Origin of the sequence: Pseudoalteromonas sp. T1lg21, from assembly GCF_002964625.1 — a bacterium.
Classification (GTDB): Bacteria; Pseudomonadota; Gammaproteobacteria; order Enterobacterales; family Alteromonadaceae; genus Pseudoalteromonas; species Pseudoalteromonas gelatinilytica.
In genome coordinates this window covers 173,015-216,218 of sequence record NZ_PQBX01000041.1, presented here as the reverse complement: position 1 = coordinate 216,218, position 43,204 = coordinate 173,015, and the positions used below count along the sequence as shown (strand labels likewise).

General features: G+C 42.4%; 46 protein-coding genes and 4 tRNA genes (1 of these 50 only partly in view). 18 read left to right on the top strand and 32 right to left on the bottom strand.

What is annotated here, in order from left to right; translation table 11 throughout:
- The 8 genes from C2M25_RS10225 to murB all read right to left on the bottom strand — a co-directional run.
- On the bottom strand, positions 1–90 hold a 90-nt coding region (locus C2M25_RS10225; RefSeq protein ID WP_233997923.1), incomplete at its 3' end, for a GTP-binding protein.
- Positions 91–226: 136 nt separating this feature from the next.
- Positions 227–302, bottom strand: a tRNA-Thr gene (locus C2M25_RS10220).
- 13 nt (positions 303–315) lie between these two features.
- Positions 316–390 (bottom strand) — tRNA-Gly (locus tag C2M25_RS10215).
- A gap of 44 nt (positions 391–434) precedes the next feature.
- Positions 435–519: transfer RNA gene (locus C2M25_RS10210), tRNA-Tyr, on the bottom strand.
- Positions 520–559: 40 nt separating this feature from the next.
- A tRNA-Thr gene (locus C2M25_RS10205) sits at positions 560–635 on the bottom strand.
- 117 nt (positions 636–752) lie between these two features.
- Positions 753–1,451: a type III pantothenate kinase gene (locus tag C2M25_RS10200; RefSeq protein ID WP_063701113.1), complete on the bottom strand. Its 699-nt coding sequence runs from the start codon at positions 1,449–1,451 to the stop codon at positions 753–755.
- Positions 1,448–2,440: a bifunctional biotin--[acetyl-CoA-carboxylase] ligase/biotin operon repressor BirA gene (gene birA / locus C2M25_RS10195; RefSeq protein WP_063701111.1), complete on the bottom strand. Its 993-nt coding sequence runs from the start codon at positions 2,438–2,440 to the stop codon at positions 1,448–1,450. The genes C2M25_RS10200 and birA overlap by 4 nt, the downstream gene beginning before the upstream one ends.
- Positions 2,437–3,447, bottom strand: a complete 1,011-nt coding sequence (gene murB / locus C2M25_RS10190; RefSeq protein ID WP_063701108.1) for a UDP-N-acetylmuramate dehydrogenase — start codon at positions 3,445–3,447, stop codon at positions 2,437–2,439. Before murB ends, birA begins: the two co-directional genes overlap by 4 nt.
- A 145-nt stretch (positions 3,448–3,592) precedes the next feature.
- Between murB and C2M25_RS10185 the strand changes: the two genes are divergently transcribed.
- A complete protein-coding gene (locus tag C2M25_RS10185) occupies positions 3,593–5,437 on the top strand; it encodes a M1 family metallopeptidase (protein ID WP_105173921.1) in 1,845 nt (614 codons plus the stop codon).
- Positions 5,438–5,490: 53 nt separating this feature from the next.
- Here the strand turns inward: C2M25_RS10185 and C2M25_RS10180 are convergent, their stop codons facing one another.
- Complete coding sequence (locus C2M25_RS10180; protein WP_063701104.1) at positions 5,491–6,111, bottom strand: DUF2057 domain-containing protein; 621 nt, start codon at positions 6,109–6,111, stop codon at positions 5,491–5,493.
- 105 nt (positions 6,112–6,216) lie between these two features.
- On the opposite strand from C2M25_RS10180, the gene C2M25_RS10175 reads away from it, so the two are divergent.
- The 3 genes from C2M25_RS10175 (at position 6,217) to C2M25_RS10165 (ending at position 9,749) form a co-directional block, all read left to right on the top strand.
- Complete coding sequence (locus C2M25_RS10175; protein ID WP_063701102.1) at positions 6,217–6,588, top strand: histidine triad nucleotide-binding protein; 372 nt, start codon at positions 6,217–6,219, stop codon at positions 6,586–6,588.
- A 230-nt stretch (positions 6,589–6,818) separates the two neighbouring features.
- On the top strand, positions 6,819–7,475 hold the full coding sequence (locus tag C2M25_RS10170) for a helix-turn-helix transcriptional regulator (RefSeq protein WP_105181039.1): 657 nt from the start codon (positions 6,819–6,821) through the stop codon (positions 7,473–7,475).
- A gap of 117 nt (positions 7,476–7,592) precedes the next feature.
- Positions 7,593–9,749 carry an ATP-binding protein gene (locus tag C2M25_RS10165; protein WP_105181038.1) on the top strand — a complete coding sequence of 719 codons (2,157 nt, stop codon included), beginning with the start codon at positions 7,593–7,595 and terminating at the stop codon, positions 9,747–9,749.
- Between the two features lie 214 nt (positions 9,750–9,963).
- Here C2M25_RS10165 and typA read toward each other — a convergent pair whose 3' ends face one another.
- On the bottom strand, positions 9,964–11,787 hold the full coding sequence (gene typA, locus C2M25_RS10160; RefSeq protein ID WP_063701096.1) for a translational GTPase TypA: 1,824 nt from the start codon (positions 11,785–11,787) through the stop codon (positions 9,964–9,966).
- Positions 11,788–12,294: 507 nt separating this feature from the next.
- Between typA and glnA the strand changes: the two genes are divergently transcribed.
- From glnA to C2M25_RS10130, 5 genes are all read left to right on the top strand, one after another.
- Complete coding sequence (gene glnA, locus C2M25_RS10150; protein ID WP_063701091.1) at positions 12,295–13,701, top strand: glutamate--ammonia ligase; 1,407 nt, start codon at positions 12,295–12,297, stop codon at positions 13,699–13,701.
- 130 nt (positions 13,702–13,831) lie between these two features.
- Positions 13,832–14,353, top strand: coding sequence for a DUF4124 domain-containing protein (locus C2M25_RS10145; protein ID WP_233999112.1), 522 nt, complete (start codon positions 13,832–13,834; stop codon positions 14,351–14,353).
- 80 nt (positions 14,354–14,433) lie between these two features.
- On the top strand, positions 14,434–15,504 hold the full coding sequence (gene glnL, locus C2M25_RS10140; protein ID WP_063701086.1) for a nitrogen regulation protein NR(II): 1,071 nt from the start codon (positions 14,434–14,436) through the stop codon (positions 15,502–15,504).
- 18 nt (positions 15,505–15,522) lie between these two features.
- Positions 15,523–16,908 (top strand): nitrogen regulation protein NR(I), encoded by a 1,386-nt coding sequence (gene ntrC / locus C2M25_RS10135; RefSeq protein WP_063701083.1) that lies wholly within the window; start codon positions 15,523–15,525, stop codon positions 16,906–16,908.
- Between the two features lie 25 nt (positions 16,909–16,933).
- Entirely contained in the window at positions 16,934–17,392 is a 459-nt protein-coding gene (locus tag C2M25_RS10130; RefSeq protein WP_063701080.1) for a cyclic nucleotide-binding domain-containing protein, read from the top strand.
- Here the strand turns inward: C2M25_RS10130 and C2M25_RS10125 are convergent.
- Both C2M25_RS10125 and C2M25_RS10120 read right to left on the bottom strand, forming a co-directional pair.
- The gene (locus C2M25_RS10125) at positions 17,389–18,051 is read right to left on the bottom strand and encodes a hypothetical protein (protein WP_063701078.1); all 663 of its coding nucleotides are present in this window, start codon (positions 18,049–18,051) and stop codon (positions 17,389–17,391) included. The two genes, C2M25_RS10130 and C2M25_RS10125, sit on opposite strands and share 4 nt — an antisense overlap.
- 57 nt (positions 18,052–18,108) lie before the next feature.
- Positions 18,109–18,396 (bottom strand): hypothetical protein, encoded by a 288-nt coding sequence (locus C2M25_RS10120; protein WP_062566674.1) that lies wholly within the window; start codon positions 18,394–18,396, stop codon positions 18,109–18,111.
- Between the two features lie 236 nt (positions 18,397–18,632).
- Between C2M25_RS10120 and C2M25_RS10115 the strand changes: the two genes are divergently transcribed.
- The 5 genes from C2M25_RS10115 (at position 18,633) to C2M25_RS10095 (ending at position 24,032) form a co-directional block, all read left to right on the top strand.
- Positions 18,633–19,007 (top strand): RNA-binding S4 domain-containing protein, encoded by a 375-nt coding sequence (locus tag C2M25_RS10115; RefSeq protein WP_054563502.1) that lies wholly within the window; start codon positions 18,633–18,635, stop codon positions 19,005–19,007.
- Positions 19,008–19,077: 70 nt separating this feature from the next.
- Positions 19,078–19,497, top strand: coding sequence for a hypothetical protein (locus C2M25_RS10110; RefSeq protein WP_063701076.1), 420 nt, complete (start codon positions 19,078–19,080; stop codon positions 19,495–19,497).
- 218 nt (positions 19,498–19,715) lie between these two features.
- Positions 19,716–22,466, top strand: coding sequence for an aconitate hydratase AcnA (acnA, locus tag C2M25_RS10105; protein WP_105181037.1), 2,751 nt, complete (start codon positions 19,716–19,718; stop codon positions 22,464–22,466).
- A 351-nt stretch (positions 22,467–22,817) separates the two neighbouring features.
- Entirely contained in the window at positions 22,818–23,705 is an 888-nt protein-coding gene (locus C2M25_RS10100; RefSeq protein WP_105181036.1) for a DUF4097 family beta strand repeat protein, read from the top strand.
- 81 nt (positions 23,706–23,786) lie between these two features.
- Positions 23,787–24,032, top strand: coding sequence for a hypothetical protein (locus C2M25_RS10095; protein WP_063701070.1), 246 nt, complete (start codon positions 23,787–23,789; stop codon positions 24,030–24,032).
- Here C2M25_RS10095 and C2M25_RS10090 read toward each other — a convergent pair.
- The 5 genes from C2M25_RS10090 to C2M25_RS10070 form a co-directional block, all read right to left on the bottom strand.
- Complete coding sequence (locus C2M25_RS10090) at positions 24,029–24,571, bottom strand: DUF4124 domain-containing protein (protein ID WP_105181035.1); 543 nt, start codon at positions 24,569–24,571, stop codon at positions 24,029–24,031. The two genes, C2M25_RS10095 and C2M25_RS10090, sit on opposite strands and share 4 nt — an antisense overlap.
- Positions 24,572–24,583: 12 nt before the next feature.
- The gene (locus C2M25_RS10085) at positions 24,584–25,312 is read right to left on the bottom strand and encodes a substrate-binding periplasmic protein (protein ID WP_063701068.1); all 729 of its coding nucleotides are present in this window, start codon (positions 25,310–25,312) and stop codon (positions 24,584–24,586) included.
- Positions 25,313–25,412: 100 nt separating this feature from the next.
- A complete protein-coding gene (locus C2M25_RS10080; protein WP_063701066.1) occupies positions 25,413–26,153 on the bottom strand; it encodes a phosphoadenylyl-sulfate reductase in 741 nt (246 codons plus the stop codon).
- Positions 26,154–26,191: 38 nt separating this feature from the next.
- Positions 26,192–27,889 carry an assimilatory sulfite reductase (NADPH) hemoprotein subunit gene (gene cysI, locus C2M25_RS10075; RefSeq protein WP_063701064.1) on the bottom strand — a complete coding sequence of 566 codons (1,698 nt, stop codon included), beginning with the start codon at positions 27,887–27,889 and terminating at the stop codon, positions 26,192–26,194.
- A gap of 48 nt (positions 27,890–27,937) precedes the next feature.
- Positions 27,938–29,755: an assimilatory sulfite reductase (NADPH) flavoprotein subunit gene (locus C2M25_RS10070; protein WP_063701061.1), complete on the bottom strand. Its 1,818-nt coding sequence runs from the start codon at positions 29,753–29,755 to the stop codon at positions 27,938–27,940.
- A gap of 347 nt (positions 29,756–30,102) precedes the next feature.
- Between C2M25_RS10070 and C2M25_RS10065 the strand changes: the two genes are divergently transcribed.
- On the top strand, positions 30,103–31,743 hold the full coding sequence (locus C2M25_RS10065; RefSeq protein ID WP_105181034.1) for an endonuclease: 1,641 nt from the start codon (positions 30,103–30,105) through the stop codon (positions 31,741–31,743).
- 43 nt (positions 31,744–31,786) lie between these two features.
- Here the strand turns inward: C2M25_RS10065 and C2M25_RS10060 are convergent, their stop codons facing one another.
- The 14 genes from C2M25_RS10060 to rpsJ form a co-directional block, all read right to left on the bottom strand.
- Complete coding sequence (locus C2M25_RS10060; RefSeq protein ID WP_105181033.1) at positions 31,787–32,377, bottom strand: hypothetical protein; 591 nt, start codon at positions 32,375–32,377, stop codon at positions 31,787–31,789.
- Positions 32,378–32,447: 70 nt separating this feature from the next.
- On the bottom strand, positions 32,448–32,738 hold the full coding sequence (locus C2M25_RS10055) for a hypothetical protein (protein ID WP_105173909.1): 291 nt from the start codon (positions 32,736–32,738) through the stop codon (positions 32,448–32,450).
- Positions 32,739–32,804: 66 nt separating this feature from the next.
- Entirely contained in the window at positions 32,805–33,530 is a 726-nt protein-coding gene (locus C2M25_RS10050) for a hypothetical protein (RefSeq protein ID WP_138625212.1), read from the bottom strand.
- Positions 33,531–33,819: 289 nt separating this feature from the next.
- Positions 33,820–34,077, bottom strand: coding sequence for a 30S ribosomal protein S17 (gene rpsQ / locus C2M25_RS10045; protein WP_063701050.1), 258 nt, complete (start codon positions 34,075–34,077; stop codon positions 33,820–33,822).
- Entirely contained in the window at positions 34,077–34,268 is a 192-nt protein-coding gene (rpmC, locus tag C2M25_RS10040; protein WP_054552371.1) for a 50S ribosomal protein L29, read from the bottom strand. Before rpmC ends, rpsQ begins: the two co-directional genes overlap by 1 nt.
- Positions 34,268–34,681: a 50S ribosomal protein L16 gene (gene rplP / locus C2M25_RS10035; RefSeq protein WP_036974208.1), complete on the bottom strand. Its 414-nt coding sequence runs from the start codon at positions 34,679–34,681 to the stop codon at positions 34,268–34,270. Before rplP ends, rpmC begins: the two co-directional genes overlap by 1 nt.
- A 12-nt stretch (positions 34,682–34,693) precedes the next feature.
- Complete coding sequence (gene rpsC, locus C2M25_RS10030; protein ID WP_063701047.1) at positions 34,694–35,395, bottom strand: 30S ribosomal protein S3; 702 nt, start codon at positions 35,393–35,395, stop codon at positions 34,694–34,696.
- A gap of 11 nt (positions 35,396–35,406) precedes the next feature.
- On the bottom strand, positions 35,407–35,739 hold the full coding sequence (gene rplV, locus C2M25_RS10025) for a 50S ribosomal protein L22 (protein ID WP_004588690.1): 333 nt from the start codon (positions 35,737–35,739) through the stop codon (positions 35,407–35,409).
- Between the two features lie 14 nt (positions 35,740–35,753).
- Positions 35,754–36,032: a 30S ribosomal protein S19 gene (gene rpsS, locus C2M25_RS10020; RefSeq protein ID WP_010376377.1), complete on the bottom strand. Its 279-nt coding sequence runs from the start codon at positions 36,030–36,032 to the stop codon at positions 35,754–35,756.
- A 16-nt stretch (positions 36,033–36,048) separates the two neighbouring features.
- On the bottom strand, positions 36,049–36,873 hold the full coding sequence (rplB, locus tag C2M25_RS10015) for a 50S ribosomal protein L2 (protein ID WP_063701045.1): 825 nt from the start codon (positions 36,871–36,873) through the stop codon (positions 36,049–36,051).
- Between the two features lie 17 nt (positions 36,874–36,890).
- Positions 36,891–37,193 carry a 50S ribosomal protein L23 gene (gene rplW, locus C2M25_RS10010; protein WP_063701042.1) on the bottom strand — a complete coding sequence of 101 codons (303 nt, stop codon included), beginning with the start codon at positions 37,191–37,193 and terminating at the stop codon, positions 36,891–36,893.
- Positions 37,190–37,795, bottom strand: a complete 606-nt coding sequence (rplD, locus tag C2M25_RS10005; RefSeq protein ID WP_063701040.1) for a 50S ribosomal protein L4 — start codon at positions 37,793–37,795, stop codon at positions 37,190–37,192. The genes rplW and rplD overlap by 4 nt, the downstream gene beginning before the upstream one ends.
- Positions 37,796–37,812: 17 nt before the next feature.
- Positions 37,813–38,448, bottom strand: coding sequence for a 50S ribosomal protein L3 (gene rplC, locus C2M25_RS10000; RefSeq protein ID WP_036974218.1), 636 nt, complete (start codon positions 38,446–38,448; stop codon positions 37,813–37,815).
- A gap of 27 nt (positions 38,449–38,475) precedes the next feature.
- The gene (gene rpsJ, locus C2M25_RS09995) at positions 38,476–38,787 is read right to left on the bottom strand and encodes a 30S ribosomal protein S10 (protein ID WP_002957900.1); all 312 of its coding nucleotides are present in this window, start codon (positions 38,785–38,787) and stop codon (positions 38,476–38,478) included.
- Between the two features lie 483 nt (positions 38,788–39,270).
- On the opposite strand from rpsJ, the gene plsB reads away from it, so the two are divergent.
- A complete protein-coding gene (gene plsB / locus C2M25_RS09990; RefSeq protein WP_063701038.1) occupies positions 39,271–41,721 on the top strand; it encodes a glycerol-3-phosphate 1-O-acyltransferase PlsB in 2,451 nt (816 codons plus the stop codon).
- Here plsB and tesB read toward each other — a convergent pair.
- The gene (tesB, locus tag C2M25_RS09985; RefSeq protein WP_063701036.1) at positions 41,718–42,575 is read right to left on the bottom strand and encodes an acyl-CoA thioesterase II; all 858 of its coding nucleotides are present in this window, start codon (positions 42,573–42,575) and stop codon (positions 41,718–41,720) included. The two genes, plsB and tesB, sit on opposite strands and share 4 nt — an antisense overlap.
- 79 nt (positions 42,576–42,654) lie before the next feature.
- Here tesB and C2M25_RS09980 point away from each other — a divergent pair, with 79 nt between their 5' ends.
- Together C2M25_RS09980 and C2M25_RS09975 are read left to right on the top strand one after the other, a co-directional pair.
- Positions 42,655–43,116 carry an EVE domain-containing protein gene (locus C2M25_RS09980; RefSeq protein WP_105181032.1) on the top strand — a complete coding sequence of 154 codons (462 nt, stop codon included), beginning with the start codon at positions 42,655–42,657 and terminating at the stop codon, positions 43,114–43,116.
- A gap of 83 nt (positions 43,117–43,199) precedes the next feature.
- Positions 43,200–43,204: the beginning of a cytosolic protein gene (locus C2M25_RS09975; protein ID WP_105181031.1), read on the top strand. 1,027 nt of this gene lie beyond the right edge of the window; the window shows 5 of its 1,032 coding nt (coding positions 1–5); the start codon lies at positions 43,200–43,202; its stop codon lies beyond the right edge, outside the window.

Sequence of the window (43,204 nt, the reverse complement as noted above, 5' to 3'; positions counted from 1 at the left end):
TGCTGTTAGAGTTGTTTTACCGTGGTCAACGTGGCCGATTGTACCAACGTTTACGTGCGGTTTTACGCGTTCAAACTTTTCTTTTGCCATGACGGAACCTATCAGTTTTGTGTATCTAGATTACATATGAAAATAATCCACCGAGGGTAGATTAATTTAATTTTTTCAAATTTCAAATAGTTTTTTCTGACAGATAAAGGAAGAAATTAAGATGAGTTCTCAAGACTGGTGCTGATAGGCAGATTTGAACTGCCGACCTCACCCTTACCAAGGGTGCGCTCTACCAACTGAGCTATATCAGCAACACCAGAAATCTGGAGCGGGCAGCGGGAATCGAACCCGCATCATCAGCTTGGAAGGCTGAGGTAATAGCCATTATACGATGCCCGCATAGGAACCTGTTCTTAAACTACCTCTAACCGTCAAGAATAAAGTGGTGGAGGGAGCTGGATTCGAACCAGCGAAGGCTGAGCCGTCAGATTTACAGTCTGATCCCTTTGGCCGCTCGGGAACCCCTCCACGAAAATTCTTTACTAAGTCACTTCCGGTAAAAGGAAAGTGGTGCCGACTATCCGAGTTGAACGGATGACCTACTGATTACAAGTCAGTTGCTCTACCAACTGAGCTAAGTCGGCACTGCTTTAGTACGGGGCGAGATTCTAAGGTAAGGTTTATTGTGATGCAACCATAAAATTAAAAAAAATGTGAATTTATGTGTTAAACGCTCACTATTCAGGCAAATTCGCGTTTTTTTACTGCTTTATAGTTAATTCGTGCCAATAATTCAGTCCTTTAAACACGAGCAAGCTGTCAAACTGGGCGTCCAAAAATGCTTCAGCAAGTAATTTGCCGTAACCACCAGCAAATAATAAATGACAATCTTGTTGATTAAGATGCTGTTTTGCCTGCTCGATTGCGCCAATAGTGGCAACCATCGCGCCATTCTTGAGGCCATTTGGCGTATTACGGCCTAAATCAGTCGCAAATGGGGTTTGTCCATCATCAAACACGCGTTGGGTATTCTGGGTAAGTGAAGATGTCATCAAATCAAGGCCTGGTAAAATCCAACCACCTAGATGTGCACCTTCACTATTGAGTACATCAATTGTTGTTGCAGTGCCGGCATCGATAATAATGCAATTTTGCTCGGGGAATTCGACATACGCGGCAATGACAGCCAGCCAACGATCAATTCCTAGATTTTGATACTGCTGATAGGCACAGCTTAACGTGTTTAGCTTTGCACTCACCTGTGCTTCGAAGTAAGGAACGGCGTGTTGCTGCGCCTGTGCTAATAATGGTGCAAGCAGCTCGGTGCTACCCACACAGGCATAAACTAGCTCTTTTATTTGTAGCCAAGGCAAGCTGCTGAGTTCACATGTTTGATAAGCCTTGCCATCAAACAAAACCGCTTTAATGGCGGTATTACCCACATCAACTAACAATTTCATAGCTCTGCCTTACGTAATGAGATTTCACCGCCATAGTAACTTTTTACTTCGCCATCTTGACGAATACGCACGCCACCTTGGTTATCAATACCTTCACAAATACCGCGCCAGCTACGATGTCCAGTATTAAGTTCAACACACTCACCAGCAAATGCGTTTAACTGATTCCACTGTAGATACATATCGTTTAAGCCCGATTGTTGATACTGCGCTAAGCGTTTTTCCAAATAAAAGCATAAATAGGCCACCAGCTTATTTTTGTCTAACCCTTGCACGTGCTGACTTAAGTCGGTCCAAGCTTGGTCTATGTGCTGGCTGGCACTTTCTGGCATATGTAAATTAATACCTATGCCAATAACAAGCTGACAAGGCCCCTGTGGCTGACCATCAAGCTCAACTAATACACCGGCTAATTTTTCGCGGTTTAAATAGATATCGTTGGGCCACTTAAGCTCTATATCCAACTGATATAACGCTTTCAGCGTGTCGTAAACGGCAAGGCCAACAGCAATTGAGACCCCCATGGCAGCTTGTAGACCATCATCCAAGCGCCAAAAATAACTGAAGTATAAGTTTGCACCAAAGGGTGATTGCCACACTCGACCGCGACGCCCCCTTCCTGCCTGCTGCATTTCTGCAACTAACACGCTACCAGAATAAAGAGGAGCATCAGTTTGTAAGCGACGCATTAACTCACTATTGGTTGAGTCAATAATAGGCTGCACTTCAACATTCGCGGTGCAACCACCTAACTCACTATAATGTTGACCGATTTTATCTTTGTTCAGTAAGCCCGCACTATTATTAAGGCAATACCCTTTACCCGTGACTTTGAAAATATCGAGCCCCATTTCCTGCAATGAATGAATATGCTTACCCACTGCTGCACGGCTAATACCTAATTGCTCACCCAATTGCTGACCAGAAATAAAACCACCGGTATTGAGTGCTTGTAAAATAGCGAGTTTATTTCCGTCTGGCGCTTTCATGATGAAGCTCCCAATTCAATGTGACACTCATGATCGGCATTGATCAGTCGCACTTCGTGCTGTAAAGCAATCTGGTATTTTTGCCAAACTTGCTGTTGAACATGGTTTACCATGGCAATTAAATCATCACCTGTACTGTTACCATGGTTTACAAGCACTAACGCTTGCTGCTGATGAACCTCAATACCGGCGACCTTAAAGCCTTTTAACCCAGCTTGCTCAATCAACCACCCCGCCGCAACTTTATGATGTTCAGCATCCACATAGTAGTGAGGTAGCTCAGGGTACTGCTTTAAAAGTAACGCTAGTTGCTCATTACTAATCACTGGGTTTTTGAAAAAACTGCCCGCATTCGCAAGTTCACTGGGGTTTGGTAGTTTACTGTTTCTGGTTGTAATGATTTGCTCAAACACTTGCAGTGGAGAGGGATCTGAAAGCTGTTGCAATGGTCCGTAACTCAGTACTGGCTGCCATTTTTTAGGTAACAGCAGCCCAACTTGGGTGATCACCGCTTTATTTTTCAATGCATGTTTAAAGATAGAGTCTCGATAGCCAAATTGGCATTCGTCTTTAGTTAGGCGCTTTATCGCTTTGGTGGCAATATCAAAGTAGTCGACATAGCTCACAAACTTTTCAAGCTCTACACCGTAAGCTCCTATATTTTGCACTGGTGCAGCACCAACAGTTCCAGGTATTAAAGCAAGGTTTTCAAGCCCAGGCATGTCATTGGCAATAGTCATGGCGACTAATTGATGCCAGTTTTCTCCGGCTGCAATGTGCAATAAAAAGCCATCACTTTGTTGCTCTATATCTATGCCCTTCGTGTTCATATGGATGACAGACCCTTGATAGTCAGATAAAAACACCGTATTGCTGCCTTCGCCTAAAATACAAAAGGGAGACGAAAAGTCTGTGCTTAAAAGCTGATTCACTTCATCAATTTGATAAAAATGCTGGCATTGGCTTGGCAAAGAAAAGGTATGAAAAGATTGCAGGGACTGAGCCACAAAACGCCTCAAAGGTTACCGGTAACTAATCGCATTAGTGTAACCTATCGTCGCAAAATACGCATTAGATTGTAAAAATCACTCAACCCACTGCACTAATCATGTTATAAAACGGGCTCTTTTTCATTTCCGTTCCAGGGTTATTATGAAGTTTAAACCATTACTTTTAAGTCTTGCGATGGCCGGTGCTTGCTCTCAAGCAACTGCAGATGCAATCAGCCAACACACTTACGCAAACTTAGATGACGTAACAACCACTCACCTACTACTAGATTTAGATGTTGATTTTGATGACAAACAACTAGAGGGTTTTGTTGAGCACACGCTAGATTGGCACAATGCGACCAGCAAAACACTTGTTCTTGATACGCGCGATTTAGATATCGACAAAGTAATGTATCAAGATAAAAAAGGCAGCTGGCACAAAGCTGACTTCACCCTTGCTGCACGTGATGACGTGAAGGGCTCAAAATTAACAATTAAATTTAAAAGCCAAGCGGTTAAAGCACGTATTTACTACAACAGCCGCCCAGAAGCTTCAGGTTTGCAGTGGTTAACACCAGAGCAAACAGCCAGTAAGTCACATCCATTTATGTACAGCCAATCACAAGCAATTCATGCTCGTAGTTGGATCCCAGTACAAGATACGCCAGCAATGCGCGTAACTTACTCAGCACGTATTCACACGCCTAAAGACATTCGTGCAGTAATGAGTGCTGACAATAAAGATGCTCTTTATAAAGATGGCGACTACTTATTCGATATGCCACAACCAATTTCGCCATACTTAATCGCAATTGGTGCTGGTAACTTAGAATATAAAGCCATGTCTAAGCAAACAGGTATCTTTGCAGAGCCAACCATTTTAGATGCATCAGTTGCTGAGTTTAACGACACGCAAGCGATGATCGATAAAACGAACGCTATGTACGGCGAATACGCATGGGGTCGTTATGACTTATTAATGCTACCGCCAAGCTTCCCATTTGGTGGCATGGAAAACCCACGTTTATCATTCATCACACCAACGGTTGTTGCTGGCGATAAAAGCTTAGTAAACCTAATTGCTCACGAGCTTGCTCACTCTTGGTCTGGTAACTTAGTGACTAATGCGACGTGGGAAGATTTATGGCTAAATGAAGGTTTCACGTCTTACGTTGAAAACCGCATTATGGAAGAAGTGTTTGGCCGTGACCGTGCAGTGATGGAACAAGCGCTTGATGCAGCAGGTTTACGTGCATTACTTAAAACTCTGCCAGCAGCAGATACGCGTCTTAACTTAAAACTTAATGGCCGCGATCCTGATGATGCATTTAGTTCAGTGCCTTACACCAAAGGTCAACTTTTCTTAATTTATTTAGAAAACAAATTTGGCCGTGACAAGTTCGACCCATTCGTAAAAGGTTACTTTGATCAGTTCTCGTTCAAGTCTCTAACAACAGCTCAATTTGTTACTTACTTAAAAGCAAATCTGATCGACAAATATCCAGGCGTAGTCAGCATGGATAAAGTTAATGAGTGGATCTTTGAGCCTGGTTTACCAAGCGATGCACCAAATCCAACGTCTGATGCTTTCGATAAAGTTGATGCAGTCACCAAAACATGGTTAAACGGTGAGATTAGCGCAGCTCAATTACCAACATCTGATTGGTCAGTTCATGAGTGGCTACATTTCTTAAATAATCTACCTCGCGATTTAAGCATTGAAAAAATGACTGAGCTTGATAACCAATTCAACCTAACACAGTCAACTAATGCTGAGCGTGCTTTCGCATGGTTCATGCTAGCGGTAGGAAATGGTTATCAACCAATTTACCCTGCGCTTGATAAACACCTATCAAGCATCGGTCGCCGTAAATTAATTGTGCCACTATATAAAGCACTTATTAAAAACGGTAAAAAAGACTGGGCACATGATGTGTACTTAAAAGCACGTCCGGGTTACCACCCACTTGCACAAGGTACCGTTGACGACTTATTCGCAAAATAAGTTATCAAACACTAAAAAGGCGCTGCAATCAGCGCCTTTTTTAATAGTTAAAATTAGTTACTTACTTTTTGTAAGAAAGCCCGACGCTCTTCTGGGCTTGCCTGCTGCCACCAAAACTCAAGCATTGCAGCTGCACTTGGCGTATTTTTCAAACCCGCTTGTCCGCCGGGTACTTTTGCAGGCAATGTGACAGGAGTTGCAGTCGCGGGTTTACTACTTGCAACAACAGGAGCAGTTGCTACAGCTTGTACAGGCGCGCTAGCTGCACGATAGCCAATAATAGATAACGGTACAGCAAGCTCACTGCCCTTAGCCTTTAAGCTTACTTGCGGTGATTCGGCAAACACTTCTGCTGCCACTGCATTACTGGCTCGATTAAACACTAGGTCATAGTCTTTGCCACTTTCCACCGTGACCTCAACCCAAAAAGGCTCAGACTCTACGACTTGATGATCATCATAGCCTTGCTCGAAAAGATCGGTGTATTTCATTTTTACTTGGTATGTACCCGGGGCAAGCTCAACGTCATCAACACGACTGAAAAAAGACTGCTCAATAAGGCGATCCCCGACTTGTAAAGGCACAAACTCTTCTGGAAAGTGAATAGTCTCAGCTACACTGCTAAAACTATTAAATAGCATTAACGCACTACTCAGTAATACTAACTTACGCATGTTCACTCCTTGGTTGTTCAACTTGCGGCAGTTTCAGTTTGACACTGCAAATAAAGTTTGTCATTAGTGGGCGGTCATTTAACCACATTTATAAGAGAGCTAAGTATGAGCCAAGAGACTATTTTTACAAAGATTATTAACCGAGAGATCCCTGCAGACATTGTTTATGAAGACGACTTATCTCTTGCTTTTAAAGATATTAACCCACAAGCCCCTTTTCATGTGCTGATCATCCCAAAAACTCAAATAGCAACGATAAATGATGTAACAGAAGAAAATGCCGCTTTAGTCGGTCACTTATATGTAGTGGCAGCAAAACTCGCTAAGCAATTTGGCTTCAGTGAAGACGGTTTTCGCGTCGTAATGAACTGTAATGACCACGGCGGGCAAACCGTGTACCATATACACCTACATATGCTGGCAGGTAAAGAAATGGGCTGGCCTCCTTATCAAGACAAGAAAAAACACGCAATCTAATACTTTGATATGTAAACAACTGTAAAAAGTAGCACAAACATATTATTTTTGGCTATAATGAATATATATCAGTTAGTTAACATATTGCGATTAGTTAACTAACTGTAATTTTTGACACAAAACAGACACAAACTGTACTTTTCCTGCACAACTCTCAGAAATTTCTAATACGAAAGGGGTGGATTGCGTGATAGGATTTAACTGTCAACTTTATTCAAGAGTGTATATATATGAGTAGTTCAGCCTTTTTATTATTAGATCCAGAGCCAATTAATACTATTGGCATTAACGTATTAGAGCCATTGTTAAAAACACAAGGACTAGCAGTGACATCTGGTACTGATATTTCTGAAGTACCAGAAGGAACACGCTTGTTATTTATTGAAACGTCAAGCACAGATCCGTGGAGCAAGTTAAAAGAACAACTAGTTAATCTACGAATGAAATGCGATATCGTATTGTTTAACTTAGATGAAAACCCTGAACTTGCAAACCGTGCTCTTTTAAGTGGTATTCGTGGTGTGTTCTACACAACAGACAATGCTGATGTGTTAATGAAAGGCATTCGTTTATTACTTGAAGATCAACTATGGTATCGCCGCGACATCATGTGTAATGCATTAAATCGTATGTTGCAGTTCAATAAAGACGCACTCCACAAATTGACAGATGGTGACATCGAACCGGTTAAACTTACTAAACGTGAAAAAGCAATTATCTCATTAATGAGTAAAGGTTCGAAAAATAAAGAAATTGCTGAAGATTTAAGCATCAGCCCGCATACAGTTAAAACTCACTTATACAGTGCATTTAGAAAAACTAAATGTCGTAACCGTATCGAGCTATTGTCTTGGGCACAGCAAAATATTCCTGACGAAATTCGCTAAACCAAGCAAAACATCCTACTAGTTAAAACAGACGCAACCGCGTCTGTTTTTGTTTCTGGTTGCTAAACGCAGTAATTGACTTTATTCTCAAACTGATTGCAAAACACCGGAAATACAATGCTCGACTCAGCCACTTTATATTATGCCACTGCTGCCATGATGGCAGTGATGACCCTTCTTAATTACCTTACATGGCGAACCAATAATAATACTCCGGGCACCTTACTCTATATTTTCTACCCTTTAGTGATGTTTGCATCGGTAATGAGTTTTGCACTGCATGGCCATATCAATAATATTGCTAGTGTTGCTATCGCAAACACCCTACTCTTTAGTGCATCCATTATTCATGTACTCGCGATATGCCAATTTTTAAATGCCAAATGCGTCGGTTTTAAAACCTTTGTTGCGATCACGGTGGTGCTCGCGATGACCATGGTTTACCTTGCCACTGATAGCGCCGAGTTACGTAGTCGAATTTTGGTTTCAGATCTCCAGCATATAATTGAAGCGTTGTTTTTAATGGCATTATTCATTCGAAATGGCCGTAAAAGTTACCCCAATGGCAGTATTGTCTACATCTTAATTCTCAGCATTATTCTGGCGATATTTACAGGCAGAACCTTAATGATGGGAGATGTCACAACAGCTAATCTACTCTCTGCAAATTGGTTTAGTATCACTTTATTTATAAATGGTGTTATTGCGCCGATGTTTTATGCAACCGGTATGGCACTATTATGTAATGAACGCCGCGAGCAAAACCTTAATCAGTTAGCTGAAAAAGCACACAAAGACTTAGAAATTCGTGGCTTATTCTTATCAACTATCAGCCATGAAATACGCACACCGTTAAATGGCATTTTAGGTAGTGCACAGCTAATCATGAACCAATCGAGTGATCCACGAGATAAGCCTTATTGCGAAGCAATAATTAATTCAGCTGAGTCACTCAACTTGCTGGTCGATAAAGTACTCGACTACGCCAGCCTAGATCAGCGTGATGAAGCGCTCTACGAAGAAGACGTCGAGTTTAAAACCTGGCTCAATAACCTCTGCCTTTTGCTTAGTCCTTTAGCAGAGCAAAAACACTTAAAGTTTGAACTTATATACAACTTGCCCGATCAAGCATGTTATTACTGCGACCAACAAAAGCTCAGACAAGTTATTATTAACTTAGTGGGTAATGCGATTAAATTTACTGACCATGGCGCAGTAAAAATTCATGTGAAACTGCTCAACGAAGGGCAATTAGATCACCTTGTTCGTGTTAGTGTAATCGACTCAGGCCCAGGTATTGAAGATGAAGAAATTGCCTACCTTACAGAACCTTATGTACAAAGTAGTGCAGGTAAAGAAAAAGGCGGAACAGGCCTTGGCTTAGCGATTACTAGCCGTTTATTAGATAAATTAGGCAGCAAACTCAATATTGAAAGTGAGCTAAACAAAGGCAGTACTTTCAGTTTTGATATCTCTCTTGCGATTGGTGAGCTCAGCCTCGTTGAGCAGCGCCACCAATCAAAAGATTATGTTACTGGCCTGGACGTGTTATTAGTTGAAGATCTCGATTTAAATCAGAAAATTGCCATTGAATTTATGGCCGATGACGAGCACAAAATCAAGCTTGCAAAAGACGGAACTAGCGCCATTGAACTGATGCAGAAGCATCACTTTGATGTGGTGCTATTGGATATGAACTTACCAGACCTTACTGGTCAAGAAGTGTTGAAAAAGCTCAAAACCATCGACCATTTAAACCAACGAACCCCGGTGTTAGCGTTTACCGCGAGTCTTAGTCCTGATGAAATAAAAGAGTACTTAGCACTTGGTATTAAAGACATTGTTGGCAAACCAATAAAGCAACAAAAACTGCGCCAAGCACTCAGTGACTCACAAAGCAATCAGGCTGCGAGTATTGCCGTTGAGCTGCGCGATACACTCTATGATGAAACAGCCGCTGCCACACTTGTCAGCTCATTCAGTGAAGATGAAGTCTCATCGATTTACAATGAATTTGTACTCTCTGCAAGGAACAAACTCATTCGCTGTCAACAACTCGTTGAAGACGATAAAGATCAGTGTATTAAACTTTTGCACCGCCAAGCTAGCACCGCTTTACAACTAGGCTTTAACCGTTATGGTCTAGAGCTCAAGAAAATTGAGCGTAAGCTACTCGACAACAAGCCTTTGAAAGAATCATTAACCGAAGCCTTAGTGCTATGGCAAGAAAGCCTACAGGCCTACTTGAAGCATGTTAGAAGTGAGTTAGCATAAGAGCTAGCTCTTAGCTTCTCGCTTCTAGCGCAAACTAAACCCCGTTTAAACTTGAGCATGATGGTTTCGTTCTGCTACTGCGAAAATAATGCCTCTCTCGATCAACTAACGACTGATGTCTAATATCTGACCTCTCGTTCTTTTGAAAGCTAAAACAAAAAACCGCCGTATTTTTCAATACGGCGGTTCTCATTTTTCGAAGCGAAAGACGTTATTAGTCTTTAGCTGCACGGCTCGCACGTTTACGCTCACTTTCAGTTAAGTGACGTTTACGAATACGAATGCTCTCAGGTGTTACTTCTACTAACTCGTCATCATCGATGAACTCAATCGCTTGCTCAAGCGTGTAGTTTAGTGGTGGCGTTAACGTTTGCGCTTCGTCTGTACCAGACGCACGTACGTTTGTTAACTGCTTACCTTTAAGCGCGTTTACTGTTAGGTCGTTATCACGGCTGTGGATACCGATAACCATACCTTCGTAAACTTCAACACCGTGACCGATGAATAACTTACCACGATCTTGAAGGTTGAATAATGCGTTAGTCAGTGCTTTACCTGTTGCGTTAGCAATCATTACGCCGTTCTTACGAGCACCGATAGTACCGCCTTTGTACGGACCGTAGTGATCGAACGTATGGTAAAGAAGACCAGAACCTGACGTTAATGTCATGAATTCAGTTTGGAAACCAATTAAGCCACGGCTTGGGATCATAAAGTCCATACGAATACGGCCTTTACCATCTGGAGACATGTCAGTTAGCTCACCCTTACGAAGACCAATTTGTTCCATGATAGAACCTTGGTGCTCTTCTTGACAGTCGATTGTAAGTGTTTCGTATGGCTCTTCTTTTTGACCATCAACTTCACGAAGGATTACTTGTGGACGAGATACAGCAAGCTCGTAACCTTCACGACGCATGTTCTCGATTAAGATACCTAAGTGTAACTCACCACGACCTGAAACACGGAAGCTATCTGGGTTGTCAGTTTCTTCAACACGTAATGCAACGTTGTGAACAAGCTCAGCTTGTAAACGCTCAAGGATGTTACGTGAAGTTACGAATTTACCTTCTTTACCAGCAAATGGTGATGTGTTTACAGAGAACGTCATTGTTACTGTAGGCTCATCAACGCTTAGCGGTGGTAATGCTTCAACGGTATTTACATCACAGATAGTGTCTGAGATTTTCAGCTCACCAAGACCTGTGATTGCAATGATGTCACCCGCGCCAGCAGATTCTGCTTCATGACGCTCAAGACCTAAGTAACTCATTACTTGGCCAACTTTACCGTTACGCTTAGTACCGTCTGCGCTTACAACAGTAACCTGTTGGTTAGGACGAACAGTACCACGCTTGATACGACCTACACCGATAACACCGATGTATGAGTTGTAGTCAAGCTGAGAAATTTGCATTTGGAAAGCACCTTCAGGATCTGCATCCGGTGGAGATACTTCGTCAACGATCATCTGGAACATTGGTTCCATGTTATCTGATGGCTCGTCTAAATCCATTGTTGCCCAGCCGTTGATAGCTGATGCATAGATTACTTTAAAGTCTAACTGTTCGTCAGTTGCACCTAGGTTATCGAATAAGTCGAAAACTTGGTCCATAACCCAGTCAGGACGTGCACCTGGTTTGTCGATTTTGTTGATTACAACAATCGGCGTTAAACCTTGTGCGAATGCTTTTTGCGTTACGAAACGCGTTTGCGGCATTGGACCTTCTTGAGCATCAACAAGTAGTAATACTGAGTCAGCCATCGAAAGTACGCGTTCTACTTCACCACCGAAGTCGGCGTGTCCTGGGGTGTCTACGATATTGATATGGTAGTCGTTCCAAGAGATAGCAGTGTTCTTAGCTAAAATGGTAATACCACGCTCTTTCTCAATGTCGTTTGAGTCCATTACGCGCTCTTCGTTACCGCCGCGCGTTTCTAATGTGCCTGATTGCTCAAGCAGTTTATCAACCAGAGTTGTTTTACCGTGGTCAACGTGGGCGATAATCGCTATATTTCTTAACTTTTCGATGCTCATATTTTTTCTCAGAGAAATTGAATCTCATTGATCCTGCAAGATCTACGCACTCACCTGCATTTTCACCAGATGTCCCAGCATAGGATTTAAAAGGGCGCATATTATCCCTTAATAATGGCATGGATGAAAGTTTATCCAATATAAATTTATAAACTTTCTTCAGGCTTTTTATAAGTATCTGTTTTATAAATGACAAATTTATGAAAATTAAAGTGAATCTGAACTCAAAACTGGCGAAATTTTAGTTTTTGAACCATATTTTGGCACTAAATCGTGTTTACAACAGACAAATTGGCATGCGCAATTATTGTGCAAATCGCAGTCGCACTTTTTACGCACCAGAATGATCTTTTTACGCACCAAATTAGTGCAAAAAAAGTTAACAAAACCAGAAGGCGTTTACTTTTTACAAGGCTAAACAATGCGTTAAAAACATGGCACGAAACCAGCTTATATAAGTCAAAAGCAATAATGCAGCAAAAATAAAACCCAACAATTGGAGGACACATGTCACAATCGGTTTTAGATTTTATCAAAGAAAATGACGTTAAGTTCATTGATTTACGCTTTACTGATACTAAAGGTAAAGAACAGCATGTTTCTATTCCTCATCATCAAGTTAATGAAGACTTTTTTGAAGACGGAAAAATGTTCGACGGCTCTTCAATTGCTGGTTGGAAAGGTATCAACGAATCAGACATGGTATTAATGCCTGTTCCTGAGTCTGCGAAAATGGACCCATTTTCTGAAGAAGCAACACTAATCATCCGTTGTGACGTAGTTGAACCTTCAACACTTCAAGGTTACGAGCGTGACCCACGTTCTGTTGCAAAACGCGCTGAAGAGTACATGCGTTCTACTGGTATTGCTGACACTGTTTTATTTGGTCCAGAGCCAGAGTTCTTCCTATTTGACGACGTTAAATACAAATCAGACATGTCTGGTTCAATGTACAAAATCGATGACATCGAAGCTTCATGGAACTCTGATAAAGACTACGAAGGTGGCAACAAAGGTCACCGTCCAGGTGTTAAAGGCGGTTACTTCCCGTGTTCACCTGTTGATTCATCACAAGATTGGCGTTCAGCGACTTGTTTAGTTCTTGAAGAACTTGGTCAAGTTGTAGAAGCTCACCACCACGAAGTAGCAACTGCGGGTCAAAATGAGATCGCAACTCGCTTCAATACAATGGTATTAAAAGCTGACGAAATCCAAGAGATGAAATATGTTATCCATAACATGGCTCACTTATATGGTAAAACAGCGACTTTCATGCCTAAGCCAATCGTTGGTGATAACGGTTCTGGTATGCACTGTCACCAATCACTAGGTAAAGATGGCGTGAACATCTTCGCTGGTGACAAGTACGCTGGTCTTTCTGAAGAAGCACTTTACTACATTGGTGGTATCATCAAGCACGCTAAAGCAATCAACGCATTCGCTAACGCGTCAACTAACTCATACAAACGCCTAGTACCTGGCTTCGAAGCACCAGTAATGCTTGCATACTCTGCACGTAACCGTTCTGCTTCAATCCGTATTCCAGTGGTACCGTCTGCTAAAGCACGTCGTATCGAAGTACGTTTCCCTGATCCAACAGCTAACCCATACTTAGCGTTCTCTGCAATGCTTATGGCTGGCCTTGACGGTATCAAAAACAAGATCCACCCTGGCGATGCAATGGACAAAGACTTATACGATCTACCTGCTGAAGAAGCAGCTGAGATCCCACAAGTTGCATCTTCTTTATCTGAAGCACTAGCATCACTTGACGCTGACCGTGAGTTCTTAAAAGCTGGCGGCGTGTTCACTGATGACCTAATCGATGCTTACATCGCGCTAAAAGGCAAAGAAGTTGAAAAACTTAACATGACAACTCACCCAGTTGAGTTCGAAATGTACTACAGCGTGTAATACGCTGTAGCAGAATTATCTAAAGATAATAAATGTGTGTTCTCAAGCCCGCTCCGCGGGCTTTTTTAATGGTAATTGAGCGGGTTCTACTCTACAGTTTTAGTTAGATTAAAAAATGCAGGGTTGCAGGGTGAAAAGCACAACTTTATTGGTACTATCGCTGATTTTTCTAAGCTTTTTTAGCTATGGCGCAGCGCAAAAAGTCTATTCTTGGAAAGATAAGAACGGCGTTTTAGTATTTTCTGATACACCACGACCTGGTGCGACAGAAGTAAAGATGAACACCCAAAACCTGACCATGCCAGCTACCGACACCAGCATACTTGATAGCGCCCCAAGCGCAATGCCAGTCAAATTTAACGTCAGTATTTCATCACCAGCAAATGAAGCAACCGTAAGAGAAAATACCGGCTCTGTGTACGTTACTGCACGCATTAGCCCTCGCTTCGAAAATGGCTTTAAAGTACAACTTTTATTTGATGGCTCAGCCCATGGTGCACCAAGTAATAGCACGACCTTTGCACTAAGAGAGGTCGAGCGAGGTGAACACACATTACAAGCCAAACTTTATGATGCGAATAATAAACTCGTTTCGGTTAGCCCAGTCAGCACCTTTTTTATGCATAGAACATCGATTTATGGCGGAAACTAAAATTTTCGATATAACGTCTCTTAATGTAAAAAGAGTATGCTAAGCTGCACTTAATCGCAACGCACTAAAATGGTGCAATCATGCTCAGTGAAACACACTTTAATTCTGAATTACTCGACAGTATTTGGAAAAATTTAAGTACTGCCGTCATTTTACTCGACCGAGATTTTAAGCTGGTTTATGCAAACGATAGCGCCAGTGAGCTTTTAGGTTTAGGTCCAAAACGCATTATCAACCAACCGTTCGATAACCTATTTAATTACCACTCAATAGACTTAAAACGCATTGCCCAATATTCGTTATTCGATGGTGTCGATTGCCACCAGCACAGGGCTGACGTGGTGTTCGTTGATTCTCGCCACGCGAAATTAACCATTAGTACGCGCAGAATTAGTAACAACGATGACAATTATATTCTGTTCGAATGTCGTCAAATGGACGATGAAATTCGCCACGATCAAGCCTCTAATCAAATGCACCAATATCAAGCTGCACGTAATTTAATTCGTGGTTTAGCACATGAAATTAAAAATCCTTTAGGTGGAATTCGCGGAGCGGCGCAATTATTGCAGTATGAGGTTGATCAGCAAGAACGAGATCAATGTGCCGAATTAATCATTGAACAAGCAGACCGTTTACGTGAGCTTGTTGACCGCTTGCTTGGTCCGAATCAATTGCCACATAAATCTTATGGCAACATTCACCAAGCCTTAGAGTCAGTGATTAAACTGAGCATGTTAGATAACAATGCCAATATCACTTTAGTGAAAGACTACGATCCAAGTATACCGAGCGTGTACATAGACCAAGGTAAAATCCAGCAAGTGGTACTGAACATTATTCGTAATGCACAACAGGCACTCGTTGATGGTGGCGAGATAAGAATAAAAACCCGCATCAACCATCAACACAGGCGACCAGGTAAGGCACCGAAGAAAACCTTGCTGATCCAAATTTCGGATAACGGCCCGGGAATAGACAAAAGTTTACGTGAAACCTTGTTCTACCCAATGATCACCAATAAAGAAAATGGATCAGGGCTTGGTTTATCCATAGCGCAAACCTTGGTTGACCAACATGATGGCCACATTGATTGTGACAGTTGGCCAGGCCATACAGAATTTAATATCTATTTGCCTTTTACGGATTAATGGTTTTTTGGAGTAGTCATGAAAACAGTCTGGTTAGTTGATGATGATGCCTCTATCCGCTTTGTATTAGAAAAAGCGTTGGCACGTGCAGGATTTGAAACTGAAAGCTATGCAAATGCACAAGACGTGCTGAATGCATTAAAGTTTAGCCAGCCAACGGTACTGGTATCCGATGTGCGCATGCCTGGCATGGATGGCATGGCGTTACTTGAAACCATTGCCGAGCAAAATCCTGGCTTACCAGTGATAATCATGACCGCTCACTCAGACTTAGATTCTGCGGTAAATGCCTTCCAAAAAGGGGCATTTGAGTACCTCGCTAAGCCGTTCGATTTAGACGAAGCTGTTGCGCTGGTAGAAAGCGCCTGTCGTGCTAACTCAACGAAGAAAACTAAACGCAAACAAGCACCACAAACCAATGCGCACATCATAGGTGAAGCACCTGCAATGCAAGAGGTATTTCGCGCGATTGGTAAATTATCAGCATCGAGCATGAGCGTGCTGATTAACGGTGAGTCGGGAACAGGTAAAGAGCTTGTTGCTAGTGCCCTGCATAACCACAGCCCTCGTAAAGAAAACCAGTTTATTGCTCTGAATATGGCTGCCATTCCTAAAGAATTGGTCGAGTCAGAATTATTCGGTCACGAAAAAGGGGCATTCACCGGAGCCGACAGCATTCGTAAAGGCCGCTTTGAACAAGCGAATGGTGGCACTTTATTTTTAGATGAAATTGGGGATATGCCACTCGACGTTCAAACGCGTTTGTTACGCGTGTTAGCCGATGGTGAGTTTTACCGCGTGGGCGGCCATCAAAGTATTAAAGTTGATGTACGTATTATTGCGGCAACGCACCAAAACCTCGAAGACTTGGTTAAACAAGGCAAGTTTCGTGACGACTTATTTCATCGCCTAAACGTGGTGCGTTTACGCTTACCAGCACTACGTGAGCGTACTGAAGATATTGAACGTCTGGCACAGCACTTTTTACATAAAAGCGCCAAAGAGCTGCAAGTTGAAAGCAAGATTTTAAGCCCTAAAGCCACTGAGCAACTGCGCTTATTTAACTGGCCTGGTAACGTGCGCCAACTAGAGAACACCTGTCGCTGGTTAACAGTTATGGCGCCGGGTGAGCTTATAAGTGAACAAGATTTACCGCCAGAAATCGTCGCTGTCACACCCATTGAGCAAGAAGGTGATTGGCTGGATGCATTTCAACAATGGCTTAATCTGGAACTTAAACAAGGCAAAGAAAATATTTGGCCAGCCATTCAAGCACAACTTGAAACTCGCTTGATTAAAACGGCATTAGCCAATTGTGCTGGGCACAAGCAAGAAGCTGCGGTGAAAATTGGTTGGGGCCGCAATACATTGACCCGCAAGCTAAAAGAGCGCAATATTAGCTAATTTCGCGCTATACCCATGTGAGTCTATGAAGTTAATCGAGCACATTCCACTAATTAAACAAATGGAAATCATTAACAGGTTGTCGTTCTTTAGAGAGTTTTCTCTCAGTGAACGGCAGGTGTTGTTAGAGTCATTTAGTCATTTGTATTTAGTCAAACAAGGCCGCGCTGTTTTCAAGCAATACGATACTGATAAACGACTTTATATTGTGCTAAGCGGCTCACTGATGGTGTTCAAACAAAGCCACTTACTCGAACTTGGCACCATTGAACCCGGTGAATTTATCGGAGAAGGTGCTTTTATCAATAACCGCGAGCACAGTACCAGTGCACGCGCAAAAGTTGATACCATTTTGTTAGCTATCACCCCTGAAGCACTTACCCGCTTACCGAATGTGATCCGCGAAAAAATTAAAGATCGCATCATCGAAGGCATGAGTGAACGCATTACTAAGTTAAGCACATACCTTGAGTCGCGTAGCTAGTCCATATACACAATTTGTAATGAGCAATTTAACCAACTTGGGCTATTAACGCGTGCCGTGTAACGATAGGTATCTGATGGTTTCATACCAAATGGGGTACTCACTTCTGGCGTTAAATGGCTGTAGCTTTGCGAATAGTTTTTATAATAAATGACTAAATAGCCGTATAAGTAATCCCACTCCAATGAGACTCGTCTACCACTTGCTAGATTAAACTCGGCCTGTTTATCACTAAATGTAACTGCAAGGCCATTAAACTTATCCTCAACGCAACCGGTTGTGATGACTCGAGCCGGCATAGTAAAACCGGTTAAGCCATTTTTTGCTCGTAAGTAAAAACCTATATTGCCTTGATTGTAAAAGTGATTAGCGTCTGTGGTGTATTTAATTTCAGCTTGATAACCCAGCCTCTGCATAATTTCTGCAAGTTGCTCGGTTTCATGAGTGAGAATTTTATCGCTCGATAACATTAAGGTTGCATCAGCAAAGTCTCTAGGAATAGGTAGCTTTGTGTATTCATAAGGTAAGCTTTGCTTCGTTAAAGCTTGCTCTAATGTGAGCAGCTGTTGTTCATCAAGGTTTTCAGTGTATACGTAGACTGTTGGTTGCTGACAACCTGCCAAAATTAAAAATATGGCTGCTGAAATTATCCTTTTCATTGTTTTTCTCACTTTGGATTACAAGTGTAGTCTAAAGTGAGAAAAACAATAAATCAATTAATTAAGATGTTTTTTTAGCCAACTATTAACACTTTGACGGGTATATAGAATATCTTTAAATAAACGGTGGGTTTGATGCTGGAGCAGCTTTTCTTTATTTGTTTCCCCTGAACTCAGCTGGCTATGATTATCATTAAATCGCGAAATTAACGCAAAACCTTGTTCTGACTTTTCAGGCTGAGACTTAATTGTTTGTGTTAACAAAGCTCGCACATCATCTGCAGCAAGCAGAGACGAATCTTGCAAACCCATTAACTCTTTTCTTAGCGCTGATCTTACGCCCATTACAACTTCTCCTGAACGAATAAAAAAATGAAACGGACATGCATTTAGCAATTTGTACACCAATTCCAAACGCGCGCAGTGTACCCAGTAAATACTGCAGTTTTTTTACTGTTTGTAAAAATTTCAGATTATTTATTGCTGTAAATTTTAACCGCTTGAAGAGCTTAAAAATTTAATCTTGGTTCAATTGAGTGCTAGGCTTTATAATGGCTGCGATTGAATTAAGAGAGACCAACATGAACGAAGATTTCATCGAAATTGAACTAGAAGAAGAGCCAATAGAGCTATGTAACTTGCTAAAAGTGCTCGACCTAGTCGAAACAGGCGGCCAAGCAAAAGCCTTAATTGGTGAAGGTTATGTTGGGGTTAACTATGAAATTTGTACAATAAAACGGAAAAAATTATACAGTGGTGACGTGCTTGCATTTGATGGTGAGCTGTTCCAACTGACATTAAGCGAAGATGCAACACCAAATCCTCGCCCACCAGAACCAGTACAAAAAGCACAACCACAAAGCGCTGAAGAAGCGCCAAAAAAATCAAAGCGTAAACGTACTAAAAAGCCAAAAGTGGACGAAAAAACCGGCCGTCGCCCTATCTCTTTTGGTTAACTAGAGCTTGCTTAGTTAACATAAATCACCTTTAATTGAATGTGATAATAACAACAATAAAAGGTGATTTATGAACCCTCCAGCTTGGCTCAAGCCACTTGCTTGGGCAGCCCTTGTGTGGAATCTTTTAGGTGTCATTGCATTTGTAATGCAGCTGTTGATCACACCCGAAATGATTAGCCAACTCCCTGAAGCACAACAAGCCGCATACCGCGACATCCCGCTCTGGTCAACGGCTGCCTTTGCGATAGCCGTGTTTGCAGCCAGTTTCGCGAGCATTCTATTACTCGCAAAAAAAGCGCTTGCGCGCGAGCTATTTTTAATCTCGTTTATCGCTGTCTTAGTCCAGCAATATTATAATTTTGTGGTGATAGATAGCCTTGCCATGTTTGGTACCAGCGCATTAGCAATGCCACTGTGTGTGATCGTTATTGGCTTACTATTACTGTTTATTAGCCATAAAGGTAAACAACAAAATTGGCTCAACTAAAAACACTTATTTCTGAGGGTAGTTTAAAGTAACTACCCTTTTATCTGTCCCTCCCCCTTGAAATAAATCACATCGGCAGCAACTATATTAGATAGCATATTTTTTCATCAGCTAGATGAATATCTCAGCTGGTATTAAGTTTGCAATAACACTGTGTCTATTTCGAAAGGAAACAACAAAGCAAGCCAAATTGCTTGCTCAAACCACAGGGGCAAATAATGAATAACAGTTTTGATACCCAAAAACAGCTTACGATTAATGGTGAGCAATATCATATTCACTCTTTACAAGGTTTAGGCGACAAAGCAAAACGTCTGCCATTCTCATTAAAAATCTTACTTGAAAACCTGTTGCGCAATGAAGATGGCGTCAATATTAAAAAGCAAGATATCGATGCCTTATTAAACTGGGATCCACAAGCTAAACCATCTGCAGAAGTCGCATTTACGCCTGCTCGCGTTGTCATGCAAGACTTTACAGGTGTTCCCGCCATTGTTGATTTAGCCGCGATGCGTGATGCCATGGAAAAACTCGGTGGCGATCCTGCGAAGATAAACCCATTGTCACCTGCTGAGCTGGTAATTGATCACTCTGTGCAAGTTGATGGTTACGGTGAAGATGGTTCTTTCGACTTAAATGCGAAACTTGAATATGAGCGCAACAAAGAGCGTTACGAATTTTTACGCTGGGGGCAAACCGCCTTCGATAACTTGAAGGTCGTACCTCCCGCTACCGGCATCGTACACCAAGTTAATTTAGAATATTTAGCCCGTGTGGTATTTAACGATAGTAAAAATGGGAAATCACTCGCTTACCCAGATACCCTAGTCGGAACCGATTCGCACACCACCATGATCAATGGTCTTGGGGTACTTGGCTGGGGTGTGGGTGGTATTGAAGCCGAAGCCGCAATGCTTGGTCAACCAATCAGCTTACTCATTCCACAAGTGGTTGGCTTTAAGCTCAATGGTCGCCTACCAGAAGGCACAACGGCAACTGACCTTGTGTTAACCGTCACAGAAATGCTGCGTAAGCATGGCGTTGTGGGTAAATTTGTTGAGTTTTATGGTGATGGTCTTGCTGATTTACCACTTGCAGACCGTGCAACTATCGCAAACATGGCACCAGAGTATGGTGCAACTTGCGGTATTTTCCCAATTGATGATGAAACCATTAACTACCTGCGTTTAACTAACCGCGATGACAAACAACTTAAACTCATCGAGGACTATGCAAAACATCAAGGCTTGTGGCGTAACCCTGGCGATGAAGCTCATTATACAGACACACTCGAGTTATCCCTTGATGATGTGGTGCCGAGTCTTGCTGGCCCTAAACGCCCGCAAGATAGAATAGCCCTTGATAAAGCAGGTAGCATTATTGGTGAGCACCTAAAAGGCTTCCAAGATGAGCGCATGCAACACCGTGATAAAAGCGATGCCCAAGAAGCGCGCATTGAAGACGAAGGCCCAACAACTAACCCTGATGAGCCAGTAAACGAAGCACAATATATGGGTGCGGCTAAAGTTAACTTTAAAGGCGAACAGTTTGAGCTGAAAGACGGTGCGTGTGTCATTGCTGCAATTACTAGCTGTACAAACACTTCAAACCCTAGTGTTATTTTAGCGGCAGGCTTAGTGGCTAAAAAAGCCAAGCAATTAGGCTTAAAGGTGAAGCCATGGGTTAAAACCTCACTTGCTCCGGGCTCTCAAGTGGTGACTGATTACTTGAAAAAAGCCGACTTGATGGATGATTTAGATGCCTTAGGCTTTAACCTTGTTGGTTATGGTTGTACAACCTGTATTGGTAACTCAGGGCCTTTAGCTGATGAAATCAGTGAAGCAATTCAAAAGCATAAACTGGTTGTCAGCTCTATTTTATCGGGTAACCGTAACTTTGAAGGCCGTATTCACCAAGATGTGAAAATGAACTTCTTAGCCTCACCACCCCTTGTGGTTGCATACGCAATTGCGGGTCGTACAGATATCGACGTGTATAACGAACCGCTTGCGCAAGACCCAAATGGTAATGACATTTATCTAAAAAATATTTGGCCAAGTGTTAGTGAAGTAAACGAACTCGTCCGTGAAACCGTGACCAAAGAAATGTTCGCATCAAGCTATGGTAATGTGTATCAAGGCGATGATCGCTGGCAGAAAATTCAAATTCCTGATGGCAAACTTTATGATTGGGATGATGCGTCAACCTACATCAAAAAAGCGCCATTCTTTGATGGTATGGAAATTGAGCCTCCAGGCATTCCGAGTATTAGTGGTGCACGCTGTTTGGCAAAATTAGGTGACTCAGTAACCACTGACCACATCTCGCCAGCAGGTGCAATTAAAGCAGATGCCCCAGCAGGTCTTTACTTGCAAGAGCACGGTGTGCAAAAAGCACAATTTAACTCGTATGGTTCGCGTCGTGGTAACCACGAAGTGATGATGCGCGGTACCTTTGCTAATGTGCGTTTACGTAATCTATTAGCACCGGGTACCGAAGGCGGTGTGACCCGTATGCAGCCAAGCGATGAGCTTGCCAGCATTTATGATGCAGCGATGCAATATCAGCAAGATGGCACGCCACTGATTATTTTAGCGGGTGCAGAATATGGCACGGGCTCATCACGCGACTGGGCAGCTAAAGGTTCACTTTTACTTGGTGTTAAAGCCGTTATTGCACAAAGCTATGAGCGTATTCACCGTTCAAACCTGATTGGTATGGGTGTTTTACCCCTACAATTTAAAGAAGGTGAAAGCTATGAGTCATTAGGTCTAACGGGTCAAGAGTCATTCGACTTTGAAGGCTTATATGACAAAACCAATGAAGTCAGTGTGATTGCGACTAACAGTGAAGGCAAACAAATTAGCTTTAGTGTTGATGTGCGTATAGATACCCCGAAAGAGTGGGATTACTACAAACACGGCGGTATTTTACAGTATGTACTGCGTAATATGCTGGCTGAGCAGTAATTGCTTTTAAGTTAACTAAGGGGCTGAATTTTCAGCCCCTTTTTTGTTTAAAACACCAGTAATACCAATCCGCAATAATACTTAATCATTTTGAGGGATAAAACCTGTCGCTACCTGCGTTAAAAATTTCTGATTTAGAACAAACTAAATAACGAAATTTTTGCCTTGTTATCAACGAGGTTTTATTGCCTCAAAATAGACCACTTAATTAAGCGAATTGGTATAAATTACAGTTTAGAGCAACACACTTATTTACAAAAAATGAAAAGCACATAAAAATCAGCATGTTAAAATTGGACCATAGTTTGCAAATGCTAACCAGATAACAACCATAATAATTTTGGAATCCCTATGACTATTGCATCATTCAAACGCGCAATTTGCGCAACGGCCATCTCATCAAGTTTATTATTAACAGGCTGTGTAATTCATGTCTCTCCGGGTCAAATCGCAGAACAAAAACAACAAGACTTAAGCGTGTCGGCTGCAAATATCAACGAATTAAAAATTGATGCTGAAGCCGGTTCATTGATCATCAAAGGCGACAGCAACGCCACGGCTATCACAGTGAATGCTAATATCTATGCGGCTAAAGGCGATGAAACTTATACGCTAACCCTCGAAAAGCACGGCAACACGGCTGAGCTTATCAGCAAGCTCAATAATGGTAGCTTATCGTTTTACAGTGGCTCATCACCTCATATTGATTTAATTGTCTCTGTGCCTAGTAACCTTAAACTAGATATCGATGATGACTCAGGTGATATCGTTATACGTGCGATGCAAAACGATATCAGCATTGATGATGACTCAGGATCAATTGTGATCGAAGGGGGTCGCACTATTAATATTGATGATGACTCGGGCGATATACGTATTAGCAATGTCAGCGGCAATATCAGCATTGAAGACGATTCTGGCTCAATTATGATAGACCAAGGCCAAGGGCGTATTGATATTGAAGATGACTCTGGTGATATCCAAATAGAGAACAGCCAAGGCCCTGCACGTATTATTGATGAATCAGGTAGTATCAGCGTTAAAACATTGGCTGGTGCGCTTACTATCGAAGATGGCTCTGGTGATATAGATGTAAGACAAATCAAAGGGCTGGTTACCATTACCGATGGCTCTGGCAGCATTTATGTTGATGACACACTCGGCCTGACAATTATCGAAGCGGGTTCCGGTGATTTAAGTATCGATAACATCAACGGCCCAGTAAAATTGGACAAATAACCGACAATTGCTTGATTTAGAACAATCCTATTAATGACAACAGCACCTACACTTTAATTAAGGCTAAAGTGAGGTGCTTGTATGACTGAACAAACCATCATTCGAATCTTAAAAACCTTTATTATTTTAGGTATTTGCCTAATTATTTTGGGGCATTCTTTATTAGCTGGTAATTACTTAGGTGATAGCATGGGTGTGCATGGCATTATGATCAGCGCAGCGTGCATTGCTGTTGGTGTGCTGTTCTCTTTGCCCACCAAAATTTATCTCACTATTTTACTGATGAAAATGGAAAGCGATCTCACAGCACAGGACAAGCAAAGCTAATTCCCACCTTGCTCTTTGAGCTGTTGCTCAAGTTGCTTGTTACGTTGCTCCATAAGCTGTTTTACTTGCTCAGCATCTTGCATCATCTTTTGTACATTTTTAGGGTCGTATACCCCAAGCACCGAAGATGTTTCGTTAGTTTTAACTGTTGCTGCTTGCTTCTCATCAGCTTGAAATGTCTCTGCCGGTAACACAGTTATGTCGTTAGGATCTAAACTTACCGCAGTACTAACGTAATTAGGGTGAGGGGTATCAGCATAGTGCCACTGACCATGTTCATCTTGCCATTTATACACCACGACAGGTGCATTTGCGTCTTTGCTCAAGCTCAACTTCTCAGTGAGCTTTTTTGCTTGGCTGGTAAGTGTATCGGCACTTTGCGAAGCAAAATCACTCACATCACCACTTACTTTTTCTGAGTAACGCTCGAACATGCTCAGCTCTAGGTAAGGTTTTCCGTCTGGCTTTTTAATGTAAAACAGCAGGGCAACACTGGTCAGTAGCAACATAACCGCAAGATAACAAAAACGCTTAATCATTCCATTTACCGATTATTGGTAGTTACTCTCAATCTTAGCAAATTCACCGGATGATTTAAGATTTTTCATAAATTCATTAAATTGCTCGCTCATACGCTTCCCTTTTTCATTGTAAGCAAACTGTAATTGCATCGGCGCTTTGCCCACACTGTAATCACTTACCGTGAATTTTTTAAAGGCATTATTTTTTGAGGCATACCACTGCAGTGTGTTTTTTGCGATAACAGCAACACGTTGATTTTGCTGCATATCAACTAAAGCCTTCAGCATATCTATCTCAGAGTAAAAGTCTTCGCGGTGCAACTTACCTGATGCAAACAATGCTTCAAATTGCGGGTAGGTATAACCAAAACGGGCCATCAACACATAGCCGCCTAACTTATCAATCGCTGGAATATGACAACCACTGGGCATCACTAAAATATCTTCTACAACAGCGATACTATCACTCCAATAGTATTGCTTATGTCCACGATACCATTGCTCAGACTCTAAGCGTACATCGACTTTACCTGCATCAAGTAAATGCTGTGAACGCACCTCGGGTACCAGCATGTATTGAATATCGTGATTATATTTTTCAGCAAAACGAGTTAATAGCTCATCAACAAGTCCTTTATGGCCACTGTCAGCAAAATGATAAGGGGGATAATCCGTGTCATACAGCGCAACCTGTAACGTTTCTGCTCGCACTAAAGGCGCAATTAAAAGCAATAATAAAAAAACAACAGCACGACTCATAATTTTCTCTCATAAAATTGAGCCAGGGATTGTATATAAATAGCACAAAAAAAGCGCAACCTAGGTTGCGCTTTACGAAAATTCTGATAGGAATTTAGGATTAGATACCGTCACCATCAATATGTAAGCCACATTCACGGTTTAAACCGAAGAAACGAGTCTCTTCTTCTGTCATACCAGGCTCAAGTTTACGGGTTGTATGAACATCGCCCATAGATACATAACCTTGCTCCCAAAGTGGGTGATACGGCAAATCATGCTTAGTTAGATACTGGTAAATATCGCGGTTGTTCCACTCAATAAGTGGATACACTTTCACAGTACCACGGCTGATTTCAACAATTTGCTTGTCAGCTCGACTAGATGATTGATCACGGCGCAAACCACTAAACCACGTACCCGCTTCAAGCTCGTTTAAAGCACGGGTCATTGGCTCAACTTTATTCAGTTGATTGTACTGCTTAATACCGGCTTCACCTTGTTCCCAAAGTTTACCAAACTTCGCTTCTTGCCACGCCGGGCTAAGCTCAGCTTTATACACTTTAAGATTAAGCGAAAGTCGCTCCGTCATTTGCTCGATGAACTGATAGGTTTCTGGGAACAAATAACCAGTGTCAGTCAGTACCACAGGAATATCTGGCTGCTGCGATGTCACTAAATGCAACATCACCGCCGCTTGAATACCAAAGCTCGACGACAAAAAGTGCGTGCTTGGTAAGTTTTCAAGTGCCCACGCAACACGCTCCTCTGCGCTTTTATCAGCCAGAAGACCATTAATATCAGCCAACATAGCTGTTTGGTCTTCTTTGCTCATCGTTAAGATGTTTTTAAATTCACTCATGGTTAATTCCAAACCTTAAAGCGGTGTCGCTTATAAAATTATGCGTGAAAATCAGTTACTGAAACTTTAACTTCAGCAACAATGCCTTTGCGAATTACAAAATCACCAAAACACTCGCCTTCATTACGCTCACTTGCCCATTGGCCAATTAGCTTATCGAATGCGTCTAGGTATACGTCCTCGCCAACATTTTCTAAATACAGTTTTGGAATACGCGTGCCTTCACGGTTACCACCTAAGTACACGTTGTATTTTCCTGGACCTTTACCAACCAGACCCGCTTCTGCCAACATTGCGCGGCCACAGCCATTCGGACAACCCACAACACGCATAATGATGTTGTCATCGCCAATACCATGTTTCGCTAATAGCGCTTCTGTTTTCTCAATTAAGCTTGGTAAATAACGCTCAGCTTCTGCCATCGCTAACGGACACGTTGGTAATGCCACACACGCCATTGAGTTTTTACGCTGCTCTGTATGGCTGTCATCAATTAAGCCATGGTTACGAGCGATCTCTTCGATTACCGCTTTTTGATCAGCTGGAACACCTGCGATGATCAAGTTTTGGTTTGCTGTCATACGGAAATCACCTTGGTGAATTTCCGCAATTTTACGGCAGCCTGTTTTAAGAGGTTGATTTGGGTAATCTAAAATACGACCACTTTGGATAAACAGCGTTAAATGGTGCTTACCATCAATACCTTCAACCCAACCGATACGGTCACCTCGGTGAGTGAACTCATATGGGCGGCTCTGTTCAAATTGAACACCGGCACGTTTTTCAACTTCAGCTTTAAATACATCAGAACCTACACGGTCAAGTGTGTATTTAGTTTTTGCATTTTTACGGTTTGAGCGGTTACCCCAATCACGTTGTACAGACACCACGTGTTCAGCAATTTTCAACGTGTGCTCAAGTGGAATGAAACCAAAGTCATCCGCTTTACGAGGATACGTTGCGGTATCACCGTGAGTCATCGCAAGACCACCACCCACTAACACGTTAAAACCAACTAACTTGCCGTTTTCTGCAATTGCCACAAAGTTTAAGTCGTTCGCATGCACATCCACCTCATTGTTCGGTGGAATTGTTACTGTGGTTTTAAACTTACGTGGTAAGTAAGTTGAACCTAAAATTGGCTCTTCTGTGGTTTCACTCTTTTCACCATCTAACCAAATTTCAGCGTATGCTTTGGTTTTTGGTAATAGGTGCTCAGAGATCTTCGCTGCCCACTCGTACGCTTCTTGGTGAAGCTCAGATTCAACTGGGTTCGTTGTACATAATACGTTTCGGTTTACGTCGCCCGCCGTTGCAATTGAGTCAATGCCCACGCTATTGAGCATTTGATGCATGCCTTTAATATTTGGCTTAAGCACACCATGGAACTGGAACGTTTGACGCGTGGTTAAACGAATACTGCCATAGCTGGTTTTCTCTTCTGCAAACTTATCAATCGCTAACCATTGCTCTGGCTTGATGATACCGCCAGGCATACGAGCACGTAACATTACATTATGTAACGGCTCTAATTTTTGTTTAGCGCGCTCAGGGCGAATGTCACGGTCATCTTGCTGGTACATGCCGTGGAAACGGATCAGTTGGAAGTTATCAGCAGTGAAACCACCGGTGATCTCGTCTTTTAAATCTTGCTCAATGGTGCCACGTAAAAAGTTACTTTCTCTTTTCAAACGCTCGTTATCAGAAAGCTTTACGTTTTTGTCTTGTTCGCTCATGGTATTTCCTAAATTTGTTACAGTGACGGCTGTTAGCTTTAAACGTGATTAGTACACGTCTTTCTGATAGCGATTTGCGCTACGTAAATCTTTTAAATATTGCTCAGCTTGTTCATCATCTTTGCCGCTATTTTCTTTGATAATGTCTACAAGCGCCTGATGAACATCTTTCGCCATACGGTTTGCATCACCACAGATATAGAAATGAGCACCCGCTTCTAACCAAGCAAATACTTCTTGGCTGTTTTTGCGAAGTTTGTCTTGAACATATACTTTTTCCGCTTGGTCACGGCTAAACGCCACATCCACTTTAGTCAGTAAACCTGACTTCAAGTAACCTTGAATTTCAACTTGATATAAGAAGTCTTGAGTAAAGTGTGGGTTACCAAAGAATAACCAGTTTTTACCACTTGCTTCACGAGCATCACGCTCTTGTAAAAACGCACGGAATGGTGCAATACCCGTACCCGGACCTACCATGATAATTGGCGTTTCATCATTAGCCGGTAAACGGAAATTATCGTTGTGCTCGCTGAATACTTTTACTTTACAGCCTTCTTCAGCACGACGTGCTAAATAACCAGAACACCCACCTAAGTGCTCGCTGCCAAATGCATCAAACTCAACCAGACCCACCGTTAAGTGAACTTCTTCTTCAACTTCAGCTTGGCTAGATGCAATCGAATATAAACGTGCTTGTAATTTACGTAAGCAGTCTACTAAGGTTTGCGCTTCCAGCTGAGCTGGGTTTTGACGAATAATATCGAAGATTTGGCGAGGTTCGATGTACTCACGCATTGCCGCTTTATCTTCAACTAACTTTAATAATTCAGGATTGCCAGTTGCTGTTGCATATTTTTCAACAAAACCTGGATATGACTGAGTTAATTCTAATTTTTCGATTAATGCATCACGAATACTTAGCTCTTCATCGCCGAGTTTAACCGTGCTAGATGCATCAATTTGAGTAAGCGTAAGTACTTCATCAACAAGTGCTTCGTCATTTAAGAAGTAAACGCCTAGCGAATCACCCGGTGTATAGGTAATGTCTGAACCTTCTAATGAAATTTCAACATGACGCACATCTTTGGTTGAATCACGACCGGTAATCTTTTGCACAACGCTTAGCTCTGCAGCAAATGGGTTTTGCTTGGTGTATTGGCTTGCTGCTGGTGCCGCTGCACCAAATGATGGCATAGCCACAACTTGACCACCGCTTGCTTGTTGCTGCGCTTTAAGATCAGGTTCAAACGCATCAAGTGCACCATCAATCCACTTAGCAGCTTCATCATCGTAATCAACATCTAAGTCGGCACGCTGGAAAATAGTTTCTGCGCCAAGCTTGTTAAAACGCTCTTCAAAATCTTTTGCTGTTTGGCAGAAGAATTCGTAGCTTGAGTCACCTAACCCAATCACAGCAACTTTAACACCATCTAGTTTTGGTGCTTTTTTAGTCGCTAAAAACTCATGCAGGCTTTCAGCATCTTCAGGTGGCTCACCCTCACCGTAAGTTGAAACAACAACCGTGATGAACTTTTCTTTTTTCAGGGCAGTTGGCTTGTAGTCAGCCATGTTGACTAGCTTAACCGATAGACCACGTGACTCTGCTTGTTCTTTTAACTTGCTCGCCACGCCTTTAGCGTTACCCGTTTGCGAGCCGTATAAAATAGTTAGCGGTGCAGCATCACCCGCAGCTGGAGCGGCGGCAACACCACCGGCTAATGCGCCTGCGTTTGCGTTAGCGGCTAAATAACCACTTACCCACGCTTGCTGAATTGGATTAAGTTCAGCCACTAAGCCTTGCAGCTTCTGTACTTGCTCTTGCGATAGCGGACTCGCCGCTGCATTTAGTTGACTTAACAACATGAATTTATTCCTCGTAACCCTGAAAAGTTAACTGCGAAACGAACTTGCTACCATCATTTCGCGAACAATTTTTTCGACTTTAAAGACCCAATAGAAATGCTTTAAAGGTTTATCTGAGCGTGAAGAATAACGAGGTCTGAGGCGATTAAAAAAGAATAGAATCTGCTTTGATATTCCATTTAGTTATTAATTTAGTATTTATCCAAAAAAAACATGTTAGAAGTATGAATCCCCAAATAAGAAACTTTTATTAATTAACATTATTGCAACATAAGCCAATTAGCCTATACTCGCTGTGTTCATTTTGAGAACAGCAAAAACTATTAAAATATAAAAAGGAAACGATAATGTCACACGGGACATGTAAAAAATACATGCTAGCCAGTAGCTTACTGTGTTTAGCGAGTTCAACATTGGCAAATGTTAATAATGCCGACTTCGAAAACTGGTCAGCAAACAACCCTGCCAGCTGGAGCACCATAGATAGCGGTATAAGCCTTAGTGCTAATAGCAATGTGGTTTACTCAGGCAATTACTCAGCGCAAGTCGTGGTTAATACTGGCACGCAAAGTAATACCGACTTACTACAGTTAGTGGATGTAGTGGCGGGTGAAAGCTATGAGTTTTCTACTTGGGTTTACCATACAGAAGGTGGCGTAAAAGCACGTTTAGTGGTTGATGGCTATCAGGGCTATTCTAATTCGGCATTAATTAATCAATGGCAACAAATCAGTTACCAGTACACGGCCTCTGCTACCACGTCAATTAGTGTTGGCCTGCGCTTTTACGATGTAACAGGCTTTGATGGCAGTGAAGTAGTGTATGTCGATAACTTTGCACCAAGCACTGGCTCAACCCCACCTCCTACGGGCAGCTGCGCAGATAACCAAATATCTTTAACGCTCACTACCGATAACTATGGTGAAGAAACCAGCTGGCAAATCACCAATAGCCAAGGTAGCACAGTGGCATCGGGCGGCAGCTATGCTGCAAATACCCAGTACAGTGAACAAGCATGTTTAACAGATGGTGACTATACCTTTACGATTTTTGATAGCTATGGTGATGGTATTTGCTGCTCATTCGGCAATGGCAGTTACAGTCTTTCTTTAGATCAAACAGTACTTGCCTCTGGTGCAAGCTTCCAAAGCTCAGAAGCAACGCCGTTTACTTTGGGTGATAGCTCAGGCGGCGGTGACGGTGGTGGTACAACCCCAACAGAGCCAACGGGATACTATGTTACAACGCAAGGCCTTAGTGGGTATGCACTAAAAACAGAGTTATACAACATCATTAAAGATCACAACTCACAAGGCTATTCTGCGATTTGGAGCTTTTACGATGTTGCTTCACGCGATAAGTATTTTGAAAACGACAACTCTATTTTAGACCGTTATTCAGAAAACCCTGCAGGCCAAGATAGCTACAACTATGTTGCTGTGAGCGACCAATGTGGGACATACAACAGCGAAGCAGATTGCTACAACCGTGAGCATTCTTTCCCGAAAAGTTGGTTTGGTGGAACAGTTGAGCCAATGAATTCAGACGTACATCACATTTTTGCCACTGATGGTTATGTCAATTCAAAACGCAGTAATTACCCATTTGGTGAAGTAGGTAGTGCAAGCTACACCTCTAGTAACGGCAGCAAATTAGGCAGCGCTGCTAGCTCATTAAATTACTCAGGAACGGTTTTTGAACCTATTGATGAATTTAAAGGTGACTTTGCAAGAGCGTATTTCTATATGGCAACACGCTATGAAAACGTGATTGGCTCATGGCAAAACAACACAACCTACAGTAATGCTGTATTAAATGGTTCATCTGATCAGGTCTTTGAGAACTGGGTCGTTACTATGTTATTAAAATGGCATAACGCTGACCCTGTTAGCCAATTAGAGCTTGACCGTAACCAAGCAGCTTATGAACATCAAGGTAACCGCAACCCATTTGTGGATCACCCAGAATTTGTAGAAATGATTTGGTAACTTCGTTAAGCCAAGGCGCTTAGTTTCGGCTAAGTGCCTTTTTTTAATCAAGCACAACGACTTTGTTTTCGTCAATTAACTCTGCCACATAGCGCTTTTCTAAATGCCACGGATGACGCTTCCAGCCCTGAAAACCAAAACCTGCTATATGCACTTTTGAAAACAATTTAAGGTAGTGAGTAATCGCTAAAGTACCTGAACTTGGGCAATATGGCTTATGTATTGTAGGCCCTAACGTTAGTAGGTACGCAAGCAGTGATTGGCGAAATTGCTGGGTTAATCGTTCTTGCTGCAAGCCTGTGCCATAGTGCTTAAACAAAGCGTCACCATGATCAAGTCGGCCATGACGACGGATCAGTTTGAATAGTTGCTGCATGAATAAGTTTGGCGCAGGATCAGTGACCATAATCTTGTGAAGTCCTTCAAGCGGCATAACAAGTGGCTCTTCAAGTAAACTTTGCGCCTGCCTCCCTCGCCCCAATAACCATAGATCTGTGCAACGCTTACCTAGGTGCGCAGGCATTGCTGCACAGCGATTAAAACGCACAACAGATGGACAATTATCGACCTGCTCAGCAAGCTCGGTATTAATCGGACCATTACCTAGAATAATTATCTGTGGCGGCTCATGCATAATGCAAAACTCCGTTTTATCCTTAAAACGACCTTATTTCACCTAAACTTTATGACCTGCTAATGACAGTTCATGATAAGTTTAATACATGTGAAAAGCGCTTATGTGCAATCAGCAAGTTATTATCAACTTGAGATTGGGCACTATAGCCAAGAAGCTGTAACACCTGTTTTAACAGAGCTTGATGTTGCTGCTGTGGTGAGTGATTTTCCACTTCTAACACCTCTAACATCGCTTGTGCATAGCTAGAACCTGAATGGATCGACTGCCAGATACGCGTTTGTATTTCGATAACTTGAGAAATCGACGTGTTATAAGTATTAACTTGCAGACTTAACAGATAATTTTCTAATAGATTCATTGTAGCGTCCTTTTTTAAAACGCCACTTTAAAAGCTCAAGTTAAGTTGAGGTAAAGTGTTTTATTATTACTTTTTACTCCACTTATTCATAATGTCTTTAAATAACTTAGCCTCTTTGTCTTCACAGGGTCTGGGCGATCCGCTTGGCACCCCAGATTTACCAAACACCGAGTTAAAATCTATGCCATAACACATACCATTTAACACCTCGATACGCTTGCTACCATCACCACTCTGCCAAACGACGGTTGCTTTATCAGAAACCGTTAATTGTGCAGGCACTGAAACCCTGCCTACAGGCAAATTATTATTTGCCCCTTCAACCTGCCCAAATAATGACGAATTAGAAGAGCCATTTTCAAAATTAAGCTTTGGGATTGGCGCATACGGGTTGAGTTTTTTAAAGGGTACTTCGGTTGTTTTTGAATTATCAGGTGTCTGACTGGGCTTTATGACCTTATTATTCGTCACTTCTTTGGGCTCACTAACTGAATGTTCAACGACCTTAGCATCGCTTTTCTGCTTAGGGCTGCTATAAGCGGCTTCCTCTTTTTGCGGTAAAGCCTTAGCCTCATCAACTATTTCTTGCGGTTGCTCCAGTAAAGGTTTGTCTTGGGTTTTCTGTAAACTAGGTAACGAAGTTAAATCAACACTCACATACGCGTTGATTACTTTTGGCGGTTCAGCGACTGCGGGGAGTTTCACAGACTTTCCATATCGAACAAATAACAATAAAAGCATAGCATGTAGCGTAATCGAGATGATCCATGCTTTGTAATTCCCTTTTAACACTCAAGCGCCTCATTTTTATTTTTAAGAGTGTTAAGTGAATGAAATAGTTCATAAGAAAAAGTGGTGAGTTAGCAAGTTAACGGGAGTAACGTTTTAAGGTTCTAGGTTAAGTCTGTTCGTTGAGATGGTTTGGATTCAGCATGAGGTGTGACATGTGGTTTTATAGCTATGCAGCAACAAACCCTATTGCTTGACTGACATCTGACAGCTAAACGCTTTTTGCTGTATTTCAAAAACAAAAAGCCCCAGCAAATGCCAGGGCTTTTTAGTAAGTAAACTTAATTAAAAATTAAGCTTGCTTTGGACGTTCAACAACGTCTACTAAAGTCCAAGACTTAGTCTTAGAAATAGGAGCACACTCACGGATAGTAACTACGTCACCAGCTTGAGCTGTGTTGTTTTCGTCATGTACGTGTAGTTTAGTCGTACGTTTGATGAATTTCCCATAAACTGGGTGCTTCACGTAACGTGCGATAGCAACAGTGAAAGATTTATCCATCTTGTCGCTGATTACACGGCCTTGAAGAGTACGGATTTTATCGCTCATTATTGACCTGCCTTCTGGTTAATAACTGTTTTTACACGCGCGATATCGCGACGTACTGTTCTTAGCGTGTGTGTCTGAGCTAACTGACCAGTGCTTGCTTGCATGCGCAGGTTAAACTGCTCACGAAGAAGTCCTAGAAGTTCAGCGTTAAGCTCTTCTACGCTTTTGTCTTTTAGTTCGCTAGCTTTCATTACATCACCGTCCGAGTTACGAAAGTTGTTGTGAATGGTAATTTACGCGCTGCAAGGTTAAATGCTTCACGAGCAAGCTCTTCAGAAACACCTTCCATTTCGTAAAGTACTTTACCAGGTTGAATTTCAGCAACCCAATATTCAACAGAACCTTTACCTTTACCCATACGAACTTCTAATGGTTTGTTCGTAATTGGCTTATCTGGGAATACACGAATCCAGATTTTACCTTGACGCTTTACGTGACGTGTCATAGCACGACGAGCTGCTTCGATTTGACGAGCAGTCATACGGCCACGGCCAGTAGCTTTCAAACCGAAAGTACCGAAGCTTACTTTGTTACCGTTTTGCGCTAAACCGCGGTTGCGGCCTTTGTGCATTTTACGGAATTTTGTACGTTTTGGCTGTAACATTACTCGCTACCTCTACTTAGCACTTTTTTTGGCTTTCTTTGGCGCGCGTTTAGCTGGCTTCTCTTGCTCTTGTACTAGTGGTAAACCACCAATAACTTCGCCTTTGAAGATCCAAACTTTAACACCAATGATACCATAAGTGGTTAAGGCTTCAGAAGTTGCGTAGTCGATATCAGCACGAAGAGTATGTAGAGGTACACGACCTTCACGATACCATTCTGAACGTGCGATCTCAGCACCGCCAAGACGACCGCTAACTTCAACTTTGATACCTTTTGCACCAATGCGCATTGCATTTTGTACCGAACGCTTCATAGCGCGACGGAACATAACACGACGCTCTAGTTGTGACGCAATACCGTCAGCTACTAGTTGTGCATCAAGTTCAGGCTTACGAACTTCAGAAATATTGATCTGAGCCGGAACACCTGCAATCTTAGTTACTGCTTGACGTAGTTTTTCAACGTCTTCGCCTTTTTTACCGATAACAACACCAGGACGAGCTGTGTGAATTGTTACACGGATAGATTTAGCTGGACGCTCGATAACGATTTTAGACACAGAAGCCGCTTTTAATTCCTTAGTAAGGAATGCACGTACTTTGTGATCGCCAAAAAGCTGATCAGAGAAATCTTTTGAATTCGCGTACCAGGTAGAAACCCAAGGTTTAGAGATACCTAGGCGAATACCAGTAGGATGAACTTTTTGTCCCATTACTTATACTCCTAGCTATCTGAAACCACAACAGTGATGTGGCTTGTACGCTTAAGGATGCGGTCAGCGCGTCCTTTAGCACGTGGCATAATACGCTTCATTGTAGGACCATCGTCCACAAAGATCGTAGTTACACGAAGCTCATCAATGTCAGCACCTTCGTTATGCTCTGCGTTAGCAATAGCAGACTCAAGTACTTTCTTAACTAATACAGCCGCTTTTTTAGGGCTGTACGCCAGGATTTCTAGAGCGCGATCAACCGGAAGTCCGCGGATCTGATCTGCAACTAGACGTGCTTTTTGCGCCGAACCAGAGGCGAATTTATGTTTAGCTAATGCTTGCATTTATCATTCCCCTCTTAACGTTTCTTCGCTTTCTTATCCGCAGCGTGACCGCGGTAAGTGCGAGTTGGTGCAAATTCACCTAGTTTGTGACCGATCATTTCGTCTGTGATGAACACAGGAACGTGCTGACGACCATTATGGACAGCGATGGTCAATCCGATCATGTTAGGTATGATCATTGAACGACGGCTCCAAGTTTTAATTGGCTTCTTGTCACCGCTTTCCAACGCTTTCTCTACCTTCTTCAGCAAGTGTAGGTCAATAAAAGGACCTTTCTTGAGAGAACGTGGCATGGCTATTCCTCAACTATTATTTAGTACGACGACGTACGATAAACTTATCAGTACGCTTGTTCTTACGTGTCTTAGCACCTTTAGTCGGTTTACCCCATGGAGACACAGGATGACGACCACCAGATGTACGACCTTCACCACCACCGTGCGGGTGATCTACCGGGTTCATGGCAACACCACGAACTGTCGGACGGATACCACGCCAGCGATTTGCACCAGCTTTACCTAGTGAACGAAGCATATGCTCAGCATTACCTACTTCACCAAGTGTTGCGCGACAGTCAGCTGGAACTTTACGAACTTCGCCAGAACGAAGACGTAGAGTCACGTATTGACCTTCACGTGCAAGGATTTGAACGTATGCACCAGCAGAACGTGCGATTTGAGCACCTTTACCTGGTTTTAATTCTACGTTGTGAACAGTCGAACCTACAGGCATGTTACGCATTGGTAATGTGTTACCAGCTTTGATTGGTGCATCAACACCAGACTGGATTGAATCACCAGCTTGTAAGCCTTTAGGTGCAATAATGTAACGACGCTCACCGTCTGCATATAATACAAGAGCGATGTTTGCGCTACGGTTTGGATCATACTCTAGACGCTCAACAACAGCTGGAATGCCATCTTTAGTGCGTTTAAAGTCGATTACACGGTAATGATGCTTGTGACCACCACCGATGTGACGAACCGTGATACGACCTTTGTTATTACGACCACCAGACTTAGAGTTTTTCTCTAGTAGTGGTGCGTAAGGTTTACCCTTATGAAGATCTGGGTTAACCACTTTAACCAGGTGACGACGACCCGCAGAAGTTGGTTTACACTTTTGAAGTGCCATAATTCTAACTCCCCTTATTACTCGGCGCCGCCGACAAAGTCTAGCTCGCTACCTTCTTTAAGAGTAACGTAAGCTTTCTTCCAGTCTGAACGACGACCGAAACGCATGCCAGTACGTTTTGTTTTACCCTTAACGTTTAGTGTGCGAACACCAGTTACTTCTACTTCAAAAAGCTTCTCAACTGCAGCTTTAACTTCAGCTTTAGTTGCATCTTTAGCTACTTTGAAAACAATCGTGTTGTTCTCTTCAGCAGAGATAGTGCTTTTTTCAGAGATGTGTGGAGCAAGGATCACTTTTAAAAGACGTTCTTCACGGATCATGCTAGCGCCTCCTCAAGTTGCTTAACAGCAGCAGCTGTAATAAGTACCTTATCGAAAGCGATTAGGCTTACAGGATCGATACCAGCTACATCACGCGTGTCAACCTTGTACAGGTTACGTGCCGATAAGAATAGATTCTCATCTAATTCTTCAGTCACGATTAGAACATCTTTAAGCTCAAGTTCTTTAAGCTTAGCAACTAGTTCTTTAGTTTTTGGTGCTTCAAGACCAAACTGTTCAACAACGATTAAACGCTCTTGACGAACTAATTCAGATAAGATGCTTTTGATCGCACCGCGGTACATTTTACGGTTTACTTTTTGGCTGTGGTCTTGTGGTTTAGCTGCGAAGCTAACGCCACCTGAACGCCAAATTGGGCTACGAATTGTACCAGCACGTGCACGGCCAGTACCTTTTTGAGACCATGGTTTTTTACCACCACCGCTAACTTCAGAACGTGTCTTCTGAGCACGAGTACCTTGACGAGCACCTGCTGCGTAAGCAACAACTACTTGGTGTACTAATGCTTCGTTAAACTCACGTCCAAAAGTAGCTTCAGAAACTTCAAGAGCGCCAGAAGCGTCTTTAATTGCTAATTCCATCACTAAATCTCCAGGACTTATGCTTTAACAGCTGGTTTAACGATAACGTCACCGCCGATAGCGCCAGGTACTGCACCTTTAACTAAAAGCAAGTTACGCTCAGCGTCAACGCGAACTAGTTCTAAGTTTTGAGTCGTTACACGCTCAGCACCCATGTGACCGGCCATTTTCTTACCTTTGAACACCTTACCAGGTGATTGGTTTTGACCGATTGAACCAGGAGCACGGTGAGATAGAGAGTTACCGTGAGTAGCGTCTTGCATGCTGAAGTTCCAGCGCTTAACACCACCTTGGAAACCTTTACCTTTAGAAGTACCGGTTACGTCAACTTTGTTGATTTCGTTGAATAATTCAACAGTAAGCTCAGCGCCTACTTCAAAATCGCCTTCACCACCATTTAGGCGGAATTCCCACAGACCGCGACCCGCTTCAACACCAGCTTTAGCGAAGTGACCCGCTGCTGCTTTGTTTACACGACTTGCTTTTTTAGTGCCTGCGGTTACTTGAAGCGCGTTATAACCGTCTGTTGCTTCAGATTTGATCTGAGCAATACGGTTAGGTGTCGCTTCGATAACTGTCACAGGGATAGATACACCATCTTCAGTGAAGATACGTGTCATACCCACTTTACGACCGACTAGACCTAATGCCATTTTCCTAAAACCTCTCTAATCTTCCGATTAACCCAGGCTGATTTGAACATCAACACCAGCAGCAAGATCTAAACGCATAAGAGCGTCAACAGTCTTGTCAGTTGGTTCTACGATGTCGATCAGACGTTTATGGGTGCGGATTTCGTACTGATCACGCGCGTCTTTGTTTACGTGCGGTGAAGTTAGTACAGTAAAACGTTCAAAGCGTGTAGGTAGTGGAATTGGACCACGTACTTGAGCGCCAGTGCGTTTCGCAGTTTCCACGATTTCCGCCGTTGATTGGTCAATCAAACGGTGGTCAAAAGCTTTTAGGCGAATACGAATGCGTTGATTTGACATTCTTAAACCTCAATATAAAGAGCATTTAAAAAGAGCATAAAAAAACGACCGAAACAATCTTACTAACTAAGATGTCGGCTGTTCTCTTATATCTACGTTGAATTCCAAATCGGAATTCCTGTTTATTAGCTTGAAATCCAAGCTTAATCTATCCTTCCAAGTTCCCGAGGGAATTTTGAAAGCCTGCGTATTATAGTGAGATTGGTGATAAATGCAACAACTTTTTAGAATTAAAAGCGACAAGGCCGCCTTTAGATTAAATTTCGATTAAATACGAACTATATTCAGCTTCGCTATGTCTTTGCTTTACTATAGTTAATTTGAATAAATGCAAAAGCTGAAGAATCGCAATGGTCAGTCCAGTTAATAATTGTTATTCTATGCCGCTTATTTTTGGCCACTCTCGGTCTATTTAATATTTACTGATACCAATTTACATAATGAGATGCCTTTGTAAATTGGTGTAATAGCTTTGGTGAGTTGATGCGTATCATTAATCGTTGTTTAAATTTCATTTCTGCCGGTATGAACCGCTTGTTTGTAAAAAGTAAGGTGCTGCCAGAAAACCCGATTGAACAATACAATCTTAATCCAGCCAACCCGACCTTCTATATCGTTAGGCTCAATGCGCGCTCAGATTTAGCCGCACTGGCACGGGTATGTAAAAAGTATGGTTTACCCAACCCGACGCAAGAGCAACTGTTAGGTAATGCTGAACTAGAGCGTTTTATTGGTATTCAAAACCCACCTCCGCTGTTTGGTAATAAAAGCAAACCAAGTAATGCGCTGCAGCAAGGTAAACAAATTATCGATCATCTGATGCAATCAGGTGAGAAAAACGTCCAAGTGATCCCAGTGACTATTTTATGGGGCCGAAATCCGGGTAAAGAGAAGCCAGGCTTAGGCACCTTAGTGTCGCATTCGTTAACCCCAAGCTGGTTTCGCAAGTTCTTTGTATTGCTATTCTCAGGCCGCGATAACTTTATCCGTTTTAGCCAACCGCTCGACTTATCATTACTGGTCAATGAAAAAGCCGATGTTGATGAACTACCACATAAGCTTCTACGTGTTGCTCGCGTGCACTTTCGTCGTCAAAAATTGGCAGCGACAGGCCCGAAAATGCCATCACGTGAACAGCTATTTAATTCGCTACTAGCCTCACCCACAATTAAAAAAGCGATTCAAATAGAAGCAAAAGAAAAGAACATCAGCCAAGAGCAAGCGCGTCAAAATGCGCTGAAGTTACTTGATGAGATTGCGGCAAATTATAGTGATGCCACCATTCGTGTAGCAGATAGAATTTTAACCTGGCTATGGAATAAGCTTTATAACGGTATTGATATTAAGTTTTCTGAGCAAGTCCATGAGCTCACAGATAAAGGTCACGAAATTATCTATATGCCATGTCACCGCTCGCACATGGATTACTTATTGCTGACCTACTCTATTTACCATTTAGGGTTAGTACCGCCGCATATCGCTGCCGGTATCAACTTAAATTTCTTCCCAGCCGGTGGTGTATTCCGTCGCAGTGGTGCTTTTTTTATTCGCCGTTCATTCGCGGGCAATAAGTTATATTCATCAGTATTTAAAGAGTACTTGAGTCAGTTATTCATTAAAGGTTACTCGGTAAAGTTTTACACGGAAGGCGGCCGTAGTCGTACAGGCCGCTTATTACCGCCAAAAACAGGCATGCTCGCTATGACGTTACAAGCGATGCTCCGTGGCATTGACCGTCCAATTTCAATTGTGCCTGTGTATATTGGTTATGAACATGTGATGGAAATTAATACCTACTTAAAAGAGCTTGCCGGCAACGACAAAAAAGGTGAGTCGGTATTAGGTATTTTCAAAGCCATTAAAAACCTGAAGAACTATGGCCGTGGTTACTTAAACTTTGGCGACCCTATATCGATTAACCAATACTTGAATGAACAACAGCCTGATTGGCGCGAGTCTATTCACCCAACCGACGTACAAAAGCCGCAATGGCTTGGACCGCAGGTTGCCAACCTTGCTGATAAAGTAATGGTTAATATTAATAGCGCCGCTGCACTCAATGCTGTGAACCTTCTCGCGATGATTTTACTGGTGAATGATAAGCACGCGTTGAGTAAGCCTAAGTTGATTGCTCAGCTTGAGTTTTATTTACATTTACAGCGTAGCGCCAGCTACAGCGACAAGGTAACCACCCCTAATGAAAGTGCTGAACAGCTATTAGAGCATGCCCTTAAACTTAATAAGTTTGATGTTATCAGTGATGAATTTGGCGAAATTATCGCTATCAATGATAAAGAGAAAACGTTATTCAATTACTACCGTAATAACGTATTACACTTATTTGCTGTACCAAGCTTGCTGGCACTGCATTTATTTAAGGCACATAAAACGACTATGGCAGATTGCCAAGCCCTGATCGCACGTTTTTACCCATTATTTGCCAAAGAGTGGTTCTTACATGAGTTAGATGAAAACTACATTACGCGTGTTCTTGCTAGTTTCGTTGACCAAGATCTGATTGAAATTGAGGGTGATAACATCAAAATCACCAATAGCAACGACTGCTTGGCAAAACTTGAAATGCTCGGCCGCGCTTTAAGCTTAACATTACAACGCTACGCTATCGTGGTTGGATTTATTCAAACAAGTAGTGGCATTGAACGTGAAGAACTTGAGCACGAAAGCCAAGTATTAGCAGAACGTTTGGGTACCTTACACGGCATTAAAACACCGGAATTCTTTGACAAAAAAGTGCTGGTTGGTTTTATTTCTAGCTTACGTGAGCAAAAACTAATTACAGAGACAGAGCAAGGCTTAACGGGTAGTAATGAGCTGTGTGAAGTGTATTTATATCTTAAGGCATTGCTGCCAGCACGGGTCTGGCAGTCAATTGACGATATAGTGCAAAGCCAAGCTCAGCACGCAAAGGATTAACGCTGACGCATTACCCCTTCTTGGATCGTTGAGGCAACAAGGTTGCCTTGACGGTCAAAGAATTGACCTCGTACCAATCCTCGACCTGAGCTCGCACTTGGGCTATCAATCGAATATAAAATCCAATCATCAAGTCTAAACGGACGGTGGAACCACATTGCATGGTCAATCGTCGCAACCTGCATGTTAGGCTGCATAAACGATACACCGTGCGGTTGTAACGCCGTTGGTAAAAACTCAAAGTCAGATGCGTACGCAAGTAAGTAGTTATGGATACGCTGATCGTCTGGCATCTCACCATTGGCTTTAAACCAAATATGTTTAACCGGCTCCATCACTTGTGGCTTAAATGGGTTATGAAAGGTCACTGGACGCATTTCAATGGGTACTTCACGAATAAACTTATTGCGAATTGGTTCAGGAATAAGCTCTGCATTCGCTTGGTAGAACTCAAGTGAAGACTTTAACTCTTCAGGCTGTGGTACGTCTGGCATTTGTGCTTGGTGCGATAAGCCCTCTTCTTCACCTTGGAAAGAAGCGGTCATGTAAAAAATGGGCTTACCGTATTGGATTGCTTTGACACGGCGAGTACTAAAACTTTTACCATCGCGAATATTTTCTACATCATATACGATTGGTTTAGCAGCATCACCCGGACGTAGAAAGTATGAATGCAACGAATGAACAATACGCCCTTCTGGTAACGTTTCTTTAGCGGCCGATAATGCTTGGCCCATTACTTGGCCCCCGAAAACCGCTCTAAATCCTAAATCTTGGCTTTGGCCGCGATACAAGCCTTGCTCAATTTCTTCTAACGACAACAACGACAGTAAGTCATCTAATACTTGGCTCATTTATTTATCCTCAATCCCGACAAGCGTTTAATGATACTATAGACTAATTGGAAGTAAATCTTTGTAAGAGCACCTCATTATGGCTTATTGGCTTTTAAAAACAGAACCCGATGCATTTTCAATTGATGATCTAAAAAACGCTCCCGAGCAAACCTCTATGTGGGATGGCGTGCGTAATTATCAAGCCCGAAACTTTCTACGCGATGGCTTTAAACAAGGCGACTTGGTGATGATTTATCATTCAAGTTGTAAGCAAGTAGGGGTAGCAGGAATAGCCACGGTCAGCCGAGAAGCTTATGCCGACCCAACACAATTTGATTTAAACAGCGATTACTACGATGCCAAAGCAACCGCTGATAACCCGCGTTGGTTTGTCGTTGATGTAACCTATCAATCACACCTGAAAAAACTAGTTAGCCTGCAAGCAATTAAAGCCAATGATGCAATCACCGAAATTGCCCTTAAAAAAGGCGGTCGGCTATCTGTAATGCCTGTAACGGATCATGATTGGCAACAGATAATCGCAATGAGCGAGCGCTAAGCATATAATAGCGGCCATTTTTAATGAGCTGCTATTTTTGCTATAATTCGCCACCTTTATTTAAGAGGGTGCGTGGGGGATGTATGAA

Excerpts from the sequence above, each read along its gene's own strand:
- C2M25_RS10200 (WP_063701113.1), bottom strand. The coding sequence starts at position 1,451 with ATGAAATTGTTAGTTGATGTGGGTAATACCGCCATTAAAGCGGTTTTG.
- birA (WP_063701111.1), bottom strand. The coding sequence starts at position 2,440 with ATGAAAGCGCCAGACGGAAATAAACTCGCTATTTTACAAGCACTCAAT.
- C2M25_RS10185 (WP_105173921.1), top strand. The coding sequence starts at position 3,593 with ATGAAGTTTAAACCATTACTTTTAAGTCTTGCGATGGCCGGTGCTTGC.
- C2M25_RS10180 (WP_063701104.1), bottom strand. The coding sequence starts at position 6,111 with ATGCGTAAGTTAGTATTACTGAGTAGTGCGTTAATGCTATTTAATAGT.
- C2M25_RS10175 (WP_063701102.1), top strand. The coding sequence starts at position 6,217 with ATGAGCCAAGAGACTATTTTTACAAAGATTATTAACCGAGAGATCCCT.
- C2M25_RS10170 (WP_105181039.1), top strand. The coding sequence starts at position 6,819 with ATGAGTAGTTCAGCCTTTTTATTATTAGATCCAGAGCCAATTAATACT.
- C2M25_RS10165 (WP_105181038.1), top strand. The coding sequence starts at position 7,593 with ATGCTCGACTCAGCCACTTTATATTATGCCACTGCTGCCATGATGGCA.
- typA (WP_063701096.1), bottom strand. The coding sequence starts at position 11,787 with ATGAGCATCGAAAAGTTAAGAAATATAGCGATTATCGCCCACGTTGAC.
- glnA (WP_063701091.1), top strand. The coding sequence starts at position 12,295 with ATGTCACAATCGGTTTTAGATTTTATCAAAGAAAATGACGTTAAGTTC.
- glnL (WP_063701086.1), top strand. The coding sequence starts at position 14,434 with ATGCTCAGTGAAACACACTTTAATTCTGAATTACTCGACAGTATTTGG.
- ntrC (WP_063701083.1), top strand. The coding sequence starts at position 15,523 with ATGAAAACAGTCTGGTTAGTTGATGATGATGCCTCTATCCGCTTTGTA.
- C2M25_RS10130 (WP_063701080.1), top strand. The coding sequence starts at position 16,934 with ATGAAGTTAATCGAGCACATTCCACTAATTAAACAAATGGAAATCATT.
- C2M25_RS10125 (WP_063701078.1), bottom strand. The coding sequence starts at position 18,051 with ATGAAAAGGATAATTTCAGCAGCCATATTTTTAATTTTGGCAGGTTGT.
- C2M25_RS10120 (WP_062566674.1), bottom strand. The coding sequence starts at position 18,396 with ATGGGCGTAAGATCAGCGCTAAGAAAAGAGTTAATGGGTTTGCAAGAT.
- C2M25_RS10115 (WP_054563502.1), top strand. The coding sequence starts at position 18,633 with ATGAACGAAGATTTCATCGAAATTGAACTAGAAGAAGAGCCAATAGAG.
- C2M25_RS10110 (WP_063701076.1), top strand. The coding sequence starts at position 19,078 with ATGAACCCTCCAGCTTGGCTCAAGCCACTTGCTTGGGCAGCCCTTGTG.
- acnA (WP_105181037.1), top strand. The coding sequence starts at position 19,716 with ATGAATAACAGTTTTGATACCCAAAAACAGCTTACGATTAATGGTGAG.
- C2M25_RS10100 (WP_105181036.1), top strand. The coding sequence starts at position 22,818 with ATGACTATTGCATCATTCAAACGCGCAATTTGCGCAACGGCCATCTCA.
- C2M25_RS10095 (WP_063701070.1), top strand. The coding sequence starts at position 23,787 with ATGACTGAACAAACCATCATTCGAATCTTAAAAACCTTTATTATTTTA.
- C2M25_RS10090 (WP_105181035.1), bottom strand. The coding sequence starts at position 24,571 with ATGATTAAGCGTTTTTGTTATCTTGCGGTTATGTTGCTACTGACCAGT.
- C2M25_RS10085 (WP_063701068.1), bottom strand. The coding sequence starts at position 25,312 with ATGAGTCGTGCTGTTGTTTTTTTATTATTGCTTTTAATTGCGCCTTTA.
- C2M25_RS10080 (WP_063701066.1), bottom strand. The coding sequence starts at position 26,153 with ATGAGTGAATTTAAAAACATCTTAACGATGAGCAAAGAAGACCAAACA.
- cysI (WP_063701064.1), bottom strand. The coding sequence starts at position 27,889 with ATGAGCGAACAAGACAAAAACGTAAAGCTTTCTGATAACGAGCGTTTG.
- C2M25_RS10070 (WP_063701061.1), bottom strand. The coding sequence starts at position 29,755 with ATGTTGTTAAGTCAACTAAATGCAGCGGCGAGTCCGCTATCGCAAGAG.
- C2M25_RS10065 (WP_105181034.1), top strand. The coding sequence starts at position 30,103 with ATGTCACACGGGACATGTAAAAAATACATGCTAGCCAGTAGCTTACTG.
- C2M25_RS10060 (WP_105181033.1), bottom strand. The coding sequence starts at position 32,377 with ATGCATGAGCCGCCACAGATAATTATTCTAGGTAATGGTCCGATTAAT.
- C2M25_RS10055 (WP_105173909.1), bottom strand. The coding sequence starts at position 32,738 with ATGAATCTATTAGAAAATTATCTGTTAAGTCTGCAAGTTAATACTTAT.
- rpsQ (WP_063701050.1), bottom strand. The coding sequence starts at position 34,077 with ATGAGCGATAAAATCCGTACTCTTCAAGGCCGTGTAATCAGCGACAAG.
- rpmC (WP_054552371.1), bottom strand. The coding sequence starts at position 34,268 with ATGAAAGCTAGCGAACTAAAAGACAAAAGCGTAGAAGAGCTTAACGCT.
- rplP (WP_036974208.1), bottom strand. The coding sequence starts at position 34,681 with ATGTTACAGCCAAAACGTACAAAATTCCGTAAAATGCACAAAGGCCGC.
- rpsC (WP_063701047.1), bottom strand. The coding sequence starts at position 35,395 with ATGGGACAAAAAGTTCATCCTACTGGTATTCGCCTAGGTATCTCTAAA.
- rplV (WP_004588690.1), bottom strand. The coding sequence starts at position 35,739 with ATGCAAGCATTAGCTAAACATAAATTCGCCTCTGGTTCGGCGCAAAAA.
- rpsS (WP_010376377.1), bottom strand. The coding sequence starts at position 36,032 with ATGCCACGTTCTCTCAAGAAAGGTCCTTTTATTGACCTACACTTGCTG.
- rplB (WP_063701045.1), bottom strand. The coding sequence starts at position 36,873 with ATGGCACTTCAAAAGTGTAAACCAACTTCTGCGGGTCGTCGTCACCTG.
- rplW (WP_063701042.1), bottom strand. The coding sequence starts at position 37,193 with ATGATCCGTGAAGAACGTCTTTTAAAAGTGATCCTTGCTCCACACATC.
- rplD (WP_063701040.1), bottom strand. The coding sequence starts at position 37,795 with ATGGAATTAGCAATTAAAGACGCTTCTGGCGCTCTTGAAGTTTCTGAA.
- rplC (WP_036974218.1), bottom strand. The coding sequence starts at position 38,448 with ATGGCATTAGGTCTAGTCGGTCGTAAAGTGGGTATGACACGTATCTTC.
- rpsJ (WP_002957900.1), bottom strand. The coding sequence starts at position 38,787 with ATGTCAAATCAACGCATTCGTATTCGCCTAAAAGCTTTTGACCACCGT.
- plsB (WP_063701038.1), top strand. The coding sequence starts at position 39,271 with ATGCGTATCATTAATCGTTGTTTAAATTTCATTTCTGCCGGTATGAAC.
- tesB (WP_063701036.1), bottom strand. The coding sequence starts at position 42,575 with ATGAGCCAAGTATTAGATGACTTACTGTCGTTGTTGTCGTTAGAAGAA.
- C2M25_RS09980 (WP_105181032.1), top strand. The coding sequence starts at position 42,655 with ATGGCTTATTGGCTTTTAAAAACAGAACCCGATGCATTTTCAATTGAT.